Source organism: Ruegeria sp. C6 (genome assembly GCF_056537625.1).
Window position 1 is genome coordinate 1 of record NZ_JBQFRW010000005.1, and the last position, 56231, is coordinate 56231.

Annotated in this window: 54 protein-coding genes and 3 tRNA genes (1 of these 57 running past the window's edge); 28 read left to right on the top strand and 29 right to left on the bottom strand. The window is 55.0% G+C overall.

The window, feature by feature from the left end; translation table 11 throughout:
• Window positions 1–479: 479 nt before the first annotated feature.
• The 4 genes from ACR0MJ_RS15560 to ACR0MJ_RS15575 all read left to right on the top strand — a co-directional run bounded on the left by ACR0MJ_RS15560 (window position 480) and on the right by ACR0MJ_RS15575 (window position 4373).
• Window positions 480–1229: a 5-oxoprolinase subunit B family protein gene (locus ACR0MJ_RS15560; RefSeq protein ID WP_480761662.1), complete on the top strand. Its 750-nt coding sequence runs from the start codon at window positions 480–482 to the stop codon at window positions 1227–1229.
• Window positions 1226–2221, top strand: a complete 996-nt coding sequence (locus ACR0MJ_RS15565) for a 5-oxoprolinase subunit C family protein (RefSeq protein WP_480761663.1) — start codon at window positions 1226–1228, stop codon at window positions 2219–2221. The genes ACR0MJ_RS15560 and ACR0MJ_RS15565 overlap by 4 nt, the downstream gene beginning before the upstream one ends.
• 12 nt (window positions 2222–2233) lie before the next feature.
• Window positions 2234–2995, top strand: a complete 762-nt coding sequence (locus tag ACR0MJ_RS15570) for a LamB/YcsF family protein (protein WP_480761664.1) — start codon at window positions 2234–2236, stop codon at window positions 2993–2995.
• Between the two features lie 130 nt (window positions 2996–3125).
• Window positions 3126–4373, top strand: coding sequence for a hypothetical protein (locus tag ACR0MJ_RS15575; protein ID WP_170408887.1), 1248 nt, complete (start codon window positions 3126–3128; stop codon window positions 4371–4373).
• A 66-nt stretch (window positions 4374–4439) separates the two neighbouring features.
• Here ACR0MJ_RS15575 and ACR0MJ_RS15580 read toward each other — a convergent pair whose 3' ends face one another.
• Both ACR0MJ_RS15580 and ACR0MJ_RS15585 read right to left on the bottom strand, forming a co-directional pair.
• Window positions 4440–5810, bottom strand: a complete 1371-nt coding sequence (locus tag ACR0MJ_RS15580) for a D-alanyl-D-alanine carboxypeptidase family protein (RefSeq protein ID WP_480761665.1) — start codon at window positions 5808–5810, stop codon at window positions 4440–4442.
• A gap of 281 nt (window positions 5811–6091) precedes the next feature.
• A complete protein-coding gene (locus ACR0MJ_RS15585; protein ID WP_170514118.1) occupies window positions 6092–6793 on the bottom strand; it encodes an HAD family hydrolase in 702 nt (233 codons plus the stop codon).
• A 94-nt stretch (window positions 6794–6887) separates the two neighbouring features.
• Here ACR0MJ_RS15585 and clpS point away from each other — a divergent pair, with 94 nt between their 5' ends.
• Genes clpS through hemF form a run of 4 tightly spaced genes read left to right on the top strand, consistent with a single transcriptional unit; the run spans window position 6888 to window position 9929 of the window.
• Window positions 6888–7229 (top strand): ATP-dependent Clp protease adapter ClpS, encoded by a 342-nt coding sequence (clpS, locus tag ACR0MJ_RS15590; protein ID WP_480761668.1) that lies wholly within the window; start codon window positions 6888–6890, stop codon window positions 7227–7229.
• Between the two features lie 9 nt (window positions 7230–7238).
• Window positions 7239–8201, top strand: coding sequence for a class I SAM-dependent methyltransferase (locus ACR0MJ_RS15595; protein ID WP_480761669.1), 963 nt, complete (start codon window positions 7239–7241; stop codon window positions 8199–8201).
• A gap of 37 nt (window positions 8202–8238) precedes the next feature.
• Window positions 8239–9039, top strand: coding sequence for an SDR family NAD(P)-dependent oxidoreductase (locus tag ACR0MJ_RS15600; RefSeq protein WP_170408883.1), 801 nt, complete (start codon window positions 8239–8241; stop codon window positions 9037–9039).
• Window positions 9040–9044: 5 nt separating this feature from the next.
• Window positions 9045–9929: an oxygen-dependent coproporphyrinogen oxidase gene (gene hemF / locus ACR0MJ_RS15605; RefSeq protein WP_480761670.1), complete on the top strand. Its 885-nt coding sequence runs from the start codon at window positions 9045–9047 to the stop codon at window positions 9927–9929.
• Window positions 9930–9932: 3 nt separating this feature from the next.
• On the opposite strand, the gene ACR0MJ_RS15610 is transcribed toward hemF, so the two are convergent.
• Complete coding sequence (locus tag ACR0MJ_RS15610) at window positions 9933–10349, bottom strand: hypothetical protein (RefSeq protein ID WP_170396038.1); 417 nt, start codon at window positions 10347–10349, stop codon at window positions 9933–9935.
• A gap of 188 nt (window positions 10350–10537) precedes the next feature.
• Here ACR0MJ_RS15610 and ACR0MJ_RS15615 point away from each other — a divergent pair, with 188 nt between their 5' ends.
• Window positions 10538–11050 (top strand): toxin-activating lysine-acyltransferase, encoded by a 513-nt coding sequence (locus ACR0MJ_RS15615; protein WP_480761671.1) that lies wholly within the window; start codon window positions 10538–10540, stop codon window positions 11048–11050.
• A complete protein-coding gene (locus tag ACR0MJ_RS15620; RefSeq protein WP_480761673.1) occupies window positions 11047–11970 on the top strand; it encodes a Hint domain-containing protein in 924 nt (307 codons plus the stop codon). Before ACR0MJ_RS15615 ends, ACR0MJ_RS15620 begins: the two co-directional genes overlap by 4 nt.
• 3 nt (window positions 11971–11973) lie before the next feature.
• Here ACR0MJ_RS15620 and modC read toward each other — a convergent pair whose 3' ends face one another.
• From modC to modA, 3 genes are read right to left on the bottom strand one after another with little or no spacing between them, the layout of a single operon-like run.
• A complete protein-coding gene (gene modC / locus ACR0MJ_RS15625; RefSeq protein ID WP_480761675.1) occupies window positions 11974–13065 on the bottom strand; it encodes a molybdenum ABC transporter ATP-binding protein in 1092 nt (363 codons plus the stop codon).
• On the bottom strand, window positions 13062–13754 hold the full coding sequence (gene modB / locus ACR0MJ_RS15630; protein ID WP_170423885.1) for a molybdate ABC transporter permease subunit: 693 nt from the start codon (window positions 13752–13754) through the stop codon (window positions 13062–13064). The genes modC and modB overlap by 4 nt, the downstream gene beginning before the upstream one ends.
• A gap of 4 nt (window positions 13755–13758) precedes the next feature.
• A complete protein-coding gene (gene modA / locus ACR0MJ_RS15635; protein ID WP_170627335.1) occupies window positions 13759–14523 on the bottom strand; it encodes a molybdate ABC transporter substrate-binding protein in 765 nt (254 codons plus the stop codon).
• Between the two features lie 408 nt (window positions 14524–14931).
• Here modA and ACR0MJ_RS15640 point away from each other — a divergent pair.
• Both ACR0MJ_RS15640 and ACR0MJ_RS15645 read left to right on the top strand, forming a co-directional pair.
• A tRNA-Val gene (locus ACR0MJ_RS15640) sits at window positions 14932–15007 on the top strand.
• A 62-nt stretch (window positions 15008–15069) separates the two neighbouring features.
• Complete coding sequence (locus ACR0MJ_RS15645) at window positions 15070–16347, top strand: DUF6538 domain-containing protein (RefSeq protein ID WP_480761677.1); 1278 nt, start codon at window positions 15070–15072, stop codon at window positions 16345–16347.
• A gap of 539 nt (window positions 16348–16886) precedes the next feature.
• On the opposite strand, the gene ACR0MJ_RS15650 is transcribed toward ACR0MJ_RS15645, so the two are convergent.
• Together ACR0MJ_RS15650 and ACR0MJ_RS15655 are read right to left on the bottom strand one after the other, a co-directional pair.
• The gene (locus tag ACR0MJ_RS15650) at window positions 16887–19595 is read right to left on the bottom strand and encodes a hypothetical protein (RefSeq protein WP_480761678.1); all 2709 of its coding nucleotides are present in this window, start codon (window positions 19593–19595) and stop codon (window positions 16887–16889) included.
• Window positions 19596–19647: 52 nt separating this feature from the next.
• Entirely contained in the window at window positions 19648–20160 is a 513-nt protein-coding gene (locus ACR0MJ_RS15655) for a hypothetical protein (protein WP_480761680.1), read from the bottom strand.
• Between the two features lie 1207 nt (window positions 20161–21367).
• On the opposite strand from ACR0MJ_RS15655, the gene ACR0MJ_RS15660 reads away from it, so the two are divergent.
• From ACR0MJ_RS15660 to ACR0MJ_RS15670, 3 genes are all read left to right on the top strand, one after another.
• The gene (locus ACR0MJ_RS15660) at window positions 21368–22660 is read left to right on the top strand and encodes a hypothetical protein (RefSeq protein WP_480761681.1); all 1293 of its coding nucleotides are present in this window, start codon (window positions 21368–21370) and stop codon (window positions 22658–22660) included.
• 688 nt (window positions 22661–23348) lie between these two features.
• A complete protein-coding gene (locus ACR0MJ_RS15665) occupies window positions 23349–23927 on the top strand; it encodes a recombinase family protein (protein WP_480761683.1) in 579 nt (192 codons plus the stop codon).
• Between the two features lie 151 nt (window positions 23928–24078).
• On the top strand, window positions 24079–24780 hold the full coding sequence (locus ACR0MJ_RS15670) for a DUF5677 domain-containing protein (RefSeq protein ID WP_480761685.1): 702 nt from the start codon (window positions 24079–24081) through the stop codon (window positions 24778–24780).
• A 14-nt stretch (window positions 24781–24794) separates the two neighbouring features.
• Here the strand turns inward: ACR0MJ_RS15670 and ACR0MJ_RS15675 are convergent, their stop codons facing one another.
• Window positions 24795–25817, bottom strand: coding sequence for a hypothetical protein (locus ACR0MJ_RS15675; protein ID WP_480761686.1), 1023 nt, complete (start codon window positions 25815–25817; stop codon window positions 24795–24797).
• A gap of 424 nt (window positions 25818–26241) precedes the next feature.
• On the opposite strand from ACR0MJ_RS15675, the gene ACR0MJ_RS15680 reads away from it, so the two are divergent.
• A tRNA-Val gene (locus tag ACR0MJ_RS15680) sits at window positions 26242–26340 on the top strand.
• A gap of 18 nt (window positions 26341–26358) precedes the next feature.
• On the opposite strand, the gene ACR0MJ_RS15685 is transcribed toward ACR0MJ_RS15680, so the two are convergent.
• The 4 genes from ACR0MJ_RS15685 to ACR0MJ_RS15700 all read right to left on the bottom strand — a co-directional run bounded on the left by ACR0MJ_RS15685 (window position 26359) and on the right by ACR0MJ_RS15700 (window position 31666).
• The gene (locus ACR0MJ_RS15685; protein WP_480761687.1) at window positions 26359–28233 is read right to left on the bottom strand and encodes an amidohydrolase family protein; all 1875 of its coding nucleotides are present in this window, start codon (window positions 28231–28233) and stop codon (window positions 26359–26361) included.
• Window positions 28234–28302: 69 nt separating this feature from the next.
• The gene (locus tag ACR0MJ_RS15690) at window positions 28303–29481 is read right to left on the bottom strand and encodes a carbohydrate porin (RefSeq protein ID WP_480761688.1); all 1179 of its coding nucleotides are present in this window, start codon (window positions 29479–29481) and stop codon (window positions 28303–28305) included.
• Window positions 29478–30182, bottom strand: a complete 705-nt coding sequence (locus tag ACR0MJ_RS15695) for a DUF3299 domain-containing protein (RefSeq protein ID WP_480761689.1) — start codon at window positions 30180–30182, stop codon at window positions 29478–29480. Before ACR0MJ_RS15695 ends, ACR0MJ_RS15690 begins: the two co-directional genes overlap by 4 nt.
• 86 nt (window positions 30183–30268) lie before the next feature.
• A complete protein-coding gene (locus ACR0MJ_RS15700) occupies window positions 30269–31666 on the bottom strand; it encodes an amidohydrolase family protein (protein ID WP_480761690.1) in 1398 nt (465 codons plus the stop codon).
• A gap of 76 nt (window positions 31667–31742) precedes the next feature.
• On the opposite strand from ACR0MJ_RS15700, the gene ACR0MJ_RS15705 reads away from it, so the two are divergent.
• Window positions 31743–32810, top strand: coding sequence for an AraC family transcriptional regulator (locus ACR0MJ_RS15705; protein WP_480761691.1), 1068 nt, complete (start codon window positions 31743–31745; stop codon window positions 32808–32810).
• Window positions 32811–32921: 111 nt separating this feature from the next.
• Here ACR0MJ_RS15705 and ACR0MJ_RS15710 read toward each other — a convergent pair whose 3' ends face one another.
• Window positions 32922–33257: a hypothetical protein gene (locus ACR0MJ_RS15710; RefSeq protein WP_170514092.1), complete on the bottom strand. Its 336-nt coding sequence runs from the start codon at window positions 33255–33257 to the stop codon at window positions 32922–32924.
• Window positions 33258–33697: 440 nt separating this feature from the next.
• Here ACR0MJ_RS15710 and ACR0MJ_RS15715 point away from each other — a divergent pair, with 440 nt between their 5' ends.
• The 3 genes from ACR0MJ_RS15715 (at window position 33698) to ACR0MJ_RS15725 (ending at window position 35414) form a co-directional block, all read left to right on the top strand.
• On the top strand, window positions 33698–33940 hold the full coding sequence (locus ACR0MJ_RS15715; RefSeq protein ID WP_170408258.1) for a TFIIB-type zinc ribbon-containing protein: 243 nt from the start codon (window positions 33698–33700) through the stop codon (window positions 33938–33940).
• 61 nt (window positions 33941–34001) lie between these two features.
• Window positions 34002–34253, top strand: a complete 252-nt coding sequence (locus ACR0MJ_RS15720) for a hypothetical protein (RefSeq protein WP_480761693.1) — start codon at window positions 34002–34004, stop codon at window positions 34251–34253.
• A 186-nt stretch (window positions 34254–34439) separates the two neighbouring features.
• On the top strand, window positions 34440–35414 hold the full coding sequence (locus tag ACR0MJ_RS15725) for a DUF2971 domain-containing protein (RefSeq protein WP_480761695.1): 975 nt from the start codon (window positions 34440–34442) through the stop codon (window positions 35412–35414).
• A 7-nt stretch (window positions 35415–35421) separates the two neighbouring features.
• Here ACR0MJ_RS15725 and uvrB read toward each other — a convergent pair whose 3' ends face one another.
• Window positions 35422–37608: an excinuclease ABC subunit UvrB gene (gene uvrB / locus ACR0MJ_RS15730; RefSeq protein WP_480737035.1), complete on the bottom strand. Its 2187-nt coding sequence runs from the start codon at window positions 37606–37608 to the stop codon at window positions 35422–35424.
• A gap of 77 nt (window positions 37609–37685) precedes the next feature.
• Complete coding sequence (locus ACR0MJ_RS15735; protein ID WP_480761696.1) at window positions 37686–38156, bottom strand: SRPBCC family protein; 471 nt, start codon at window positions 38154–38156, stop codon at window positions 37686–37688.
• A gap of 153 nt (window positions 38157–38309) precedes the next feature.
• Between ACR0MJ_RS15735 and ACR0MJ_RS15740 the strand changes: the two genes are divergently transcribed.
• On the top strand, window positions 38310–38621 hold the full coding sequence (locus ACR0MJ_RS15740) for an ETC complex I subunit (RefSeq protein WP_010442452.1): 312 nt from the start codon (window positions 38310–38312) through the stop codon (window positions 38619–38621).
• A 13-nt stretch (window positions 38622–38634) separates the two neighbouring features.
• Window positions 38635–39117 (top strand): GNAT family N-acetyltransferase, encoded by a 483-nt coding sequence (locus tag ACR0MJ_RS15745; RefSeq protein WP_170408263.1) that lies wholly within the window; start codon window positions 38635–38637, stop codon window positions 39115–39117.
• A 102-nt stretch (window positions 39118–39219) separates the two neighbouring features.
• On the opposite strand, the gene ACR0MJ_RS15750 is transcribed toward ACR0MJ_RS15745, so the two are convergent.
• A tRNA-Arg gene (locus tag ACR0MJ_RS15750) sits at window positions 39220–39297 on the bottom strand.
• 214 nt (window positions 39298–39511) lie between these two features.
• Here ACR0MJ_RS15750 and ACR0MJ_RS15755 point away from each other — a divergent pair.
• Window positions 39512–40219: an ORF6N domain-containing protein gene (locus tag ACR0MJ_RS15755; RefSeq protein ID WP_170408459.1), complete on the top strand. Its 708-nt coding sequence runs from the start codon at window positions 39512–39514 to the stop codon at window positions 40217–40219.
• Between the two features lie 5 nt (window positions 40220–40224).
• Here the strand turns inward: ACR0MJ_RS15755 and ACR0MJ_RS15760 are convergent, their stop codons facing one another.
• The 4 genes from ACR0MJ_RS15760 to ACR0MJ_RS15775 form a co-directional block, all read right to left on the bottom strand.
• On the bottom strand, window positions 40225–40578 hold the full coding sequence (locus tag ACR0MJ_RS15760; RefSeq protein ID WP_170423840.1) for an MmcQ/YjbR family DNA-binding protein: 354 nt from the start codon (window positions 40576–40578) through the stop codon (window positions 40225–40227).
• Between the two features lie 397 nt (window positions 40579–40975).
• Window positions 40976–41419, bottom strand: a complete 444-nt coding sequence (locus ACR0MJ_RS15765) for an excalibur calcium-binding domain-containing protein (protein ID WP_255612008.1) — start codon at window positions 41417–41419, stop codon at window positions 40976–40978.
• Window positions 41420–41491: 72 nt separating this feature from the next.
• On the bottom strand, window positions 41492–41899 hold the full coding sequence (locus ACR0MJ_RS15770; RefSeq protein ID WP_170395959.1) for a universal stress protein: 408 nt from the start codon (window positions 41897–41899) through the stop codon (window positions 41492–41494).
• 65 nt (window positions 41900–41964) lie between these two features.
• Complete coding sequence (locus ACR0MJ_RS15775; RefSeq protein ID WP_170395957.1) at window positions 41965–42291, bottom strand: antibiotic biosynthesis monooxygenase family protein; 327 nt, start codon at window positions 42289–42291, stop codon at window positions 41965–41967.
• A 155-nt stretch (window positions 42292–42446) separates the two neighbouring features.
• Here ACR0MJ_RS15775 and ACR0MJ_RS15780 point away from each other — a divergent pair, with 155 nt between their 5' ends.
• Window positions 42447–43109 carry a hypothetical protein gene (locus ACR0MJ_RS15780; RefSeq protein WP_480761697.1) on the top strand — a complete coding sequence of 221 codons (663 nt, stop codon included), beginning with the start codon at window positions 42447–42449 and terminating at the stop codon, window positions 43107–43109.
• Between the two features lie 38 nt (window positions 43110–43147).
• Here ACR0MJ_RS15780 and ACR0MJ_RS15785 read toward each other — a convergent pair whose 3' ends face one another.
• The 4 genes from ACR0MJ_RS15785 to ACR0MJ_RS15800 form a co-directional block, all read right to left on the bottom strand.
• Window positions 43148–45433: a glycosyl hydrolase family 28-related protein gene (locus ACR0MJ_RS15785; protein WP_480761699.1), complete on the bottom strand. Its 2286-nt coding sequence runs from the start codon at window positions 45431–45433 to the stop codon at window positions 43148–43150.
• A 136-nt stretch (window positions 45434–45569) separates the two neighbouring features.
• The gene (locus ACR0MJ_RS15790) at window positions 45570–45971 is read right to left on the bottom strand and encodes a DUF4864 domain-containing protein (protein WP_480761701.1); all 402 of its coding nucleotides are present in this window, start codon (window positions 45969–45971) and stop codon (window positions 45570–45572) included.
• A 48-nt stretch (window positions 45972–46019) separates the two neighbouring features.
• Window positions 46020–47594, bottom strand: a complete 1575-nt coding sequence (locus tag ACR0MJ_RS15795) for a lysine--tRNA ligase (RefSeq protein ID WP_480761702.1) — start codon at window positions 47592–47594, stop codon at window positions 46020–46022.
• A 236-nt stretch (window positions 47595–47830) separates the two neighbouring features.
• Window positions 47831–48709 carry a LysR substrate-binding domain-containing protein gene (locus ACR0MJ_RS15800; RefSeq protein ID WP_480761704.1) on the bottom strand — a complete coding sequence of 293 codons (879 nt, stop codon included), beginning with the start codon at window positions 48707–48709 and terminating at the stop codon, window positions 47831–47833.
• A 118-nt stretch (window positions 48710–48827) separates the two neighbouring features.
• On the opposite strand from ACR0MJ_RS15800, the gene ACR0MJ_RS15805 reads away from it, so the two are divergent.
• Complete coding sequence (locus ACR0MJ_RS15805; RefSeq protein WP_170395947.1) at window positions 48828–49577, top strand: SDR family oxidoreductase; 750 nt, start codon at window positions 48828–48830, stop codon at window positions 49575–49577.
• Window positions 49578–49670: 93 nt separating this feature from the next.
• Here ACR0MJ_RS15805 and ACR0MJ_RS15810 read toward each other — a convergent pair whose 3' ends face one another.
• Window positions 49671–51245, bottom strand: coding sequence for an arylsulfatase (locus tag ACR0MJ_RS15810; RefSeq protein ID WP_170597320.1), 1575 nt, complete (start codon window positions 51243–51245; stop codon window positions 49671–49673).
• 154 nt (window positions 51246–51399) lie between these two features.
• On the opposite strand from ACR0MJ_RS15810, the gene ACR0MJ_RS15815 reads away from it, so the two are divergent.
• Both ACR0MJ_RS15815 and ACR0MJ_RS15820 read left to right on the top strand, forming a co-directional pair.
• The gene (locus ACR0MJ_RS15815) at window positions 51400–52302 is read left to right on the top strand and encodes a LysR family transcriptional regulator (protein WP_480761706.1); all 903 of its coding nucleotides are present in this window, start codon (window positions 51400–51402) and stop codon (window positions 52300–52302) included.
• Window positions 52303–52627: 325 nt separating this feature from the next.
• Complete coding sequence (locus ACR0MJ_RS15820) at window positions 52628–53050, top strand: tellurite resistance TerB family protein (RefSeq protein WP_170395941.1); 423 nt, start codon at window positions 52628–52630, stop codon at window positions 53048–53050.
• On the opposite strand, the gene dacB is transcribed toward ACR0MJ_RS15820, so the two are convergent.
• The 3 genes from dacB to ACR0MJ_RS15835 all read right to left on the bottom strand — a co-directional run bounded on the left by dacB (window position 53047) and on the right by ACR0MJ_RS15835 (window position 55716).
• Window positions 53047–54525: a D-alanyl-D-alanine carboxypeptidase/D-alanyl-D-alanine endopeptidase gene (gene dacB, locus ACR0MJ_RS15825; protein ID WP_170408275.1), complete on the bottom strand. Its 1479-nt coding sequence runs from the start codon at window positions 54523–54525 to the stop codon at window positions 53047–53049. The genes ACR0MJ_RS15820 and dacB overlap by 4 nt on opposite strands.
• Before the next feature lie 67 nt (window positions 54526–54592).
• A complete protein-coding gene (locus tag ACR0MJ_RS15830; RefSeq protein ID WP_170408276.1) occupies window positions 54593–55213 on the bottom strand; it encodes a nicotinate-nucleotide adenylyltransferase in 621 nt (206 codons plus the stop codon).
• 32 nt (window positions 55214–55245) lie between these two features.
• A complete protein-coding gene (locus ACR0MJ_RS15835) occupies window positions 55246–55716 on the bottom strand; it encodes an MOSC domain-containing protein (protein ID WP_480761707.1) in 471 nt (156 codons plus the stop codon).
• Window positions 55717–55854: 138 nt separating this feature from the next.
• Here ACR0MJ_RS15835 and ettA point away from each other — a divergent pair, with 138 nt between their 5' ends.
• Window positions 55855–56231: the 5' portion of an energy-dependent translational throttle protein EttA gene (gene ettA, locus ACR0MJ_RS15840; RefSeq protein ID WP_170514038.1), read on the top strand. The gene runs 1291 nt beyond the window's last position; the window shows 377 of its 1668 coding nt (coding positions 1–377); it begins with the start codon at window positions 55855–55857; its stop codon lies beyond the right edge, outside the window.

The window sequence follows — 56231 nt, forward strand, 5'->3', positions numbered from 1 at the left end:
CCCAATCAAAAACCTCAGATGCCCCCAGTCTCTCCCGAGCGTCTCCGCAGCTTCCACCGCGTCCCAGCACCTCAGCAGCGCCGGTGAAGGGCGTTCTATGCCTTACGCATTCAACGCGCAAGTGGAAAATTCAAGAATATCGCAAAAAACTTCAAATTCATTTTTTATACAATAATTTCAAATATTTGAACGGAACTCACCTCATGGAAATCGGCGAAAATCATCCTTCAAGCACATCAGATATACGGCCTAGGTTTCAGTGCTTGTTGGTTCAAACCCAACATATAGTGAGAGCATTGCAGTCACCCACAAGACTATACCGACTCGACGGCAATCAGCGATTCATTTCCAATCCCGGAATCGCACCCGATATCGGCGCCGCCAGGCGCAATGCAAGTTGGTCTTACAGGGCCTTGCGCATTGTCTATGGATAGGCTCAGGTCTTTTCAAAGCAAACCCGATACGCCTGTGACCTTGATATGACGAATGACATTAAGTTTCCCTTGCTGCGAACCGTTGGATTTGACGGTCTGTTGGTGACCTTTGCGCAAACCATGTCCGAGCCGTCCAACCGCGCCGCCCTGGCGTTTCGGGGCGCAGTCGAGGCGCAGCAGATTGACGGCGTGCTTGAGACTTCGGCCTCGCTGGCATCTGCATTTATAAGGTTTGATCCATTAAGCCTTTCGCATCATGACATCGAAGAGTTGCTGCGGGCTATGCTGGTCAGTCGCGATTGGTACGCTGCACCTTTGCCTGCGGGGCGACGATTCTGGAAAGTGCCGACGGTCTACGGTTCCGATCTTGCGCCACAGCTAGAAGACGCGGCATTGGCAGCAGGGTTGTCACCAGCGGACGCTATTGATCGTCTCAGCCAATCGCGTGTGCGGGTTTTAACCATCGGATTTGCGCCGGGCCAACCTTATCTCGGGCCACTCGGACCCGAATTCAACATTCCACGCCTGAAAGAGCTGACGCCGATGGTACCTGAAGGGGCGTTGGTTTTGGCAATTTCGCAATTTGTCCTGTTCTCGGGGCCAACCCCAACCGGATGGCGTCATGTTGGACAAACAGCGTTTCGTTGCTTTCGTCCGGACATGGAGCAAAGTTTTGCCCTCAACCCCGGTGATGAGATGCAGTTCAGCTCAGTCTCGCGCGAGGAGCTTGAGGATATCCGTACAACCTGCACTGATGGCTCTGGTGGTGCGAGTTGCGAGGAGATCATGACATGACGCTGATCGTCCATCGCATCGGCCCAGCTTGCACGGTTCAGGATCAAGGGCGCACCGGGTATCTGGATCAAGGCCTGTCGCGTTCGGGTGCCGCAGATATAGCGGCGCTTTATGAAGGGGCCGCGTTGCTTGGTAACACCCCAACGAGCGCCGCCCTCGAAATGGCGGGGATGGGTGGTGAGTTTGAGGCAACCGCACCAACCGCCATCGCGCTGACCGGCGCACCGATGCAGGCCAGTATCGATGGCAGCCCCGTCTTGTGGAATGCCTCGCATCAGATGGAGGCTGGGCAGCGGCTGGTAGTCGGGTCGGTGCTGCAGGGCAGTTACGGGTATCTGAATCTGGGTGGCGGGATCGGGACCGACATGACTCTGGGCTCACGCGCGGCCCATCTGACCGCAAGGATCGGGCGCGCCGTTCAAGCGGGTGATCACCTGCCTTCGACGGAAACCGGCAAGACCGGCCTGAAGCTGCGTTCGGAGGATCGGTTTTCAGGTGGGACGTTGCGGGTTGTGGCCAGCTTTCAAACCGCACTGTTCGATGACGAGACGCTGGCACGGTTTACGCAAACGACATTCCGCCGCGGTGCCCGAGCCAACCGGATGGGCATGCAGCTGGATAGCGACGGTAACGGCTTCGCGGCAAAGGGTCAGTTGAACATACTGTCCGAAGTCATAACTCCCGGCGATATACAGATGACCGGCACCGGTGCGCCCTTCATCCTACTGCCCGAGTGCCAGACCACCGGAGGTTACCCGCGCATCGCAACCGTTCTGCCCTGTGATCTGCCCCGCGCTGCACAGACCCCGGCGGGAGGCGAGGTACGCTTCGAATTCGTAACACTGGAACAAGCCATCGCGCTGCAAGCCGCATATAAGGCCGACCTTGCCCGCCTGCCCGCCCGTGTAGAACCATTGGTCCGCGATCCGCATGACATCCCGGACCTCCTGTCCTACCAACTGATCAGCGGAATGATCTCTGCCACCGAATAAGGAGTTATTGCGATGCCGAGCGTCGATCTGAATGCCGATATGGGCGAAAGCTTTGGCCCGTGGAAGATGGGTGACGATGAAAGCCTTCTGAAGATCATCACATCAGCCAATATCGCCTGTGGCTTTCATGCGGGTGACCCGGATGTGATGGCCAAGACCATGGCTCTGGCAGCCCAGAACGGTGTGGGCATCGGTGCGCATCCCGGTTTTCCTGACCTGCAGGGATTCGGGCGTCGAAACATGAAAGTGCCCCATGACAGTTTGCGCAATCTGGTGCGTTATCAGCTTGGATCGGCAATCGGTATGGCCAAGGCGTTGGGCACCGAAGTACGGCATCTGAAATTGCACGGGGCGCTGGCCAACATGTGTTCGGTCGATATCGATATGGCACGGGCCTGTTATCAGGGTGCATTGGACGTGGACCCGGACATCATCATCATGGTGCTGGCGGTCACCAAACAAGAAGAAGCGGTGCGCGAGCTGGGCTGCAAATGGGTGGGCGAGATTTTTGCCGACCGTGCCTATAACGACGATGGCACTTTGGTGGATCGGTCACTGCCGGGAGCCGTGATACACGACCCTGCACTGGCCGGACCACGTATTCTGGAAATGGTGAAGGAAGGTGCCATCATCACCGAATCCGGCAAACGCCTTGAGACCTCAATCGATACGATCTGCCTGCATGGTGATGGCCCGACAGCAGTTCAGATCGCGCACTCGGTGCGCGAGAACCTGATCGCGGGCGGAGTCGAGGTCACAAAATTCATCCGTTAGTTACAACAACGTAACTTTGGCACCCCATCTCCAAACTGTTGCCCATGCAGGCCTTAGCGCCTAGCATGCATGGCAAGTGCATGATCTGACTACCACAAATCCAAGCAACGCGCCGCAAGGAGGTTAGCCTATGTCTTTTGATCTGATGTCCTACCAGCCAAGGGGCGACAAGAAGAACTCGGACTTCTTCACCGAATATCTTCCCAGGATTTACGAGCGCCGCATCAGCTCGGGCATTGCGGATCAGGTCGGTGCGATGCGGGCCATTGTCATTCAGGTCGAGACAGATGCGCTGTTTGACACGCTGGTCGAGCTTTATGTGATGACCCCCTATCGCCACACCGCCAGCTATTTGGGACAGACACACAAGTTCTCGGTGATGCATTCGCATGCCGATTATCCGGCGCTGATCCTGATGGCTCCGCTCAGCCCGGCATTCGAGGATTTCATCCCGCGTATCAATCGTATGTACCCGCTGGCGCGCGGTAAGCCGCAGACGCGATATGTAGGTGAGATTTACGGTGCCACTGACCTGAAGGCGCTGACTGGATCGCTGGAGGATCAGAATATTCGGTTCGAATATTCTGGGGACACCGAAAATCCGTTCTACACGCTGGAAGGATACCGCTTTACGACGCCATCGGATTTCACGTGCAATCGCGTCGGCTATTCCACGCTGGATTTCAACGACACAGACAGTTTGGGGTTAGGCGACCGTGTTTTGCTGAGCGATGTGGAACAAGCCAAGCTGGATCAGGCCGCTGCGTTTGGGACGGATAGCAAAATCGCACCCCTGATGCTGGGGATCGATCATCTGGCGACACGCATTCTGGCCGGGGAACGTGAGGACGCGATCCTCGAATTTCTGACCATGGTGCCTTATTACTTCTGGGGGGCGTACAACATCTTCGACATGAACTCGTCGACCAATGTGAATCGCAATGCCAATGTGGATGACGACAAGAAATCCCCTGCCAAGGTCTTTACTGCAAACAACACGCCCTCATTCGTGAACTCTTTCGAGCAATTGCCGATGCCAACCGAGGATTTCGTGCGTAATTTCGGACGACGCTTGCACCACATGGCGGTTGAAATTCAGGACGGCGACCATGGCGCGGGTGAGAAAAATGTCGATTTCGTGGTCAACACTCTTAAAGACAAGGGCGTTCCGTTCCTGGCCCATGTGGTCGGGGAATGCAAAGATGATCCGAACCTGAAACAGATCTTCTCAAAGCACTCGAAACACACGCTGCTGATCACCGAATACATCGAACGCTGCCATCACTACGACGGCTTCTTCACCAAGGATAACGTTGCAGCCTTAACTGCGGCGGCCGGGCAAGATGAACAGTATAAGCACGGCCACGTCTTCGATTGATTTGCCATAAAAAATGGGCTGCGAGATCATCGCAGCCCAGGCCCATCCAGGAGAGAATGCCGGGTCTTATGACGGCCCGATCATGAAACACGTGACATTGCGCGCCTGTAACCGACGGCAGGCCAGATCAGCCTGTTCGCGGGTCATGCCCTGAAATGTCGCGTCAAACCCACGCGAGCTTTGGTTCACCTTGCGCAAAGTGCCTTCCAAAGTGGTCATTTCCGACAGCGCAGTTTTCAACAGAACCTTCTCGGCCTCATACCGTGTGGTGTAGCGGCCAACATTGACGCCCCAAAGGTGACCGCCGGATGTGGACAAGCGGGTCACAACTTCGGGTTCAGGCTCGGGCTGTTTGGCCGGTTCGACCGAGGCCAGCACCACGTTTTCGGAAGGCTTGGCGCCATCCGACGGTGCTATGTCTGCTGCTGCAATCGCAGCAGCGATACCGTCCTGAATCCGGGTGTTGTCTTTTTCAGCCGTTGCGGCGACCGACCCCGCGACCTGAACCGTTTCGCTCGCCACTGGGCGCAACACCGGGCGCAGGCTCTTTTTCGGCGGGCCCACTTGGGCGACCACTTGTGCGCTACCCAGACCTGCATTCCCTGCATAGGCCGGGCGGGCGGGCTTACGGATTGGCGCACGCGAGGGGGCACGGCGGAAACCCATATCCAAAAGCTCGGCCACCCGGGCGTTGCGCGATGCACCTGATTTGCCACCGAAGACGGTCGCGATAATACGTTCATCCTTGCGCTTGGCCGAAGCAACCAGATTAAACCCTGCAGCGCGGGTATAGCCGGTCTTGATCCCATCGGCGCCTCGATAGGCTGCCAAAAGGCGGCGGTTGGTGTTCGGTACAGTCTTGATCCCGGCATTCGTCGATTGGCGCGAGAACAGGTTGTAGTACTGCGGATAGTCATACAGCAGGTGACGGCCCAGCGTGGTCATATCCCGCGCGGTCGACAAATGCCCCGACTCGGTCAGACCATGGGCATTCTTGAAGGTGGTCCGGCTCATCCCCATCGCCTTGGCGGTGCGGGTCATGCGACGAGCAAACGCCGCCTCGGACCCGCTGAGGGCGATGCCGATCGCGGTTGCCGCGTCATTGGCGGATTTCACCGCCGCCGCCCGGATCAGATAGCGAAACGCGATTCGCTGCCCAGTGCGCAAACCCAGCTTCGAGGGCGGCTCAGCCGCTGCAGCCTTGGTGATGCGCACCTGAGTGTCCAACGTGATCTCACCATTCCGCACGGCCTCAAACGCAATATACAGCGTCATCATCTTGGTCAGAGATGCCGGATGCAACCGCGTGTCGGCATTGCGGGAATGCAGCACTTCTCCGGTGCGTGCGTCGATCACCATGGCCGCGTAAGGGGCCGCCATGCCCTGAAGTGGTGCAAATGAAAGCAGCCACAGAAATGCTATAAGTAATAAGCCCATTCGGGCCGGAACTGTCCGCCGAATCTGCACGATCTTTGCCTCTGTCTGCCTCGCGCCGCCGGGTTTTCCCGGTCAGCAATTTTTATTTTGATATTCTTCAGGCTAACACAGGGACGGGTTTAAAGAAACTGAAAGCTGCGTTTGAGTGGATCATATACACAATCAGATTCACGCTACATATAGTGCTTCATGCGCGCCCGAACACCATACCGGCGATTGTGCCGAATTTCAGGCAAGCCGTGTCATCGAATTTTTTGTGACTGATGTCAAACGGCAACAGGTCAGGAAATCTGATCAATCAAAGCTGAAAGATCACCCAAATCCTTCAACTCGCGGAACCGTGGGTTGGAAGTTGGGACCTCGGCCTGCTCGACCTCCCATACCAACCCGTGCGGGACATGCACGCCCCAGCACCCGGCTTCGATTGGGGCCACCACGTCAGAACGCATCGAGTTTCCGATCATCATCGAGGCGTCGGGTCCATCACCGTACTGGTCAAAAATCTCCGCATAGGTCGCCGCCGTTTTTTCGCTCACGATCTCGACGCCATCGAACAGCTCACCCAATCCGGATTGCGCCAGCTTACGCTCCTGATCGATCAGGTCGCCCTTGGTGATCAGCAGAACCTTATGCGTCTCGGCCACCGCCTCGATGGCCTCGCGCGCATGGGGGAGCAGTTCGATGGGATGTGCCAGCATCTCCTGCCCCGCTTCAACAAGTTGGCGGATGACGCGCGCCGGTACGCGATCTTCCGTCACCTCAATCGCTGTCTCGATCATCGACAGGGTAAAGCCCTTGATGCCATACCCATAGCGCTGGATGTTGCGCTTTTCGGCGGCAAGTAGACGTTCCATCAGGTGATCGTGATCGGCGTGATCGGCCAGCAATTCGGCAAAATATGCCTGAGTCAGCTGGAAGAAACGCTCGTTATGCCAAAGGGTATCGTCTGCATCGAACCCGATTGTTGTCAGCTTGTCCCGCATCGCATTTCCGTCCGGTTGCTCTTTTCTCTGGCCACCGTGACGTTATATAAGCCGGGAAACAATTCGTAGTGTTAATCGAGATTCTCTTACAGCAATGCGCAAATACCAGTGGATCATGTCTGAAAAGGACGACGAAGACGACGACACGTCGGTCCTGGTGCAAACGCGCCCCAAGACCAAGCGGCCGCCGCTGTATAAGGTGTTGTTGCTGAATGACGATTACACGCCGATGGAGTTCGTGGTGCATGTGCTGGAACGGTTCTTCGGCATGACCCATGCGCAAGCGTTTGAAATCATGCTGACCGTCCACAAGAAAGGTGTCGCCGTGGTTGGCGTGTTCAGTCATGAGATTGCCGAGACCAAGGTCGGGCAAGTCATGGATTTCGCGCGCAGGCATCAGCACCCGCTGCAATGCACCATGGAACGCGAAGAATAACGCGCGGCCATGTCCTCTCGCCTTGATCTAGCCTTGAACAGCGGGCTCAGCCTGTCGCAACCGCTGACTGTTTTGGCGCCTACCCCGGACCACGATTTGTCGGACCTTCCGCGCAAGGCGCAGATGGTGCAGCCGTTCAAACCGTTCCACGATCACTTTGCCACGCAGGGCTTTGTCGCTACGCCCAATAGTGACGCGCCTTGCCAGGATGCGGTCGTGTTTCTACCGCGCGCCAAGGCGCTGGCCCGGGCGCTGATCCATCAGGCCTGCAGCCGCGCCAGCGGGGTCATCGTGGTGGACGGGGCCAAAACCGATGGCGTCGACAGTTTGCTGAAAGATATCCGCAAGCGGGTTGCGATCGAGGGTCCAATCTCGAAGGCACATGGCAAGATTTTCTGGTTTCAGTCTGATGCGGACGCCTTTGCCGACTGGGCTGCGCCTGAAAACCAAATGGTTGACGGCTTCCATACCGCGCCCGGTGTGTTTTCCGCCGATGGTATCGATCCTGCCTCGGCCCTGCTGCTGAAGTCTCTGCCAACCAAGCGCGGCACGCGCATCGCTGATCTGGGTGCAGGTTGGGGCTTTCTGTCCGCCATGCTGATCGACGACACCTTGCGCAGCCTGCATCTGGTGGAGGCCGACCACACCGCCCTTACTTGTGCCCGCGCCAATGTCACCGACACCCGTGCGCAGTTCCACTGGGCCGACGCCACCAAATGGAGCGCGCCCGAGCCGCTGGACATGGTGATCATGAATCCGCCCTTTCACACCTCGCGCAGCGCCGACCCGACATTGGGCCAGGGCTTTATCACCAGTGCTGCACGCAACCTCACCCGCAACGGTCAACTCTGGATGGTTGCAAATCGCCACCTGCCTTACGAGGCCACGCTGGCCGAGGCTTTCGACCGTGTTGATGAAGTGGCAGGAGACAACCGCTTCAAGGTTTTCCATGCCTCTCGCCCTCGGGGCTGAGGCCCGCTAACCTGCGCCAGAACTCAGGAGGATTCGCATGTCCTTTTCCATCGCGGGCAAGACCGCAATCGTCACCGGGGGTGCCAACGGCATCGGACTGGCCATCGGACGGCACTTTGCCGATGCAGGCGCCAATGTCATGTTCGCCGATATGGATGAAAAGCGCCTGTCCGATGAGCTGGGCGAACAGGCGGATGACAGCAACATCCGTTATTTCGCCGGTGACCTGCGTGAAAAGTTGACCATCGCCAATCTGCTTTCGGCCACGCTGGATGCGTTTGATCAGGTTGATATCCTGATCAATGGTGCGCGGCAGGTGATCCCGTCGGACCCGCTGGACACCGATGACGATTCCGTGCGCACATTGCTGAACCAGAACCTGATGCCCGCGCTGCGACTGAGCCAACTAGTGGCTAAGCGATTTATCAAACAGGCTGATGGAGACGATGAGAACCCTGCCGGGTCAATCATCAACCTGTCCTCGATTGCCGCACGCCGCACCCATCCCGATCTGATGGCATATTCCGTTTCGACCGCTGCGCTGGATCAGATGACCCGTTCGTTGGCGGTTGCACTTGCGCCCAGCCGTATTCGCGTAAACTCCATCGCGCTGGGATCGGTCATGAGCGCCTCATTGCAGTCAACGCTGAAAGAAAACCGAGATTTCCGGGACGACATCGAAAAACATACTCCGCTTTCCCGGATTGCCGCTCCGAACGAACTGGTCGAAACCGCGCAATTTCTCGCGTCGGACGCTGCGGGCTTCATGACAGGCCAAATTCTAACCATTGACGGAGGCCGCACCCTGCTGGACCCTGTCGCAGCCCCGGCCCACTGATCCCAATGTTCGATAAAGAAAAAGCCACCGCCTCTGCCTGGTTCCGCCAGTTGCGAGATGACATTGTAACCGCCTTCGAAGCGTTGGAAGACAGCCACACCTCAGGCCCCTTCTCGGATTCTCAGCCGGGAAGGTTCGAAGTCAAAGAAACTAAACGGCAGTCTGACGATGGCTCCGACGCGGGCGGCGGGCTGATGTCGGTGATGCGCGGGGGCCGCGTGTTCGAGAAGGTGGGCGTTAATGTCTCAACCGTCTTTGGTACGCTGGGTGAGCGCGCGCAAAACGCGATGGCCGCGCGCAAGGGTATTCCGGGGATGAAGGACGACCCCCGGTTCTGGGCTTCGGGCATCAGCCTTGTGGCCCATATGCAGAACCCGCATGTGCCTGCGGTCCATATGAACACCCGGATGTTCTGGACCCCACATGCCGGGTGGTTCGGCGGCGGCTCCGACCTGAATCCCTGCATCGAATATGACGACGACACCGCCCATTTCCACGCCACCCAAAAAGCGCATCTCGACCCGCACGGACCCGGCCACTACCCGCGCCTCAAAGATTGGGCTGACGAGTATTTTTATATCCCCCACCGAAAGCGCGCTCGGGGTGTCGGCGGGATCTTCATGGATGACTATTGCACCGGCGACTGGCAGGCGGATTTTGCGCTGACGCAGGACATCGGTCGCGCCTTCCTGCCCGCCTTTCTGCCTCTGGTCGAAAAACGCCGGGTGCAAAGCTTTGACGACGCGGACAAAAACACCCAGCTGGTGCATCGTGGGCTCTATGCCGAATACAATCTGGTTTATGACCGGGGCACCAAGTTTGGTCTGGAAACAGGGCACGACCCCGATGCTGTTCTGATGAGTCTGCCGCCCTTGGCCAAATGGGCCTGACCGCTAAAACCCCATATCGATGGAATTATCAAAGCAGTAGTTTTGCGCCGAAGCGGCGGACAGGTTCTCACCCACCCTGTTGACGGTCAAAGAATATCCCGGATTGGTATCCGCGCCGGGCGGTGGAGTTAGCGAAAACTGCACTGTGCGAACACCTTTCTCGTAAGCTTTGGAAACATAAATCCGCTGCGAGTTTGAAACTCCCAATGTGCGAACTGCATAATCCCCAATTCCACACCAATAGGTGACCGCGGCCGAGGACCCGCCGACGGGCTTCACTTCGTAGGTTCCATCCTTTAGCGGCGTGATCTGGGTTCTGAACTGCGGTCTTAGTTTATAGCCAAAACCAACGCCCTGAGACTGCGCAATGGTGGGGGCCAGTATGATGGCTGTCAAAGAGAGGCATGTAAGAAAACGCATATAAAACACCCTATAAAAAACGCGATCACGGCTGAGACGACGTGGGACCAACCAGCCTATACGAATCAATATAGTCAAACCGGGCCTCAGGTCTAACTCAACCCGTAACACATCAGCTTGAGTGAAAATTCTTTCTTTGAATATGTGGTGCGCTATGATCTCTGCAGCAGCAGTTTCCAGAGTGGCCCGTGGAAAAGTCATTTCCCAAAGACTGGTTCGATCTTTCCGGTGAAAAATACGCCGACTTCGGTGCGTTATTTTATCTGGCTGCCCTGACCAAAACGCATCGTAACCGCAGTTTGGCACAGGTTCTCTATGCGTTCGAAACGCCGCTGAGATTGGGCCAGTATCACATCTTCCGCCAAAACGGCTTTCCGCGCGGATTCGTGACATTTGCCGGTCTCGGCCCGGAAGCCGAATATCGCTATGCGGTGAAGGAAGAGCCGCTGAGAGATGTCGATTTCGCCAGTGGCTCATCCTTCTGGATCATCGATATGGTGGCACCCTTCGGCCAAACTCGTCAGATCGTCGACATGCTGAAACGGGACATCCCGCACCCACGCGTGCGCACCAATCGCCTCAGCAGCGACCTATCCACAAAACGTATCGTCGAATGGACACGCGATGACCAGCAACAGGTGCATATGCGCCTTTACCGGGATGCCGAATTTGCCAGAACGCTCGAGCAGGAAAACGGATGACTTCGGTTGTAACCATATCGGGCGATATCACGGGCGACGTGACCGGCTTTCCTCCGAATGTCGCTTCGGGTGACCTCGATGTCACCGCAACATCGGATTTCGGAACCTTCACCGGGGCCACCTGGGCAATCTCCGATCAACCGGATTTCGGCACCGCCTCAATAGATGCGAACGGTACGTGGACCTATACCGTCGACCCGGCCTTCTTCGATAGCCTCGATGACGGAGAAATCCAATTGGACTCGTTCGAGGTGACGGTCACCGCTAACTTCGCCAATGGTTTCTTCACCTTCAGTGGAACCCAGACCCAGATCATTGATATCACGATCGAAGGCGTATGCTTTACCGCAGGTACTCTGATTGAAACGGCGGAAGGCCAGCGCGCCATTGAGACCCTGCGCGTGGATGACGACGTGTTGACTGCCGATCACGGAATACAGCCGATCCGCTGGATCGAAAGCAGCACCATGTCGCCCGAGCGGTTGCGCGCAAATCCTGCGATGCGCCCGGTGCGTGTGACCGCAGGCAGTCTGGGACCCGGTGTTCCATCCCGCGATTTGCTGGTGTCTCAACAGCATCGCCTCCTGATCCGTGGCCCCAAGGTCGAGATGCTGTTCGGCGCGCCCGAAGTGTTGGTCGCCGCCAAACATCTGTGCTCGTGGCCGGGAATAGATATTGATACCGGTGATGAGCCGGTCGAATACCTGCATATCCTGCTTGACAGGCACGAGATTTTGTTTGCCGAAGGAGCTCAGGCCGAAAGCCTGTTTCTGGGTGAAGAAACCCTCCACACGCTGTCTTCTGACGCGCTCCAGGAACTCGCCGAGATATTCCCCGAGCGCGCCTCGGACGAACATATCGGCTTCGGCCTTGCTGCGCGGCTGATCCTGCGCGAACATGAAGCGCGTGCGCTTGCCTAGGTCCTAGACAACCCGCCCCCCGACATCCTGTGGAGCCAGCGCGACGGTCTTGATCACCGCATAGCATGTACTGCCCTGCTGCAAACCCAGCGCCGCGACCGAGCGTCGGGTCACGCGCGCCAGCACAACACCCGCAGTTGTTTTGACCGACACGATTGCACCGGGCCCCTCACCTGCCCGGATCGCCTCGACCTGCCCCGACAACACATTCAAGGCTGAAAGACCCTCGGGTGGTCTATTGGACAGGATCACCTCTTGCGCCGGAATACGAATACGCAGCTCTTCGCCGATTTGATGGGCAATCCGAGGCAGGTAAAGACGAGCGCCACCGGCATCAAGTTCGGACAGGCCATCGTCGTGATGCGCCGTAACACGGACCCGCAGAACGGCCCCCACCGCGCGCACGCCTGCAGGGGCCACGGATGGGTCCGACAGAACATCGGACGCGGGACCATGCCGCACGACACGCCCGTCCTGCAGCGCGACCACGGACGTTGCAAGCCGGGCAACCTCGGCCGCCGAATGGGTCACATAGAGTATCGGCACTGATACCTCGTCCCGCAACCGTTCGAAATAGGGCAGGATTTCGGCCTTGCGCGCGTCGTCGAGCGCGGCCAGAGGCTCATCCGCAAGGATCAGGCGCGGGCTGGCCAGCAGGGCGCGGCCAATGGCGACGCGCTGTTTCTCACCCCCCGACAGCATCGCGGGGCGACGGTCCAGCAGATGGCCGACACCCAACATCTCGATCACTCGATCCCGGCTCTCACGACGCGCCCCACGCGGGGCGAACCAGCGGCCATAATTCAGGTTCTGACGCACGGTCAGATGCGGAAACAGGCGACCTTCCTGAAAGATATACCCCAGACGCCGCCGATGCGGCGGCAGCCATACCCCACGATCCGTGTCGAACAACACCCAATCGCCGACCGCGACTCGCCCGGCCTCGGGCCTCAATAGCCCAGCGACTGCATTCACTACCGTCGTCTTTCCCGAACCAGAACGCCCAAACAGAACCGTTACACCGGAAGGTGCGTCGAAATCGAGGTCCAGCTTCATCCCGGGCAGCTGGTGTTGCAGGCGAACGGACAGGCTCATGATCCGGCCACGCGTTTGGCCACACGACGGCCGACATATTCCGACAGCAAAAGCGCGCCCATGGCGACGATGATCGAGATGATCACCAACCGAGTCGCCGCCGCCTCACCCCCTGGAACCTGCAAAAACGCATAGACTGCCGAGGGCAACGTCTGCGTCTGACCGGGTATGTTCGAAACAAAGGTGATCGTGGCCCCGAACTCTCCCATCGCCTTGGCAAACGCCAGGATCGCGCCCGCAATGACCCCAGGCAGGATCATTGGCAGCGTCACCGTTCCAAAGACCAGCAAACGCGACGCCCCCAAAGTGGCGCCTGCCTGTTCCAGTTTTGGGTCTACTGCCTCGATCGACAGCCGGATCGCGCGCACCATCAGCGGAAAAGCCATGATCCCGGCAGCCAGCGCAGCGCCAGTCCATCGGAAAGCAAAAACGATCCCAAGCTCGGCCAAAGGCGCGCCCAACGGCCCCTGAATCCCAAAGGTCAGCAGCAGCAGATAGCCGGTCACCACCGGCGGCAGGATCAGAGGCAGATGAACCAGACCATTCAGCAACTGGCGCCCCGGAAACCGCCAGCGCGCAAGCGCATAGGCAATGAAAATCCCAAAGGGCAACGTGATCAGCGTTGCCCAGAACGATACGCGCAACGACAGGCGCAATGCCTCCATCTCTGCCGGGCCCAACCATCCCATCGTACTACCCTTCGGGCAGGGAGAACCCCTGCCTCACAAATTCGGCCCGTGCGGAATTGCCTTGCAAATAGGTCAAAAGCGCGTGCGCCGTAGGTCCTGCAGTAGAAGTCAGGGCTGCTGGATACACAATTTTCGGGTGGATATCTGCCGGGATGACACCGATGACCCCGACCCGCTCATCAGCCACAGCGTCCGAGCGATAGACGATCCCCAAAGGTGCCGCCCCCGTCGCAACCAGCGCCAGCGCGGCGCGTACATTATCCGTCTGGGCGATCTGGTCCTGAACATCGCCCCAAAGTCCCAGACCCTGTAACGCGGCCTTGCCATAGATGCCCGCAGGCACCGCATCGACCAAAGCCATGGCCAGATACCCACTGCCTAGACGGGTGCTCAGGTCAAACCCCGCCTCAATCTCGGCCGTGTCAGCCCCCGGCGCACCAACCAAAACCAGCCCGTTACCCAGCAACTCAATACGTGAAGCGGTATCGATCAGGCCCTGATCCTGCAGCACGTCCATCCAATCCTCGTTGGCGGAAATGAACAGATCGGCGGGCGCCCCCGCTTGTATCTGCCGTGCCAGCACCGAGGAGGCCGCGTAAGACACCGTCACCTCTTGCCCGGTCTCAGCCTCATAACTTCTGGCAATCACGTCCAGTGCGGTCTTGAGGCTGGCGGCGGCAAAAACCAGCACGCCCTCGGCCCGAACCGGGGCAGCGAGTATCGCGCAGAAGGCCAAAGCTGCGATCAGACTGCGACAGGCGCCCGTCATTCTTTGCCTCCGGATCAGAGGGTTGCAATCCCTCTGGGCATATCGGAGGCAACACGTGGCAGGCAAGGCCCTTTGGCCTTACAACCAAAGCTACGGCCCATATTGAACTCAGAATTCGGTGGAAAACGAGAATCGCCCAACCCAAGATCAATATGCTGTCGCGCTTCTCTAAAACCGGAAACTCCCGAGGTAGAGCGCTCAATCGCTAAACAACGTGTCTGATCCGCCTCGCCTGAACAGCGATATCCGCATTTCGCTATTCAACCACGATATGACACATGAGTTTGCTCGATTGGTAACCGCGCCCAGTTGCCTAAACGCTGATCTGAAACCTTGCGCAATTTTGCAAAAGAAATTGTGCCATACCCTCTTGCACCCACGCACGGGCTTAGCTACATGAGCCCTCACGGGTGATTAGCTCAGTTGGTAGAGCGCTTCGTTTACACCGAAGATGTCGGGAGTTCGAGTCTCTCATCACCCACCATTCCCTTCATTTTCAATGGTTTACTCAGGGTCTTGTAACGAGAACTTGGAGGCTATTTGAGGATGAATGTAAGGGAATCGAAACCTCAAAACCGTGTTGGACTACCCAGAGGATTGTTCCTTAGAGGTAAAGGGTACGCTCTTAGGGTAGCTGTACCGACTGAGTACCAAGACATTGTTGGCAAACGAGAGATCGTCCGAGGGTTAGGAACTCAGGACCTAGCCGAAGCATTGAAGCGCCGTCCAAAAGTCCTTGAGGAAATCCTTGAAGCGATCACCGAGGGACAAACACCATCACAGGTCTTTCGCCCGAGTATTCCAAAACAGGAGAATACTGTAAGAGCTACTGCCGATAGGTGGTTAGCTGAATCGGACGGAATAAGTAACAGCACAAAGGTTAGATACCGCCAGCACCTTAGGACATTTGAGGCGTACTCTGGAAACATACAGGTCACGGACATTAACCGCTCTCTGGCACTGGGCTTCATTGAGAACCTTAAGACCACTCCCTCAGAACGAACTGGGCAACCACTCTCGGGCCGATCTCTTCAATCATGCCAATCTTGCTTGGCTTCCTATTGGCGTGTGCTGGATCACTGGGGTTTGGTTGATCCCGATATGCGGAACCCCTTTGGCTCTCTCCTGAGGCGTGTGGCAGGTCAAAGAAAGAAGAAGGACCCACGTGTTAAGAAGCTGAGACCTGTCACAAGAGATGAAGCTCAAAAGCTGCTGCAGTACATCGCTGGCAACAATGGCCTCAAATATCAGTTCGAGATGTATGTCACAGTAAGACTGCTTTGGGTCACTGGATGCAGACTCAACGAAATCTGTTCAAGGTACTTAAGGGACATTGAAGACAGAGGGGATCACCTCAAAATCAGCATCCCTCAGAGTAAGACAGAAGCCGGAATAAGGGACGTAATGATCGTTGGAGCTGAAGATTATCAGCTACTGAGGAAGGCTACAAAGAGGGCAACGATAGTAGAGCCAAGTTGTCCAGAGAATATCGGCAGATTGTTCCCTCGGATTGCTTTGGGTGGCTACGACAGGCATCCCAGCCATTACCTCGGGAAGGCGCTTGAGAAAGCCCGGAAGAACCTTGATGGCGATAATTCCAATTGGGATATGCATTCGTTCAGGAGAACGGCTGTGTCCGCCCTAGTTAATGCTGGGGTTTCCCGAGAAGCCAGAAATCTAATCGTGGGTCACTCCAACAAAGACGACATCGGCATAAGCGTTTATGCGAAGAGAGCAGAGCTAAACGGGATCATCAAGAGTACATTCGAGGTCTTACACAATGAGCTTGGAGGGAGTCTCGTGGGAGTAGCTCCTTTGGATTAATCCAAGGCAAGGCGCCGTCAACTTTTCCACCAAGAGATAGAAACTCTGAGGCGCGTACATTGACAGCCCCTGTCGGACTTAGGGTCATGACCTTTAATGAAGAGAAGCGGTCATTCCCAGTGCTAAATATGAATGCCCCCTCTGCGGACAATCGGACTTGCGCAGTTGCGGCTATTGCTGATGCAGCATTTGTCCGCAAACGCAGCACTTCTTTTGCTGTCATGCGGCGTAGGTCTGTACCCCATGACATTGCAAGCCTGCGAAACGGACCCCAACTGCGAGGCAAGTTCCAGCAACCCGAGCTTCGTTTCGATAATCTTTTCTTGAATGCTTGTCCGTGCTCGACGCTTCTTGTTGCGCGCAACAGTGCAGTCGTCTCATAGTAGTCTCACTCGTCGATCGCCGCTCTGCCCTAACAATCCGATATCACCATTTCAAGGTATTTGACGCCTAGAACGCCACCACTCAATCAGCTGGAAGTCCATGCATCAGCATTCCTCGACCACCCGTAAGTTAACGTAAAAACACCAAGAAACTTGCTATTCAGATGCAGATGGACGTTGGTATCCTCGTTTTAGGTTTTGAGATAGCTGGTATACTGTCCGAATTCTTGGAACCAGATCGGCGACATCTTCTGACACCAACGCCTCTTCAAGTGCTTGACCAAACTGGTAGCTGGCGACTTCTGTTCGAAGGTGATCATGGACTAATTGGGTAGTTTGAGCTGAGTCAGAACGAAGATAGTGCCTGCTTTCAAGTACAAGAAAACCTGGCAGGCTGGCCATTAAAAGCGGTTTTGCGTTTGGATCAGCGTCCGGCCACTGCAGTTTCAGGCGAAACTTAGTAGCATACCTGTTTCCCATTGTGCTTTCGCAAAATGTAGCGAGCTTTTCCTCTTCGGTCTCTACCCCGCCGCACTCAAGCGTTACATTGATTGCATCACCCATTGCATTATCTAGAAAGCTCTCAAGCTGTTTCCGATTGCCGCTAGCGACTATCGCGCGGTAGATGAAAGGGCTATTACTTTCGTTATTTGTCACAGCACGGTAAAGCGCATACCTTGTGAAATTATTCCTTATAAGGGCACTAGCATCAATGACCTTTCCAGCTTGATCCCACTTCTCTGTTTCTCTGCTGTGAAGATCGTTCCAAAGCAACTCCACGAGCGAAGTTCCATCGATGATCGCTTGCTGAGCACGAAGTATCTCAACGATTTGTAGGGCCTGCATCAATAGACGCAGAGCATCTTCTTCGTTCTGTGCAGGATGCTGTTTGTCCGGATTAAGAGTTTCTACAGAGAAGCGCGAAGGATCCCTGCCCATCAAACCAAAAACACTGTGGAGGTCCCCCACAGCCTTGGCCGCGTATAGAACACTGGGCGCTGACAAGGGACGAGAAAGCTCCTCATAAATGGCTTCTGTAAAGTATTTTTCGAAAGTGACCCGATTTTGTTCATGATCGACCGCCAGTCGGGAACGTGCTGTGCTGGGAAAAGAAATATCAAAGTTACCTTCAACAGAAGCTGTTTCAGTGAATCGAGGAGGCGAAAAGGCCAACGCAACCGCAGCCTTCTGAGCGTTCTCGATTGTAAGCCCCTGTTTAGTTACAAGCAAATCAGCCATGCGAGGCAAATAGTAATTGATGACGATTGGGTGAAAAAGCTCGTCTCGGTATGACTTAGCAAAACTTCGAATGCTCTCAGTGTCCGGTGCTTCACCTGAAAAAATCCGATTCAGAGAGAAGTACTCGTCAATCTTACGACCGCCTTGCAGTGCGTTAAACAAATCTGAAAGCGCGATGTTGCACCTGCTCAGATCTAAGCCATACCTTTCGGAGATATACTCCAACTTAACCGAGATGTCTGGAGGGTTTTCCAACCAACTCAAACGTAGGCGATCCGCAAGTCCACTTCCATTCGGCTGCCTAATCAAGTCAATGCTCTCAGCACTTTCGGGATATAATATCGGGTCGATGGAGTTTGCAACGGCGCTACAAACCGCCAAAGCTCGATCGTCAGCGGCAAATACAGCACGCAGTATTATCTCCGTGCTTTCTTGCAGGGACACTTCGATGTTTTGAAAGCCCGCCTGCATAGTCCACTCCATGCGATCCAGTTGCTGCATGATCTTAGCTTGGCCCTCCAGCAACAAAGCTTGATTGTCCAGCACTCGGTCAAGCTTTCGGTCAATCCGGTTCAACGCGTCCATTATGGCTTTGTGCCGGAGTTGTTCTCCACTCATGGTTTTTGGGCCGAAAAACTTCAGCGCACCTGTCGCTGCCCCAATGTAGTTACCACTTATCAGTTGTGACGACGTACTATTGAAAGCGTTCGCAAACCCAAGTGCCTTTGAAGCTGGCTCGGGCAGATCTATGTTTGCTGCGTCCAGCAGTTCCGCAACTTCATTGGCTTTTTTCGTCACCTCCGATGAGCTGGCAACAAACTCCGTCGCGGACTCTACGAGGCTCTTATAGTCGTCTTGTTCCTCGACTGAACCGGGGTATTCGCCCGCCTCTAGCTTCTGTGCAATTTTCTGTAGATCACTCGGACCGTTCGCGGCACTGATATCTGCCACCAAAGACAGAGCAGACTGATTTTCTTTATTGGCTTCGGCAGCAGCTGACTGTGCAGCTAATCCCTCCACTTGGAACAGACTTTGCAGAAACCTAGAGCCTTTTTCCAGCTGGATCTTCTGCGCCTCTTCAAGCGCTTCAACAGACGAATTGTCCAACTCTGCCGAATACCGTCTTAGTGTCTCCGGTGCTAAAACATTGTCACGAATTGCACCAGAAGCCCAGATCTTGCCTGCAGTTTCAACTCTACTTATGAATTCATCAACTACGTAGTGTGGGCCCCTATATGCAGCACCAATCACTCGTATATTCGCAGCAGTTATTTCAGTTGCGATCGTCGCCCTGTCACTATCGCGTGATCCTGATGCATAACCGCGAGCGTGGCTGCCAATCAAAGCATCTTTGAACACGCCGAGATCTTGGGCAGTCCGTGCTTCGATATAGTCCATAAGCCCAGCGGTTTCTGACAATGCTTCAATTGTCTCTTCTGGGGTTTCCCAAGGGGCCAGGTTTTGGTCTTCAAAGTCATCCCACGGCATACGCATCAAGTTGCGTTCAAATTCCTGGAAGTCTTTGTAATCTTTGTAAAGCTGCTCTCCGGAAGGTGTCGTAATTGCAGCTGTTGCAAGAGACCAAAACCTGTCCGAGTTTTGTTGCGCTGCCAGTGGTAAAGCCACGAGGTCAAGGACTAGAGCGGAGATGAATATCCTAACTGATGGTCGCATCGCATTACTGTGCCTCGCCTGAAAGTGCGTCAAGGCGTTGTTGCAGCAGGTCCAACCTGGCAGCTATTTGTTCAACGTCCTCGCCATTCAAGGCCGGTACAAGAGACCGAATTTCCTCAAGCTCGGCGGCGAGTACGTCGATTTGCACCGCAAACATTCGTGCTGCACTTTGTTGGACCTCATTTGTGCTAGTTTCTACCTTCGCTGCCATTGAGTCCAAGCTTTGCTTTAGTGCGTCAGCGATCTGGGCATTTGTTGCGGGAATCGTGTTTCGAACCAGACAGGAAAACTGGGGTCCTCGGATCGTGAGGTTTGTAGAGGTAGACATACTAATAAAGCTCGATCCGCTGATAGTGCCCACTCCAACTACAACAACCGCACTAGTCGCCCCCCCACCGGGTGCTTCTCCTGAAACTCTAACAACAGCGCAATTGCTGAGATCAGAATAGTCTTGAGCATTAGCCATCGCTGGGAAAAAACAAGCGCCAGCCATCAAAGCTATCTTCAGTTTTTGCATGAGGAAATCTCTCTTTTTTAGCATATCTCAAATGTCGGTCGGATTTCACTAGATCGTGAGAGAGTTTGATGTTGTTTTCAAGCCAAACCTCTGTTGGGCAAAAAAGCACAGCACTTTCGTAGTTGCCGCATGCTCTGCCCCAGTGGCGGTTATCACGGAAATTTAGAACAGAATTTAAGGCGGATCGCACGATGAAAGAGATGATCCAAAACGGCCATGCGAAAGAGCCATTCGTCTGAATTCAAAGCGAAAGTCGCACTGAAGACGATCCGCGAAGAGATGACGTTGGTAGAGCTTTACAAGAAGTAAGGCGTTCATCCGCACACGATGAGCACGTGGAAGCGGGCCATGCTTTCGAATATGGCCTGTGCCTTTGAACGGGGCAAAAGGGCAAGAATGTCCCGCGTCTATCTCAACATGACAAAATCCAGCTGCGCTCGGCGCGATTGACCGCTGTTCTCGCTGAGTTGCTGCGACGGAAAATGCCGCGAGCGCGAGAAATCGGTGCCGCGAGCGCATGCAGCATGAAATAGATTTGACCGCTATGGGCTCGTTGCAGTCATTCGCTACACTGTGAACCAAGGTCCGTTATTTCCAGAAAATGAAGCGCTTTTTTTTGGCACTGACCCTAGAGACAAATCATCTGTCGATGATACAGCGCTCGGACCATCCTTCAATATACTCGAAACTATGAGTCGCAATGGAAAACACTACCGGCTCCATTTCACATCCTTGTGGATACGGCTTTACCTGCCTCTGCCGAAACTGCTTCTTTGGATCCATCCAATGGAAAACCAATGTGATTTCCTCGGGAGAGACTTTTGGGGACTGAGGTGAGGCCATCTCTCCGAGGAGTAGTTTGAAGCTCAGAGCGACTGCCTGTGTGGCTCTACAGCGACCCAAGTAGCAGCCCCAGATGATGAGGTTTTTCCTTCATCAGTGCTCACTAAACGAACTGCCACGGTCGATATGATGCCTGCCCACGCCACTGTCACGCCCAGCGCATAGGGGTCTCCAACTGTACCATTAAGGAGCCGAACCAGCTTCAACCGAATTGCGCCTACTCAGGCAGCACTTAACAACCCACACTAAATTAGCGAGACATTAAACCATGAGGCATGATCCTCTACCTTTTCACGTTTCTTCTTCCCCAGTCCGTCAAGTTGTAATTGTGGATCGACCCTGTGGGAGAGGGAAAACTACGGAGATGATTGAATCATTCGAAAATCACAAGCAGTATCTAGTCATTGTCCCTCTGCTCACTGAATGTGACCGCGTGATAGAGGCGACACAGAACCGAGGAATAACCTTTGAACAACCCGTAGCCGAAGCTGGCACTGTATTCGACGACAGTGGGCAAGAGATAGTCACTACTCGGAAAATCCATTCCCTAAGGCGTCTGCTGGCAGAAGGCCAAAACGTAGTCACAACTCATGCGATGTTTGATACGCTTGCAGATGTCGTCTCTGAGGGGTTATTGGACTCTTATGACATCCACATTGACGAAGTTCTCTCGGTCATAGATGCAAACTTCAATGTCAATTTAGAAGCATGGGATCGTATCTTCATAGAATCCGGTCTGTGTACGGTTGACCCTGAGACCTCTCAGGTCGTTCCTACGGATGCTTGGGACACCGAGTGCGCTGCTCTTGAGAGACACGTTCCAATGAAGTTCTACAAGGCCGCCAAGTCTGGACGCCTTTTCAATGTTCAAAATGGTTTCAACGTAGCGGTACTTCCGGAAAAGCTTCTCAAGGTGGGGAAGTCTCTGAGGATTTACACCTATAAAGCTGAGGGGTCTATCATTGCTGCTTACCTAAAACACTTAGGGTTAACAACGGTACACGATAAGTTGGATGGTACAGCCGAAAGCGTGTTCGTCCAAGAAGTCAGAGACCTTATTACCGTCAAAGGAATTAAGTCTCTTGATCCGCTTTCATTCAGTCACACCGACCAAACAAACAAAACCTCAGGATCACCCGAGGCCTACGATGATTTGGTCCCTAAAGCGCTGTATACGTTGGCACGAAATGCCCTTAAGGAAGTTCCTCTTGAAAATATCTTACTAACATGCCCAAAGACAAAATGGTTCGCTGGAGGAAAAAGCCCGACTGTTGGTTCTGGTGGCGTAGAAAAGGGAAAGTACCGTCCTGGTCCATACGCCAAAGGCTCTCGGCTTCAGGGCAGAAGCGGGCGTGTTCATTGGCTCCCCAATACGACAAGAGGCACGAACGATTATAGGAACGCAACGCACCTGATCTATCTCTATAATCAGTTCTTGAACCCCAACATCCTACGATTTCTCGGCAAAGGATCAGTGAGTCAGGACGACTATGCCCTCACTGAATTAATCCAATGGGTTTGGCGATCTAAGATTAGAGACGGCAAGCCGATCACTGTTTATCTTCCCAGTCGAAGAATGCGTAACCTTTTTCTCAATTGGCTATGGGATGAAGACATTCCAACACATGTCCTACGAGAGGCAAACCGAGCGTCGTAGTCATTGAAACTGAGGGAACACGTAACCAGTGGAGAAGCGCTACTATACCGGAAGAAAAATTCTTGTAGGATAGTGAATATGAGGCTGCTAAAACGTGATTCCCTCAGCTCCCTATGGCCCTCAACCTTTGCCACTAAGAAGCGGCAAGACTCTCGACTTAACATATAATTATCAGATACTTAGCGAGCATTAGTTAATAAGCATCTCTATGTATCACTAAGGATGGCTGAGGAATTTCCACTGTAGAAGCCGAATTCAATTTCATCCTCGGACACGTTAACCCTATGACATTGAATTACGCCCAGCGCTGGACACAGTGTTAGTTGAGAGTACTCGATAGAAGCTGATCCTCTACCATCCCCTAAAACGCTTGCAACTTGATAATTGAGTACACTCTAAGTCAGTTGAAAGCACTCTAGGCGTGGGTAGGACTCCTCTTTAGTAAAGGTTTTCTCTTGCGTGCCGAGGGACCAATTTTCAGAGATAATAATAAGAACAACAATCCCCCTCTTTTTTGAAGTCGGTTCCCCAAACCCCCCACCCCTTAGTTTCCAGCTAAAAATTCTGCCAATAGGTCAAGGTTCTATGTCCATCTGCTGAGGGTGGCGGAAATGGTGGCAATGAAGTCGATCTCGGCTTTTGGCAAGCAATTGCCTCAACGTCTAGGAACCTAAAGGAGATCACCACCATGATCATCGGATACGCAAGAACATCTACACTGGAACAACAAGCAGGACTGGAAGCCCAACAGAAGACACTCTCGGAAGCTGGATGCGAGAAAGTCTACTCCGAACAAGTCTCCTCTGTTGCCCGTAGAGAGGCGCTCAGTGAAGCACTCAGCTACTGCAGAGAAGGAGATGTCCTCATTGTCACCAAACTTGACCGCCTTGCTCGCTCAGTCAGGCATTTAGGCGAGATCGTGGATGACTTAACTCAAAGAGGCGTCGATCTAAGAGTTCTCGACATGTCCCTTGATACCTCCACAGCCACAGGGAAGCTTATGCTGAATGTGCTCGGGTCCATCGCTCAGTTCGAACGGGAGATGATGTTGGAGCGGCAGCGAGAGGGAATAGCCAAAGCTAAAGCTGAGGGCAAATACAAAGGCCGGAAACCAACAGCACGTATGAAGGCTTCTGAAGTGTTTCTGCTACTAGGGCAAGGCTACAAGAAGCACGAGATCGCCCAGCGCTTAAGCATTTCTCAGAGATCGGTCTACCGGATCGTTAACGAGGTCCATCAGTCAGTCGCTGTGGAAGGTCAGTGCTGAAATAGAAGTCCAGAAACTCGGCCAATGGTTGTTTGTATCGATTGGTAATGGCCATTGGTTGTGATTGCTTGGATGCACGGATAAGTATCTCTTGTTTTACTAAATTTCCAACCCTCCGACCAAACAATCTTGCCTAGATTTTGAGAGATACATGACGGTTCACATCAATGCCGAAGAATTAGAGGCCGTCGTCTTAGAAGAGTGCATTCCAGTCTTGGAAAAACTTCGGTTCGAACCTTCTTATTGGCGGCATCAGCTAATAATGTCGATGGCCTGTACTGTTGTCGAAACAGTCCATGCTGTCGTGCTTCTCGCAAAACATGCCAAGGGATATGATGCGAATCTTCTCGCCCGCAAAGTGCTGGAAGGAATGGTAGAGGTGAAGCTGTTGGCGACGTGTCCGGAATACGTCGACACTATGAGGTTGGCAGACGCAACCTATTGGCTAAAACAGCTTCAAGAGGGGGTCGATGGTAACCCATATACCGCAACACTAGGAAAAATTGATAACGTCGAGGAAGTCATAGATGAACACAAGAGACTTATCCGAGAGCTTAAGTCTCAAGGCACACGTAGTATGACTGTTTTAGAGAAGTTTGATCGGGTCGGCTTAAGTAACGAATACCAAACCGTTTATCGTAATCTGTCTGGAGATGTACATGGGCGATTAGATGCCCTCATACAACGTCACGTTATTGAGAAAGGTGACAGCGTCGGCGTCGTTGCATTTACTGAAACGAGCATTGAAGAGATGCAAGCTACACTTCTCGGTGTGCGGAATTGGGTCCGAGAAACCACACAGATAACCAAAGCCTTCTTGGAAAGTGAAATGCCGCAACCTGAGAGCAATTGATTTATTTCACTACCCTATGTCGACCCCAGGTCTAACTCATCAAGGGAAATGTCTAGGTCCTTATCATCTATCAGCTTGGCATATTTGCCAATTCTGCTGCTCAGACTTCGAAAAGCTTCATCATCCTTGCTAGCTATGAATGACCTGAACGAACAAGCGGCCAGTAACCGGTTGAGGGTTTTGAGGGAATATGGCAACTCTCCTGAACGGCATCCCACAATCGCAACAGACGACGACAGAGGCAAAGCGACGGCTTCAAGTTCATCGCCCTTTTGAGCAAATGGAGCGGCCCCATCACGTTTAGTGAAGCAGAGTGTCGTGTCAGGCAGGATGAACTGCCCTCTATCTGGGCGAAAAACACGATACTGAAAAGCACGATATAGGTTCAATCGCTGGTAATCCGATGCTGTTTCCGCAAGCAACTTGTTTTGAGTGTCCTTTGCAATACCGGGGACCAGCTCTGAAAACGCCTTAAGTTGAGAAGCTGCAGGATCAATTGCTTCCAATAACGCCTCTTGAGGAAAATGATTGAGGGCTTCTTCCAATAGTCGTTTGACTTGATCTCTATCCCTGTTCTGGATGAAATTCTGACCAAGCAAAGCGTCTACCCCCGCTGGGTTTTCCTTAAGATTCTTAAGCATCACCTTGCGAAGGGCATCAGGCGATTTTATTGAGTTGGCTAGTCCAGTCACGCCTTTCTGAAAGCTCGTAGAAATCTCCTCGCGAAGGAACGCGCTTCGGATTTCCAAGTGCCCTATCAGCGTTGCTGCAAATTCAGAATCTACGTCTGCACCGTTTGGTAGCTGTCTAACTTCCAGAACAATGCTCTGGTTTTCGTTTTCATACTTCGTGATATTGGCGTCCGCATCAGACCCTTCCGGTCCGTAGAAGTGCTTTTCCATCCCAAAAAGCCTTGTGACCGTTTGCCTAGGAGGTTGACCCTTGGAGTATATCCAGACGTGATGATCTTTGCCGCGTTTCGTTCCAAATCCACGTTGAAGCATCTGCCAAATGTGATGATGTTTTTTTCCGGCCATGGCGTAGGGATCAAATCCTCTGCATAGTTAGTCTACGTAACACTTTCGCTGCAGACTAACTCGGTATGACCGACGTTTCGATCCCAATAACTTAAGACGCTGCACGAGTTTAGTACTTGATTTTTCAGCGTATAATCTTTTTGGGGCATTCGCCGCAACAGCAATTGCAAAGCCTATCTTAGACATCGAGAGCTAAAGCTTCGCTATCCTTAAAACGCTGAAACGGCTCTAACGACTACCCTCGGCAACACCGTAAGGGGCTAATTCCATCGACAACTCCCGTCGGGCCAAACGCAATACCGCTTGCCCGTACATGTACCGACTTGACCTCTGATTCCGTTACAGTAAGTGTCGTACTCGAACCACGAGGGTTCACCTGAGAAAACCGCAGTTGATGCTTTGGGAAAACACACATCTCCGTCACGGGTGATTAGCTCAGACAGCGGAGCGTCTGTGTAACAGTTGGTAGAGCGCTTCGTTTACACCGAAGATGTCGGGAGTTCGAGTCTCTCATCACCCACCATCCTTTCCCCACAATGGATCAAGGTCTTACGCGACTAGCACCTCTAAGTCCGCCCGTTTTAGACATCATGGCCTTCGCATAATCACGATTTACCGTTGCACGCTCCTCGAAGCGAGCATGCACGACGCAAAAGAACAGGGCACCGTCATCTAGACCGTTGCGAGGAGTAAACCAATCATAGGGGTCGGTGGGCTCTATCGATGCAAACTGATTAGTTGGTGGATCAACAGGTGCGACATTGGCTTCACTATTTGTGATATCATCGAGCAGTGTTGGACGGGCCGTGCCGGTATCCGGCGTGAGAATACCCATGATCTGCTCGCGACCAGCCGGAACGAAACGTCCGCTGTCCTCGACTGGAAACCGGATCGGCTGTCCGGCATAAATATTCCGCTGAACTTCACTGTTGTTAACAACAAGGGTTCCGTTAACGAGCACGTACGGAATGCCTTCTGACGGAAGACCTTGCTGACCGAGAGTATAGTTCGCCTTTTCGGTCACAGATTCCGGGTCGAAAATCGTGATGTCCGCGACCATGCCTTCCTGCATACGCCCACGCACCTGCATTGCTCGCAACCCTGTGTCACCTAATCGCTTCGCATGGATGTAACTTAGCTGAGTGAGTGTGAGCATAAGCGGCACATTCGCTTCGCGAGCCAGTCTCAAGACAAGCGCGTGGCTGCCTGCTGACCGAGGATGCCCGGCATAATCTTCGTAGGGAGCATCCCAATTCATCAAGTTGCCCTCGATGTCTAGCCCGGCCATACCGTCGCCCGAGATGCCATAGCCTGCGATGGTGATCCAATCATTCAGCCATTGCTCTCTTGGAGGGCTAAAAACTATGGCTGTCCGTCCCGGTTCATTCTCAGCGAAGCTCAAAAACTCGTCTTTTGTAACGAAGCGATCGAGTTGGGGATCAAAGATGGTGTCTTCGTATTTGTACCCCATCGAACCTTCCCAATTTTCGGGGGCGATGATCGAAGCGCCGTAGTTTCCCGATCCGGCAGTCCAAGGATAGTAGCTGGACCAGACGTTGTAGCCTTGGTCGCGGGCCATTTGGAGCTTTTCCTGATTTTCCCACCACCCATAATCATTGTCATGATGAATGTGCAGCGGGGCACCAAGCACCATTGCATTGACCAAGATTTCATTTACACCCGTCTGTGTTTCTGTCGGCGTCGAAGCACTGGGGTGAAATCGGTGATGGACGGAAGTCAGTCTACCGTAACGCGCCGCAGCCCGCTGTGCTTCGAACATCTCATAGGTGGTAATACCTTCGCGGGCGTAACCGATGGTCGATCCCACACCGAGTGCTCCAAGACGTAGTGCCTCATCCAGCTGGGCAGTGATTTCGTTCATCTGCTCACGGTTGCTTGGTACAGAAGACCACCCCTCGACGCCGTCTTCCACAGATTGTGCCCTCAGTGCGAAGAAGTTCCGGAAGTCTATATCTCCACCTTCAAGCACGAGCCCGTCATGGACCCGCATCCGTGCGAATTCTTGTCCAACCACCGTGCCATAATTTGCCTGCGTTGAGCCCTCTCGTGCTTCATACCATTCATCAATGTTAGCGGCTCCGACCTCAAAATCCATTTGAGTTGTGACGCCATCCCTAAGGTTTACTTTGATACCCCAAGGGTCCAACCCGTGTTGCTCAAGGTCGATAAATCCGGGTGCCACAACGTGCCCTGTCGCATCGATGGACTGGCTGCCGTTAATATCTTCGTCGGTGATCGCAGTGATCCAGCCGTTGCTTATTCCAACGTTAGCAATCTGGTCGAACCCAGTTTCCGGGTCCATGACCCGACCGTTGAGAATGACGATGTCGTAAGTCTGCGCGGCGCCTAGTGTCGAAAAAACAGACAACGTGCCCGCCAGAAACAAGGTACGCATGGATGGATCCTCCCTTTTATCGACAAAACTGAATGTTTTGTTATTTTTGGAGTCTGCTTTCGCCCCACCTCAGAAAACGATCCGAGTTCTTAGACCGAACAGCATAATGCTATCCTGCGTGGGGTTCAGCAGCGGGTCAGAAATGAACTGCAGTGATGGCGTGATCTGCAGCCCGGGTGATATTGAAAAACGATAGAATGCTTCGAGCGTGAACTGATCACCGTCTATGCCCCTTGCCTCGGCCCAGTTCAGTCCCAGCCCGGCCAGATCGGTATTGCGACCGTAATATCCCAGACCTGCAGAAACGGACCGATCATAAAGCGCCGCTGTCCCTTTTGAGGCCCCTGCCCTGAAGAATGGCATCCATTTATTGCCAACAAACCACGCCGCTGAAAACGCGGCCCCATAGTCTTCAGGGCGGCTGCCATCGTCGGCTGAATCCGCGTGCCAAAGGGTCAGGTGGATATTGTCAAAGTAGATGCGATCAAAGCCGGAGGTGTAACCAAGCTCGAGTGACTTGAAGAGATTGCCATCGCTAAACACATCAAAGTTTGGATCAGACGGGTCGGCGTTTGCGTCTGAGATGCTCGCAACAGCGTAGAAGTTTTCGCTCAGCTTTACTCCACCGGCAATGCCAAGGCCTTGATTGGGTGTGTTAATAGTCGGATTGGTATTGAAAGACAGGTTCTGGAAACCGCTGTATGGGCTGACCAACCCATAAATGTCCACAAAGTCCGTTACATCAATCTGCCCGACTTGCAGCGTCCACGCGCCGTTCTCGGCCCTTTGCGTCCAGAATAGATTGGTCAGCAGCAAACCATTATCGTTGAAGGCTGTCCCAGTGATCGAAAGTGCTCCGCCATCCAGCCCAAGGAATTGCGGGGCAACATCGGTGTAACTGTGCCGGTCTTCGATCTTGAATGTCAAAGAGCCGCGTTCAGTTGCCTGCCAACTACCGTAAAAACGCGCAATTCCGCTTGCCGCTTCGCCGGTTCCCAGATCAGCATTCGTGGATTGGCCCAATGCCAAGTAATCAATGTTGAACCGAAACCCACCCTCAGCCAGCCGGTCTTTCCACTGAAACCAACCTGGTGCGATATTGCGTGGAAAATCGGTACGGTATTGCGGATCGGTTAGCCCATCGCCGGGCTCTAGATCAGCTTCGACCGAAGATGGCCCGGACAGTCCCTGAGCCGACGCTGCGCCAGCAAAGGCAATACTCAATGCGGCAAACAGAAGTCTTATCATTCAGATGCCCTTGCCCCGCTGGTCTTGCGATCTCCCGCCGCCCGGATGCGATCGGCGGCGCGCTGCTTCCATTCCAGCCTGTCTGCTTCAGTTTCCAGAGTTTCGACGCGTTCCGTCTCCAACTGGAACGTCGCATTCATAGGCATAAGGCCGTCCACAACCATCATGTTCTGAACAGAAGGATTGATGGTCAAAGTGCCCGTAAGCCGAACAGGTTCGTGGAAATAGCTGGGCGTCCAGTCTCCATTCAACCGCACACGGATCATCTGGTTGGGCGGAGGAGGAGGCATGTGACTACACATCCCGCGTTCCGGCACCAGATACGCGACAGGTCGCCCGTCCGGATCACTCGGAGCGGGAATGGCAAAGCCCGCGAGTGTGATTGTTTGACCGTCGAATTGCGGATTTCCGTTTGTACCAGCCTTTCTTCGACGTTCCGTCACGACCTCTCGCTGGTCGAGTAGCCAGTCGACATCAATCCCATCAGCCGCCAAGGCATCCTCAGTCTCGGTCAGAAGCTCTTGCCATTTCTGCCTTTCTTCATTGCTACCAGATTCCCGCTGCAATCTGCCGCGCAGCCTTACGACGTAAAGAACATCGTCGAACTGTTCAGCGCTAAGTTCGCGATAGGGGTCTTCAAAGACCTGCGCGGACGGGTCAGGCAGGTCAGACCAGTCTAACGCGGTTCCTGGCGTCGCCATGACAGGATGAGCACACCAAACCAACCCTGCGAATACTACGGAGCGGAAGCAATGTCGCATAAATACTCTCCGGCTGTTCAGACAGGTCAATCCAGTGTGTTTTTGTAGATGACGCCGTCCTTCATGATCAGGCGGATCGTATCTGGGCTTTCAGGCCTCGGGTCGGCACCGAACCATTGATCACCCGTGCCAACAACCGTGAAGTCTTCAAGTGGGTTACCATCGATGAGCAGGATATCCGCATAAGCTCCTTCCTCGATAACGCCCAGTTTTCCGGCGGTATACGGGTTCATAAAGTCGCCTGACAAAGCGACCACCTCACCACCCGTCGATGTCAACGTCACCATCGACGTGTAGGGTCCAAAAAATTCATTGTTCAGGTGCTTCTCGTAAGCAATCTGAATATTGCAGGCCTCGACCGAACCAACACAGTCGGTCTGGAACCCTCGCTTCACCGGGCATTCCTTCATATTGTCGATGTAGCCCGCAAATGTGGCCGAGGCGGACTTTGCCTTAGCAAGGCTCGACGGGACGTTTGCCACTGCCGGGATATCGAGCAATCCGGGATCGAAGGCCGTCAGGTTGGTCGTAATATATGCGCCTTTTTCATTCATGACTTGGGCAATTTCACAGTCAAACGAGAAGCCGTGTTCGATCGACATCACACCCGCGTCTAGCGCACTCAGGATTGCTTCCTTCCGATAGGAATGCGCCATGACATAGCTGCCATACTCATTTGCCACCTGTACCGCGGCTTTGATTTCCTCAGGCGATCCAGCCAGCAACTGCCACGGATCGAAGGCCGAAACGACGCCACCAGATTGCATGAACTTCAACTGCGTCGCGCCCATGCGGAAATTGTTGCGTGCGAACTTGTAAACGTCATCAACACCGCTAATTTCCTGTGCCAAGTTCAGCCTGCTCATGTTTGTTTCAGACCCGGGCGGTGCGGTGAAATTCGCGAAATCAGCGTGACCACCTCGCGTTCCGATAAATGCACCAGATGGAAAATAACGCGGGCCGTCAATTTGGCCTGCGTCAATTGCGCGACGTAACCCGCCATTGGCCCCACCCGCATCCCTGACTGTGGTAAAGCCCTGCATCAAATACATCTCGGCCATCCGTGCACCGTGTATGGCAAAGTCCTCCCACGTTGTGTTGGCCTCCATCGCAGGTAACGTCGGCCCCATCAGCATGAGGTGCGCGTGCAGTTCAATAAACCCGGGGGTCAGTGTCCGTCCCTCTCCATCAATGACCGTAGCATTGGGGGCATCGATTGCATCGGTTGATACGGCCTTAATCAGATTACCCTCGACCAATACGCTGGCATTCTCGATACGCTGTTCATTCACGCCATCGAAGACATGCACATTGGTAAACAGCGTTTGAGGTTCTTCTTGATCCTGAGCCTGCACGGACGTTGAAAAAGATAGACCTGCAGCGACAATTACCGCCGAGCAAAGGGACATTCGTAGACCGGACATAAGCACTCCCTTCATATTCGTGTTTTGCAAACTGTAGTCCGGAAAATCTTGGCTCGGTTGCCATTTTTGAATTAGAATGTTCGAAAGTGATCGTAAAAATGGCCACATTGTAAAACTAATCCAAACGAGGGTGACGAGCTTGCCTTTCAACTCCACCTCTCAAGAGCATAGCGAGGGCTTTATTCGCCTCTCCTTAGCTGCTCCGTTCCTGCAATATCTCACCGAACGTAAGATCAATCCGCAACCAGCATTGGATCAGGTCGGCCTGAAAGCCGAACTGTTGTCTGACCCAGCCGTGTTCGTGCACTCAGAGTTGGTCTATGGTTTGGTAAATGCCTTCTCAGAAGTATCAGGGGATCGATACCTTGGACTGAAAGTAGGGGAGACGTTTGACCTGCAACAGTGGCCTCCGTTCGCTCAGGCACTGCAATCGACAAAGACGCTGTTCGAGTTCTTTACCCGTTTCGTGGGGCTTGTACCGCAGGAATCCAATTCTGTGCGACATAGCCTTGTCGTTGAAGCAGACAAAGCGACTTATCGAATCGAAAGGCAACAAGAGCCTACTGTGCCGCCGATTCAGGTGACCGGTTTTGGTGCCGCAATCTATGTACGCCTATTGCAGACCGTCGTCGGAGATGCCTGGGATTCTTCGCGTGTGCGATGGGAAAGCAGATACATCAACGGACTACCTATCGATTACAAAGGGATCGAGGTCGGTCTTGGGACCGATCCCGGAATGCAGATTAGTTTCCCTGTAGAATGGTTGTTTTTGCACCATGTCTCTGAGGGCTCTGCCAAGCCCATCGCCTCACCGCGACAAGATGAAGAAGTAACCGTAGTAGCTGCTTTGCGATCTGTTTTACGCGATAAGCTGGATGAAACCGATTTGGGACCAGAGGTGGTGGCTGGATTGTTGGGAATACAGCCGGAACGGTTTCTTAAGGCGCTTCAGCAGCAAGGCACAACGCTGCCCCGCGAAATCAAACGGCTGCGTGTCGATGTCGCCAAGGAACACCTCGGAGAAGACAAAATGACAATAGCTGAGATCGGTCTGATGCTCGGCTACTCCGACAAATCCCATTTCACACGCTTTTTCAGGGGCCAGACCGGAATGACACCGACCAAGTTCCGCCTGGGTTCGTAATTATGTTGCAAATGCTTGGATCAGCTGTGCGAACTTGATCTCGGAACAAAAGCAAAGGCGCGACCAGACTGCCGTCTCGACCGCGCCTTAAATCATTCTATTCGAACGCCATTATTGGCCCGTGGTCTCTACGCACGTTCCCTTGCCCCATCCTGACTTGCTGCCAGAGGCAGAGTAATCAAACGTGCCCTTCTCAGGGTGAACGTTATAATTCAGCGTGTAATCCTCACCGACATACAGATAGGTCAGGGTGTCGAGACCGGGAAACACATCCACATCCTTGTCGATATCCCCGATCGTGATGTGGCCCTTCTGCTGGCCATCATACTTCACAAGCCGAGCGGCCATTTCCGGGTGTTCCGCATCCGGTGCCTCACATTCAAACACCCGCTCCTCAGCGACTGCGGCTGCGGGCAATAGGGCAAGAAGAAGAGCTGCCTTTTTCATTGATTTCCAATCTGTATTCGATCTGTTGCACTGCGGCGGCTATTGACGATTTTGGGCGGAATTTTGTCCAAACTCGGGTCGTTCTGCGGTCTCGTTGCACGCATCTCGTTAGACCAATTCACGTTTGGGTTTCGCCTGCGTTTTGAGGTGAGCCCTAAGCACATTTCCATCGCGTTTTGGGGAGTATCCAACCCAGCATTGAGGGCTCGAAGACAGAGACAATGGGTCTATGCGCCCATCAGCTGCTGAGAAATTTCTTAGGGTTCGTCATGGCAACCATTTGGAACCTCAATTTGTGAATTCCAATGCTGAAGGGGGCAGCGCGGGACCGGGCCAACTCTGCCCTATAGCTTTGCCCATAGCGGGACGTGCGGTCGCAGTGGGGTGAAAATCCCTGCGCGCGCTCCCATCTGTTCAGGACAGAAAAAGGAGAGCGTCTGATGCAATGTCCGATTGATGGAACTCAGCTGGTAATCACCGAGCGGAGCGGGGTCGAGATTGATTATTGTCCGCAATGTCGTGGCGTGTGGCTGGACCGTGGAGAGCTGGACAAAATCATCGATCGCTCTGCCGACCATACGCCGCCGCCACCGCCGCAGCGGGGTTATGATGACCGATCAGATCACGGATACCGTAAAAAGAAGAAACGCGGCGGCTTTCTGGATGAGCTGTTTGACTTCTAAGACGTTGGCACCGTGATCTGAGAGGGTTTTATCGCTTGTTGTATAGTCACGGGTGAGATGGGTGCGAGCACCCATCCTACGCTTTCTGAACACTTTGAAATCCGAAATCATGGGCATGCCAGGCATGCACAGTTTCACCAATGCGATGAACGACGATGGCACAGGCTTTGTGATCTCGGTTGTGGAAAGCGAGGAGACCTCGAACGCAAACGCGCCCAAAGTGGCCGAGATCTGGGGTCAGTTTGCGGAATATCTGGAAGGCCCGCCAACGCCGGTTGGATACGAAGTGGTTGCCCATTGGGATAAGGGGTGATTAGTGGGGCGGGGATTTCCCCGCCCTTTTTATGGCACGGTTGGTAGGATGGGGTTTTACCCCACCACGCGTATTTGTCGCCTCTAGGTGATGGATTAGAGACCCATCCTACGCTTGTTAACGCTTGCAAACGAGCATGAACGTGGACAAGTTTCGAAGACCAATTAACCAATACGAAGCAGATTAGTGTCAGACCAAAACGCAGAACCAATCCAGCAGTTTATTCAGTTTCTCTACTCGGACTTGCCCGCCGAAAATGAATTCGAAACGGCACGACCAAAGTTAGCGCATTACTCCTCGCTTTTTGTGCTTGAGAGTATGTTGAAGAATGACGAGCTCTGGCTTTCTAACCCTTTAGTAATGAACGACTATGAAGAAGTAGCGTTTGGGATCAATGCGTCGCTCCGAGCGATATATCAGCATGAAAGATTGTTAAACTCACTTCAAAAAAGGCAGAGATGTGATCTTTTTCTCGCTAGTTTTCAATCTTGCTATGACGAATACGGAACAAGTGAGATAGCCGAATTGTACGTTGGTTGTTTTTCACAATACGATGATCGTGAGCCTAATGGAAAACTGTCGATGTGGAGAGCTTATGGCGCTGACGGTGGGGGTGCTGCGATTGTTTTAGACACTGCGAAGCTGACGAGTGTTCCACAGCGTGGCCTTGTCTTGGCTAAAGTTGTCTACGGCACTGCGCAAGAGCGGCTAGATTGGATTGACAGGTTATTCAATTGTGTGGCGGAGTTCTTGAGAAAAGTTGAATTTGATGATGTTGCGGTCCCCGCTCTTGCCAAAGAAGTTTTCAAAAGAATTGTGTTGGCTTCAATCTTTTCAAAGGACCTCGGATTTCGAGAAGAACAAGAGTGGCGCCTTGCCTATTTGAAAGACCGCGATCCAGGCTCTCAATTTGAGAAGATGAAGAGTTACTCGATTTCCGACCGAGGAATCGAACCCCGACTGAAGCTGAATATGGGAACACTAAGCAGCATTTTCGGCATGGATTATTCCTATGAGAATATAGCTGACGCGGTAATTCTTGGCCCAACGGCCAGTACGCCAATTTCTGTGATGGCGACTCGCAAGATGTTGCAGGAATTTAAGAAAACGACACTGGCGAAGAAAGTACGGGGGGCGAACATTCCATATCGGCGGCAGTAACGAATTCCTACCGCTTCCGTCTCTTCACATTCCCACCTCGCTGCCCGGGCCTGCCAGCCGTTGAGCGCCCGCGCGACTTCACTGCGTCTTCCGAGGCTTTCTCGACCGCCCATTGGCGCGCCATGGGGTCGTCGGCGACGGCCAGATCGACTGCTTCCAGACGCTTGATCTCATCCCGGATGTTGGCGGCCTCTTCGAATTCCAGGTTCTCGGCGGCTTTGCGCATTTGGTCACGCAACCCGTCCAGGTGAGCCTCCAAATTCGCGCCGTGCATCGGTTTGTCGATGGTGGCGGTGACGCGGTTCATGTCGACATCGCCTTCGTAGAGACCGGCCAGAACGTCCTCGACGTTCTTCTTCACGGTCTCAGGCGTGATGCCGTGTTCTTCGTTATAGGCGAGCTGTTTGGCGCGGCGGCGGTTGGTTTCGCCCAAGGCGCGCTCCATCGAGCCGGTGATCTTGTCGGCATACATGATCACCCGCCCATCGGCGTTGCGCGCGGCGCGACCGATGGTCTGGATCAGTGAGGTTTCCGAGCGCAGGAAGCCCTCTTTATCCGCGTCCAGAATGGCGACCAGTCCGCATTCTGGGATGTCGAGCCCTTCGCGCAGCAGGTTGATCCCGACCAGCACGTCGAAGGCCCCCAGCCGCAGGTCGCGCAGGATTTCGATGCGTTCCAGCGTATCGATGTCCGAGTGCATATAGCGGACCTTGATGCCCTGCTCGTGCAAGTATTCGGTCAGGTCCTCGGCCATGCGTTTGGTCAGCGTTGTCACCAGCGTGCGGAATCCGTTGGCGGCCACCTTGCGCACCTCGTCCAGCAGGTCGTCCACCTGCATCGACACCGGGCGGATTTCGACCTCGGGGTCCAAGAGGCCGGTGGGGCGGATGACCTGTTCGGTGAAGACACCGCCGGTCTGTTCGATCTCCCACTTCGCCGGGGTGGCCGAGACAAAGACGGATTGCGGGCGCATTGCGTCCCATTCCTCGAACTTCAAAGGTCGGTTGTCCATGCAGGACGGCAGGCGGAACCCGTGTTCCGCCAGCGTGAACTTGCGCCGGTAGTCGCCCCGATACATACCGCCGATCTGCGGGACGCTGACATGGGACTCGTCGGCGAAGACAATCGCGTTGTCCGGAATGAATTCGAACAGGGTTGGCGGCGGTTCGCCCGGCGCACGGCCCGTGAGGTAGCGCGAGTAGTTCTCGATCCCGTTACAAACGCCGGTGGCCTCAAGCATTTCCAGATCGAAGTTCGTACGCTGTTCCAGCCTTTGAGCTTCCAGCAGCTTGCCCTCGCCAACCAGCTGATCCAACCGGATGCGGAGTTCCTTTTTGATCCCAATGATCGCTTGATTCATCGTTGGCTTCGGCGTGACGTAGTGCGAATTCGCATAGACCCGCACCTGCTCCATCGTTGCCGCGCGTTCGCCGGTCAGCGGGTCGAACTCGGTGATGGTTTCCAGTTCCTCGCCGAAGAACGAGAATTTCCAAGCACGGTCCTCAAGGTGGGCCGGCCAGATTTCCAGGGAATCGCCACGCACCCGGAAGGACCCGCGCTGGAAAGCCTGATCGTTGCGGCGGTACTGTTGGGCGACCAGATCAGCCATCACCTGCCTCTGGTCATACTCATGACCTACCTTCAGATCCTGTGTCATCGCTCCATAGGTCTCGACCGAACCGATACCGTAGATGCACGAGACCGAGGCGACGATGATCACGTCATCGCGTTCCAGCAGCGCCCGCGTGGCCGAGTGACGCATCCGGTCGATCTGTTCGTTGATCTGCGACTCTTTCTCGATGTACGTGTCCGACCGCGGCACATAGGCTTCTGGCTGGTAATAGTCGTAATAGGAAACGAAATACTCGACCGAGTTCTCTGGGAAGAAGCCCTTGAATTCCCCGTACAGCTGCGCTGCCAGTGTCTTATTTGGCGCCAGGATGATCGCAGGCCGCTGCGTTTCTTCAATCACCTTGGCCATGGTGAAGGTCTTGCCCGTCCCGGTCGCACCCAGCAGGACCTGATCTCGCTCACCATCATTCACACCGCCTGCCAGCTCTTTGATCGCCGTCGGCTGGTCGCCAGCCGGTGCGAACTCGGTATGCATGACGAACTGCTTGCCGCCCTCCAGTTTCAGACGCGCGCGCACGTCGTCTGCGGTCAGTTGAGTCTTGTCGGAATGGGCATAAGGCATGGGCGGGCTCCGGGTCAGGCCCCTACATTTGTTCTTATTTTGTCCATCTGCAAGGGCTGATCTGGATTCATTTTCAGCTAAGCGGTACGGGATTGGGCGTCGGGGTGCGTTTGAACCTTCGCCGCCAAGGCCGACAGGTTCTCGGCCAGCACGCGGCCCATCATGATCTTCAACAGGGTTTGTCCCATTAGCCAGCCCAACGGTCCATATTTCATACGAAAATCCATACTCCAGATAACACGGCTGCGCGTGTCGGACAGCGGTGTGATGGCAATCGCCGCCTGTGCTTCGCGCAGAGGCATCGCCATCTGCGACAACCGCACGGTGTAGCCGCGGTCAACCTGCCAATCCGTCACCTCTTCGACCAATGATGTGCCGTTCGCGAAGTGACACCGGCGCTGTGATCCAACACCATCCGATCCGGCAGTCAAAGCATCAACCGATATCACCTGCGGGGCAAACTCATCGATATGCATAAAGCGGCGGAGGATGGCCCAAATCTCATTGGGTCGGGCGTTGATGTCGAGGTGGCGTTCTTGGTGAAGCATCCTGCTGTCCTTTTATGTCTGCGCGCTTTCTACCCCGAACTAATGACAATACCTGTCATTAGGCAGTCCATGCGACCCGCGACAATTGTCATCTTGTCCCGGCGCGCGCTCTGACGCATAAACAAGCCCACCAAGTGAGTACGGAGAGGCGACATGCGCGCACGGATTTACCAGCCTTCGCGAAACGCGATGACCTCGGGGATGGCCAAAACCCGCAAATGGGTTCTGGAATACGCCCCGGCTTCTGCGCGTGAGGTCGATCCGCTGATGGGCTGGACCTCGTCCAATGACACCCAAACGCAGGTGCGTCTGAAGTTCGATACCAAGGAAGAGGCGCTGGACTATGCCAAAGACAACGGTATCGACGCGCAGGTAAGCGAGCCGCACAAGCGCAAGCCGAACCTGCGGGCGCGCGGCTATGGTGAGAATTTCGCCACTGACCGGCGCGCTCCCTGGACCCACTGACAAGGCCCAGTGAATGATCGACATCCGCCAAGCAGACCCCGGCGCCAAGGATCTGCGCCCGATCATTCAAGCGCATCTCGCCCATAGCTGGGACGCGACACCGCAAACCTCAAATCATACGCTGGACATTGATGCCCTGCGCGAGCCGGGCATTCGCTTTTGGGCTATTTATGAGGCGGGTAAGCCCTTGGGTTGTGGTGCGCTTAAGGCGCTGCCGGATGGCACTGCCGAAGTTAAATCGGTGCACGTGGTTGCTGCTGCGCGCGGCCGAGGATTGGCGCGTGTGATCATGAACCATCTTGCCGATCTGGCCCGAGCCGAGGGCGTTTCCGCACTTGTCCTGGAAACTGGCGCAAATCATCTCTCGGAATATGACGCAGCACGCAAGCTATATGAAACATTGGGATATTCCTATTGCGGTCCGATCTACGGCTATGACGCCGATCCAAACAGCGCGTTTATGCGGTTGGACCTTACGTCCAGCCCAAAACGCTGAGGGAAAAGCTGAATGCACCCGCTTGGTGCAGTCTGACCGACCGCTTTGAATTCAGATATAAGGGCCGTACCCTTGCCCCGTTTCGAAAAACATCTGAAAAAATGGCGAGCCGTGGAGGACTCGAACCCCCGACCTGAGAATTAGAAGTTCCCTGCTCTAATCCAGCTGAGCTAACGGCCCGGTCTTGTTCCGTTTGTATCAGTCAATCCATTAGGATTGTCAACTTGATAGAGGGTAAGCTTTTTCTTTCAAAAAGGTTATTTCCATCAGGGTATTGGCCGAATCTGGCAGACCTCTCGGCAAGAGACATTGAACCTACCTGCAGTTCAAACTTGCAGCCCAGCGCGCCCTGCGTCACGTTTGAAATCACAAATTGTGATTCCAAACGGATATGATGACGAACCCGGAAAACCTGCCCAGCCCTCAAGAGGTCCAAAACGCCATTCATCGGGTGCGCGGTGTACGCGTGGTTCTGGCAGAAGATCTGGCGCAGTTTTACGGAAAATCCGTCAGCGCCTTCAATCAGGCCGTCTCGCGCAATAAGGATCTGTTCGAAGGCTACCGCTTTCAGCTTTCCGACGCTGAGGTCGCGGATTTGCAATCACAGAATGTGATCTCAAAACCCGAAGGCCGCGGTGGCCGACGGGTCAATCCCTGGGTCTATACCGACTACGGCGTAGCTATTGCCTCGACTTTGTTTAAAGATCCGCGCGCGATCAGGATCACGCGGATGATCACCGAAGCCTTTGTTGACGGCACCAATGCGCTAGCGGAAACCCCGCGCAACCCGCCTGAGATTCTGCCACCGCAAGATGCCCCTACGCCGTTGCTTCCAAATGGGGATCAACTGCGTGATCTGGCCGAAAACATCCTTGATTCCGGACAGCAAAGCCTTGTGGACTACATCGCCAATCCCACCACCAAACGGCAGCAGGCGGTGGCAGTGATCATGAAGACCCTCGCGGAAACGGCGGGCGAAGAGGTTCGCACACAACATGACCGTCTGCGCCTCAGCATCGCCGAACGGCTGGCCAGCGGAGACTATGCCGACGATGATGACCGGAAAAAACTGCTTGAGCTGCTGCACGCCATGAAAGACTGACCGCCTTAAAGGCCCAGCTCTGCCCGCGCCTTTCTGGTCAGCTTAGCTACGACCAGATCGTATGAGATTACAATATGATCTCGCAGCGACGCGTCGCTCATGCCACGTTCATCGTAAACCTGCAGCCATTTCATACCTCGCGATGCCAGATAGGGCGCTGGGCGGATACCTGGCTCATCTCCGAGGACCTCAAAGGCAAGATCGGTGGCCTTGAAGGTAAACGCATCCTTTCCGTCGTTCCAACCACAGATGGCAAAGACTTTGCCGCCTACTTTCCAGACATCTGCGTTGCCCCACTGCACGACATGGCTGGTGGCTTTGAGGTCCGAGCAAAAGGCATTGAATTCATCACGAGTCATCGCGGCGACTGTGGCGCTCTGGTCAGGACAAGGCAAGACCCGCTTTGCGGGTGCAACTTTCTTTACCCGGCATTAACCTAGCTGCGCCAAATCATAGGTGATGTATAACTGCAATTCTCCCCTCTCGCCTGAGGTTTGGCTCAGTGATCTATTCGCCTCCAAGGCAGTGCAGCAAGGTGGCGTAATCCGTCGCAAGGCGCGCGATATAGAGCGATTTGCCGGGATGGAGCGTTTTATGGCCGAAATCAATCGTCGCGGTTATCAAGTGGCGGAAAACTCGGGCCAGATCGTAATCTTCTGCAACCGCGCACCCGTGCGTTGGCTCACCTGAGCCACGCAACGCTTTCTTGAAAAGAAAGCGCCCCGAAATCTTTTCAAGATTTCGCCCCCCACCGATTCAAGGCTTCAAAAACTTTGCCGTTCCGACAGTGCGCTGTTTCGGGGTCTGAAGATTCCGGGGATTGGCTTGGATATCTCCCGGCATCGCGACATTGCGTGGTTTCTGCAAGGCAAACGAGCCACAGGCGACACCATCGCCATCGGGGTCATTGCGCTTATGATATCCGGGCCTTCCTTCGCGAAAAGGCCCGAAACCCAGCATCTCCACCGCATCACACCCAGCCAGCGCCACCAGATGGATCACCGCTTCATGACGTTCGTAGTCTGAAACGCGCAGGTAGACACCGATTGCGATCATTCCTGTGGTTAAGGGCAAGGCCAGCACCATCAGTAGAATACGCACCGGAGACAGAGCCTGCCTGCGCAACGCGTCTGCCCGCCGTTGCCGCCGTGTAAGACGAGGGTTCGGATCGGTGTCTTTCGTTTGTTTCCCGGTTGTCATGCCATAGGTCTTACACGCGGTATGTGGCAAAGCCATGGCCGCAATCGGGGTCGGCTTGGAAAAAGCTCGACTTTATCGCACCACATGCACGGCACATTTGGCGTGGCGCACCACATGGGTCGCGGTTGAACCCAACAACAGGTCCTGCATCCCCGGGCGGTGCGAAGCCAGGATGATCAGGTCAGGCTTATTCACTTCGGCCCAGTCCAGAATCGTTCGCCCGGAATGGCCTTCAACCACCAGCCCCTTCGCATTCGGGACGCGCGCCGCCAGAGCATCAAGCTCGGTCTGAATGGCCTTGCGGGCTTCGGACAGATACTCGGCAGGCATGTACGAGATCGCATAATCCGGAATGTGCTCTACCACATGCAGCAGCGTAACCGCAGCCTCGGGCGTCGACAGTAGTTCTGCCAGCTTCAACGCTGCCGAGCTGTCCCGTTCGGCATCAAAGGAAATGGGAACAAGAATGTTATGATACATGGCTCGCGCCTCCGTAGTTGTGCCGCTATTCTGCGCGACCGGTGGTGGCCGTGCATTGACTCAGATCAGGTCTCACCGAATGTCTCGGCGACGTCGTACATCACGGGTTCAAAGCTCTTGCACAGCTCGTTAACCCTGCGATTCCGCTCTCGCATTTCCGGTGTGCGCAACATCGCCAGGAAATCCTCGCGGCGCTCCCATTGTGAATAGTTGGCAATCCGCGTCTGGGCATCATTCACATGCAATCCAGCTGAAATGAAACCCGGCTGTTTCGAAATGAACTCGGCATAAGCATCGGTCAGCGCCTCAAGAAGGTCCTGGCAGGTTCCGGGGGTCATCTCGAAGGTGGTGATGACAGTCTGATAGCTGTTGGTTTTGGAAATCTGCGGCATAAGGCTCCTCCTTTATAGCTGACCCGAGCCTAGCACAGCTTTTGAAAACGCCACCCTTTTCCTGCACATAGACAATGTTTTTGGATCAAAAAATCTTTCTCAAAGATGAACAAGAAACTAACCATCCGTTAACCATGTCTGCCGATGCTGCCCCCATGGCTCGTCTGGTTTTCGTCATTCCGCTGCTTTTTATGGTGTGCACTCCGGCATGGTCCGGTGCGTGGCTCCGCGAGAAGGGGTCAAGCTTCACCGCGTTATCTGTGACCGCTTTCAAAGAGGAAGACGTCTACAAGTACAAATCCTCGCTTTATACCGAGTGGGGATTGCGACCGAAACTCACGATCGGACTGGATGCCGAGGAGCATCAGGATTTGTATGGGCACGCGCTGGTCTTTGCACGCGTGCCGGTTGCAGACATGGGGTCAGCAGGGCGTCTGGCGGCCGAGTTCGGCGTTGGCGCGCACCATCGCCAGTACAGTAGTTGGGCAATGTACAAAGCAACACTTTCCTACGGCAAAAGCATTCAAACCGGATTGGGAGGCGGATGGATCAATGTCGACGCCGCGCTCGAAAACCGCACCCATGAGGCAGTGATCCGCAAATTGGATTTCACGGCCGGTCTGTCCTCGGGTCGACGGTTTGACCCGCTCCTGCAGATCGAAACTTCTTATGTTTCGGACCGACCATGGTACTGGAGGGTGCGACCTTCGCTGATGTATCGCCCAAAGACGGGCAGACTCACCTGGGTTCTGGGTGCCGAGCGCAATTCGGCTGATGATAACATCGGGATCAAATTTGGATTGTGGCGCAGCTATTAAAGATGGGCCGCCTACATACAGGCGGCCCACCACATCAATCAGGTATCAATCCGCAGAATGGTCGAAACCGCACCACGCAAGCCTTCGGACCAGCGCAGGCGGATATCGCTCTGGCCCGATCCCTGTCGCAACTCGACATATGGCGCGGTATAGCGCACCGCATTCAACGATGTCCTGAGGCTTCCCAGAGCAACAACCGCATCACACCCGCGCGCCCTGCCCCCGAACGGCAATTGGCCCTGCGAACTGACGGTCCAGGCTGATGACGGTGAGCTTTGCGTGTGCTGCAGCCGCAATGGATTGGCGCAAGGCGTATCGATGCCATGGAACGTATTGTTCTCGAAACACACCCTCTTGTGCCTTTCCGGGTCGAGATCGGCAAAACTGGTATCGACCCGGTCCACTCGGTCAATCCGCACGTTGTTGACGCGGAACTTGTTGCCGGTCACGGTCAGCCCGTTCAAGAAATGCCCTGTGCCATGGGGGCGGATCACCAGATAGCTGAACCAGGGGGCAACATCGCTGGCATAAAAGATGTTATCAGTGATGCTCAGCGCGCTGAACGAGAAGCTGGTGAAGTAATCCGGGTTGGCATCGTGCTCGTTGGTCCATTCGATAAAACAGTTATCGACATAGTTCTCGGCGATGGACGAACTGTTATAGCCGCCGATGATCACCAACCCAGCGTTGCGCACCCCGTTCGCGACGTTGTCGCCCTGGAAGAAGTGGTTGCCCAGCACCAGATTGTTGTCGCCGCTCAGCACCGCGAAATGATGGAACCGCGTGGCCCGGTTGTGGCGCAGCTTGACGTCGTTGGCATTGGCGTTCAGCGCGATTGAGCTTCGGTCCGGCACGTCCAGACTTTCCTCGGTCGATAGGAACTGACAGCCATCGATCAGCATCCCCTGACATCCGCGCCCGATTGATGTGATACCCCGGTCCTTCGGGCGACTGATGAAACAGTCTTTCAGTACAAAAGTGTTCCCGCCCGGAGACAGCCGGATCGCGCTGCACCGACCGTTACACTGGAACTCGATCCCTTCCATGTTGAACTTCTGCAGCGCACTGAAACCGCTAAAATCTAGCAGATACTTGAATGATGTGAAGGTGAGGGTCTGCGTCCCTGCGGCATCATAAGTCGGCGCACTCAGCGTGATTTCACCGGTGCTTTCGTTTTTCGACCGCACATAAACCTCACGCCCGACCCCGCTGCCAGTCACCAGCGAGCCCACAGGGATATTGGCCACATTGGCCACATTGGTCAGCGTATCGGGATCAGACGGGCTGTAAGTCGCGATCGAAGTGAAGGTTTCGGTATCCCAGGCCGAGCTGCTTTTGACGTCAAACTGCCCGTTACGCACCACGCGACGGGTGGCATAGCCTGTCCGGTTCGGCACTGCCGCCGCCATATCGATGGGTTCGGTCACCGCAATCTTGCGCCCGCCCAGATCCAGCGATTCATGGTCCGAGCTGTTCAGCAACGCCTGAAACGCTTTTTTAAACGCCAGCATTTCATCACCAAAGGCGGTGATATAGGTGGGCAGATCGAAATTCTTGGTCAGCAGCAACATCTTGTCGACCGGCATCGTGACGGTGCCGTCAAATGCGACCTCGGACGCCATGTTAGTGTTCTCTTCCAGCCGGAACTCACCTTGCGGAATATAAACCTTGCGCCCGTTCGCTGCCTGATCCGCCGCCTCAAACGCTGCCGAGTCATCGGTGACCCCGTCACCCACAGCGCCGAAATCGCGCACGTCGACCAGACCAATCAAATCGCGCAGGAAGACCGAGGTCACATCAGTGATCTCGATATCATCCACCCGCACCACCGCACCGTTGGTGCCTTCGATATCCAATCCAAAATGGCCATAAAGCACCGCATTGCCCCAGGGCATGTCCACGCCGGGCCGCAGGCCTGTGCCCACGATGGCCGTCACCTCATGCACAGTGCCATAGCCGGTCAGCTGCACCGCCGGACCCTGCTCGGCCAATCCGTCCACGTGCGCATCTCCGGCTCCTCCGGCCCAGCCGGCAATCCGCACCTCGGGAAGCGGCCCGCTGATCGCCTTCACCCGCGCCTTGATCTGCAGATAGCAGCCCGGCAACAAAGGTGTCTGCCCCATATAGCGCAGCCGCTGCGGTTCTGCCGTCTTATAAATCTCCAGACAGCCTGCGAAATCCGCATCCGCCGGAACGAACACCCCCGTGCCCGACCCCTCATAGGTCGGTGAGCCAGGCGTGCCGTCGCCACTGGACCAGACCCCAAGACCAGCCGCATAGGCGGGCGGCATGAACACGATGCCGTCGGTGATTGCCTTGTTCATGTAAAATCCCTTTCCCAATCGCGCCAAGCACGCGCGCCAAAACCCGAAACCGCCCGGGCCCTGAGCCCAAGCGCATGGGTCTGAGTATCGAAAAGGGATTAATCGCGGCTCTTACCACCGTGACGATGGTGTTGCATCAGGCCGCCGGGTCGGAGTTACCCAGCAACTGTACACCGTTGATCTTCCAGCCGTTTTCCTGCCGGATCATCTGGTAGTCCAGCAAATGCACGCGTCCGTCACCATCAGTGATCATGACCTTCTGCCACAGGGCTCCGCTAATCTCGCGCAACTCCAGAAACCTCACATCCGCAGGCCGCCAAACCATAGGATAGCCGCGGCGCACCATGGTCCCGAAATTCTCGGGATCGCCGAACAGCCGCTGGATATTGGGGCTGGCAAAGGTGAAGGCGGTGGCAAAGTCATCCGCCTTGAAGGCCTGAATCTGCGCCGAGATATTGGCCTCAATCTCGTCACTCTGAGCAAAAGCTCCGGATGCCAGTCCGGCACTCAGGGATACAGCAAGCAATAGTCGACGCATGGGGCCACCTCCTGATGCAAGGGTAGCCCCACACTGGATCAGGTCAAATCAGACTAATTCCCCGGCCAGCGCCTTGTCGATCAGAGCAATCGTCTCTGGCGCGCCATAAAGCGCGATGAACCCACCAAACCGAGGCCCCTGCGACGCCCCCAGCAGCACTTCGTAAAGTGCCGTGAACCAGCCGCGCATCGGATCGAACCGCTCACGCCCGATGGAATAGACCACCGATTGCAGTGCCTCGTCTTCCATCGGCCCGTCATAGACTTCCAAGGCCGCCCTCAATGCTTCCAGCGCCTCACGCTCCTGATCCGTCGGCGCGCGATGCTGGCGCGTCGGCTTGACGAAATCGTTGAAGTACCTCACTGCAAAGCCCGCCGCCTGATCCAGATCGGGATGGGTCTCGGCAGTGGCCTCGGGCGCATAACGGCGGATAAAGCCCCACAGCGCCTCTTTGTCCTCAGCCCCGGATACCGACGCCAGGTTCAACAGCATCGCAAAGGGAACCATCAGCGTGGACTCTGGCACATTCCCACCATGGATATGCCACACCGGGTTATTCAGCTTCGCCTTCAGGTCCTGCCCCGGATAGGCCCGCAACTGTTGATGATATTCATCATACGCCTTCGGGATCACATCAAAATGCATCCGCTTCGCGGTCTTGGGCTTTTGATACATGAAATAGGCCAGCGACTCGGTGGGCGCATAGGTCAGCCATTCATCGATCGAAACACCATTGCCCGACGACTTCGAAATCTTCTGACCGTTTTCGTCCAAAAACAGCTCATAGCTGAAATGCTCGGGCGCACGGCCACCCAAGGCCCGGCAGATCGCGTCATAGATCTTTTCGTTGGTGGCATGTTCCTTGCCATACATCTCGAAATCCACGCCCAATGCCGCCCAGCGCGCGCCAAAATCAGGCTTCCACTGTAGCTTCACATTGCCGCCAGTCACGGGCAGCGTCCATTCCTTGCCATCCTCGTCATCGAAGGTGACAGTGTAGGTATCGGCACAAACTTTCTTCATCGGCACATACAGAACCCGCCCGGTCTCGGGATGGATCGGCAGGAAGATCGAATAGGTCTGCTGACGTTCTTCCCGCAGGCTTTTCAGCATGATGGCCATCACGTCGTCATACTTCTCAACGGCGCGCTTCAGGATCTCGTCGAACTGGCCCGAGCGGTAAAACTCGCGCGCCGAATAGAACTCATACTCGAACCCGAAAGTATCGAGGAACCGGCGCAGCATCGCATTGTTATGCTCACCAAAGCTGTCATATTCACCAAACGGGTCCGGCACCGAGGTCAGCGGACATTGCAGATAATCCTGCAGCGCCTCGGGGTTCGGCACATTGCTGGGCACTTTCCGCATCCCATCCAGATCGTCCGAGAAACAGATCAGCTTGGTCGGGATATCCGACAGCGCCTCAAACGCGCGCTTGACCATCGTGGTCCTCGCGACCTCACCAAAGGTGCCGATATGCGGCAGACCTGAGGGGCCATAGCCCGTCTCAAACAGCACATATCCCTTTTCCGGAGCGCCCTGCTTATACCGTTTGAGCAACCGCCGCGCCTCTTCAAACGGCCACGCCTTGGACGTCATCGCGGTTTCACGCAGGTCAGACATTTGGATACTCCATCGGGAAACGTGCCAGACACCCCATGCGCCCGGACCGGCCCCTGTTATTGTGCAGGTGCAGTATGAGTCAATAAAGGGTGGTGATTTTCATGCCTCTATGAGCATGAACGGCGTGCAATCCATATCTGGTCTTGGTTACAAGTGTCCGCAGCACAGAGCATTGCCGCATTCTGAAAAACGTAGTCTGTTGATCGCTCTCGCGGATTTGCAAGCAAGGCAAAAGATTAAATCGACATAAGCCATTTCCTGAAAATTCTCACGGTGACCCGTTCCTGATCGCCGGGGCGGCAGACGAAGTAGAGCCCCCGATCCAATGGAACCCGGCTTTCATCGAGGCGGATCAAGCGACCAAGTTTCAAATCCCTCTCCGCCAAGAGATGTCTTGCCAACGCTACACCTTGCCCGTCAATCGCAGCCTCCAACAGAACCGCGCTGTCCACGTACTTGATGCTCTGCGAATTGATCCGGTCAGCGCCCAGCCCGACCTGCGCAGCCCAGCTTTCCCACCCGACGTTGTAGGCATCATGCAAGAGTGGAAGATCAGCCACATTCTCGGCGGGCATCGGCAGTCGGGTTTTACCAACAAGGGATGGCGCTGCAACAACAATCAGGTCCTCTTGTCTTATCTGCTCATGATAGAGCCCGTCCCAACCGGGTTCCCCGAACCGCAGGGCGACATCGACCTCAGACGCATCAAAATCCGCAAATCGATCATTTGTGTCCAGCAGCAACGCGATACCCGGATGTTCTTGCTGAAATGAACTGAGCAACGGGACAAGCCATTTAAGCGCCAGCGATGTTGACAACGACACCGTAATCGACTGGCGGTGATGCAGCCGCTTCACCTCCATCACGCCCAGTTGCAACGCCGAAAATGCCCCGCGCGTCGATTGATGCAGAAGCTCCCCGGCACTGGTCAGTTCAACCCCATTTGGGCGGCGATGAAAAAGCGTTACGCCAAGATGCAGTTCCAGCAGCTTAATTTGCCGACTGATCGCCCCGTGGGTGACGTTCAGAACATCTGCTGCCTTGGACAGGCTGGAGTGGGTTGCGGTTTCATCAAAGGCCTGAAGGGCACGTAGATGTCTAAGGTTCTCCGGCATGTGAGAAAACCTAACAGCATTGTCCCAAAAACTCGATAGGTCTGCTTTGTTCCCGGCAGTTACACTGACCACAAATCAATAAACCTCACACACTGTGCGCCCAAAGAAAGGACACACCATGCCCGATACCAAAGTTGCTTTGATGACAGGTACAGGACAGGGAATTGGCCGGGGTTGCGCCATTGAAATGGCGAAAGCCGGCTATAAGGTTTCGCTTATGTCTCCTTCCAACCGCTCGGTTGAATTGGCGGAGGAACTTGAGGGCATTGGCCGTCGCGGCTCTGTATTAGATGTCGATGATTTGCAAGCGATGGTCGACGACACCATGAGCAAATATGGACGGATTGATGCAATCGTCAGTAATATGGGTCACGGTGGAACGGTGCCTGAAGCCATCAAAACCGTCGGTTTCGATCCTGACTTTGACGGACCGCTATTGGAACTCAGCGACGAGCTATGGCACGAAAGTCTGGACATGTATGTGCTAAATGTCGTCAAGATCGCCCGTATCGTCACGCCCATTCTGATCGAACAAGGCGGCGGTGCATTCGTAAATATCTCATCCATGAACACAATCGAGCCACGTGCGCCCTATCCCATGAGCATGCTGCGTGGAGCATTGCATAGTTTCTCAAAGCTTTACGGGGACCGATATGCACGGCACAACATTCGCATGAACAACCTGCTGCCGGGGTTCTGCGAAAACGTGAACCTGTCCGAACAGGCACGCCGGGAAATCCCCGCTCAGCGGCCCGCAACGTTCGAAGAAATTGGGCAGGCTTGCGTGTTTCTCGCCAGCGATGCAGCCCGGTATATCAACGGTCAGAGTATACTGTCCGACGGCGGGATGAACCGGGCAGTGCGATAGCAAAGAGGCGGTGAAGCGTGATTTTCGCGGCCCTCGATGAAATCCTTGACACAGATCGGGAGGCAACAGGTGATGCCCCCCGAGGTTTGATTTCTACTGCGACATCCCACCTTCGGTCGATATCTGCTCTTCGACATGGCCCTGGTTGGTTATGTCCGACCCCCGCGGAGGATAGTCCTTGAAGGTAGACAGGTGGTTTTGGACGATTTTGGCAGCAGGGCCAAAGGCCCACATTTTGTTGCCCATCCAACGGGTATACATCCCCGATTCCTCAGCTGCCTTCTCATAGGGATCGCGGCGCAGGTTGAACAGCAGGGGCGCGTTCAGTTCCTCTTTTGGACCTGCCCATCCTTCGGTTTGTATCGTGAAATGTGCTTTCCAATCACCATGGCGTACCGCTTGCAGGTCCGGACCCTCATAGTAGATAATCTCGTCCCGGTTGCTCTCACCTTTACCAGTCAGGAAAGGCAGTTGGTTGTAACCATCCAGATGCACCTGATAGCCCTCATAGCCCTTCAGTAGTGATCCAGGCAGATCGTCAGGTCCTCCGGCGGCGGCGACGAGGGTAGGCATCCAGTCAAGACCAGCAAAAATTCCGTTGCTTACGGTCCCGGCGGAAACTCTTCCGGGCCAGCGAATGATAGCAGGAACGCGGAAGCCGCCTTCCCATGTCGTACCTTTTTCGCCTCGGAACGGTGTTGTTCCACCGTCAGGCCAAGTCATGGTTTCGGGGCCGTTATCCGAGGTGAAGACTACAATAGTGTTGTCCGAGATGCCAAGTTCGTCCAGACGGGCCATGACCTTGCCCACGTTGTCGTCAAGCTCTTTCATTACGACATCCTGCAAACCGCGCCCGTCGCCCAGCATTGCCTCGTATTCGGGGCTCAGATGTGTCCAGACATGTGCTCGGGCCGGGGCCATCCAGACAAAGAAGGGCGTGTCGCTATCGACCGCGCGGTTGATGAAGTCCAGAGTATGGGCCGTCACCTCATCGTCGAGCGTTTTTTGCCGATCGGGCGGAGCCGGGCCATCGTCGATTATACGCTGCTTTCCAACCAGGCCCCAGCGAGGATCTACAGTTTCATCAATTGTATCCGTGGCATAGGCGTGGATGATGTTCCGTGGGCCAAATGTGTCGTTGAATTTCTGATCTTTGGGCCAATCGGGGTCAGAGGTGTATTCCATCGCATTCAGGTGGTAAAGCCAGCCCCAATATTCATCGAAACCTTTCACAGTTGGCAGAAACTTGTTCATATCGCCCAAGTGATTTTTGCCAAATTGCCCGGTGGTGTAGCCTAGAGATTTAAGGATGTTGGCCAGAGTAGGGTCTTTTTCATTCAGACCTTTTTCCGGATCTCCGGGCAGCCCGACTGTGTGCATCCCCGTCCGAACTGGCAATTGTCCGGTGATAAAGGCAGATCGCCCTGCGGTGCAGCTTGGCTGTGCATAGTAATCCGTAAGGCGCATACCATCCGCAGCAAGCTGGTCAAGGTTGGGGGTTTTGATACTTTTCACACCCTGATGATAGCTGCCCAGACTGGCCCAGCCGACATCGTCGGCCATGATGACAAGGATATTGGGCTGGTCGGTTTCGGCCAAAACTGGCAGGGCACAGACCGAAGCTGTAGCCAGCGTGGCGGAAACCACAATAGATCGAAAAATGAACATTTTTACCTCTGCGAACGTAGAAGACGATACCGGTGAAGGGAATATCGAAAGTCCGATCAGGGATAGCGGTCGAAACTTTCGCGTCGCAACAGAGCTTTACCGGAATTTCATATTGTGAAATCTAAAGAGCAAAACCTGAAATGTGGTTGACGGCATGATGAACGAAAACTCTTTGACCGCTTTTCTTACATTGGCTGAAATCGGCAGTTTCCAAAATGCTGCCCGTGCGATGGGTGTGTCCAACGCATCATTGTCCCGCTATGTCGGGCAGGCCGAGGACTATACGGGGCTTGTTTTGTTTCATCGAAGCCGAAACAACAGCACTCTGACACGCGCAGGGCAGGAGTTCTTGCCAATCGCCCAGTCGCTGCGCGAAGACCTGAACCAGTATGCAACGCGCGTGGCCGCTTTGCGCGAAACCGGGCCGGGCACTTTGCTGATCGGTTGCGGGCCTCTGACCACGAGAACCCTGATCCTGCCCGCCCTGCGATCAGTGCGGCAAGTGATGCCTGATCTTCGCTTCCGAATTCTGGTAAGCGCCTACGCACGACCGCTTGATTTGTTGCAGGCGGGAAAGTTCGACATGTTCCTCGGTGACCTGACCTACACACCCGAAGCTGACAACGTCGAGATTATGGTGATGGAGAAACAACAAATCCAGTTTGTGGCACATCGCGACCATAAGATTCATCAGCGTGGCCCGCAAACGATGGCAGGCATATTCGATTTTCCCTTCGCATCTCCGCATCTCCACAAACACTGGAAAGCCGCTTTGACAAAAGCACTTGGTGGCGGTGCTGAAGCCGTCGAAAAGGTGAATGCACAGCCGCATATCGAATGCGACGACTACAACCTCCTGACCGGATTGTTGGCAGAACCGGACTACATCGTGGGAGGGATGGCGGACACATTTGCGGATCTGATCCATGCAAAGACGGTGAAACCTGTGTCTATGGCACAGAACCTTACGTGGAACATCTGCGCAGCGCGTAAGTCACAGAACACTTCGGATGCTGTAGAATTATTCTGGAGTGAGCTTGCTAAATATCGGGCATGACCGGCGGTGCAAGGCATAGAAAAACGCCCAACTGAAACGCATCTTAGCTAGTGCCTGGTCGTTTCCGTATGGCCAATTAACTTGGCGAAGTTCTGCTTTGGAATGCTGGCGGTGAAAGTCCGAAACGCTTGGTTCGCGACGCGCAGCACATGCAAAGAATAGAAGCCTGGTCGACGGCAGGTGTAAGCTCTCAACGGACGTTTACATCGCAGCCGAAATCACCCACCCTCATCGATCGCATTCATTGCACCCCAAAACTACCAGTTGAACCTCCTTGCACCCGCTCCTATCGTGCGGCAACAAACGTTTCATTCAGGACGACACCATGACCGAGCAAACCCCACATCCGATGTCCCCGCAGGATTGCCTTGTGGCGATCATGGTGGCGATTTCCGCTTCGGACGAGAACATCCGAACCGCAGAGCTGGTCAAGATCGAAGGCGCGGTCAACATGCTGCCGGTGTTTGCAGGCTACGACATCGACCGAACCCGCCGCGTCTCGCAGATCGTGTTTGATTTGTTTGAGCAGGTGGACGGGCTGGATGCCCTGTTCGGACTGATCCGTGACAACCTGCCCGAACGCCTGAACGAAACCGCCTACGCGCTGGCCTGTGATGTCGCCGCCGCTGACGGCACTCTGGCCGAAACCGAATTGCGACTGCTGGAAGAAATCCGATACGAGCTGAGCATCGACCGCCTGCACGCTGCCGCTATCGAACGCGGGGCACGGGCGCGGCATACGACCTAGCTGCCGTAGAGCGTACCCCACCGCTCAATCAGATTGCGCTGCAAAGTGCGAGACCGTCGGTTCCAGGCCCGCGCCCCGTCCGGGCGCTCGCGCGACGCACGCGGGATCGTGGCGCGGTGCGCGGTGTCGGCGGTGAAGATCGCAAAGGCCAGATCCACTCCATCTGCCGTTGTCATGTAACCGCCAAGACCCGAGACGAAGTTCAAAGTACCCGTTTTTGCGTCGACCTTGATCGGATGATCCTTGACCGGCTGCCCGTTTTTGTCGGCCAGCGTAAAGGACCGAAGCAACGGCCGCAGCTCCTCTGACTGCCCCGCCGCCACCAGCGTATTGACCAGACCGAAGGGGGCCATACGTGAGGAACCGCTAAGTCCGGAATGATCGACCATCGCGATCCCATCTGCGCCAAAACGCTCTGCCGCCCATAGGTTCATTTCTGCGGCCGAGTCCTCAAGGCTCTGCGGCGCAACCCCGCGCGCCTTGGTGGCCGCCAAACCCACCATTTCGGCGGTTATATTGGTCGAATATCTCAGCATCCCCTTCAGGATGCTTTCCAACGGATCGCTCTGATGCACCACCAGTTCGGTCCCTTGCGGTGCTTGCCGCGTCACCTGCACCCGGCCCAGCACGATCCCATTCACGCGTGCCAGCGTGCGGAACACATCTCCGGCATAAAGCGCAGGCTTGCGTACCGGCAGCCAGCGTGCCCCGCCATTGCCTAGCGCGCCTTTGGCCACGGTCCAGCGATCCTGCCGCGCGCTTGGCTGATAGGTGTAGATCGGCAGGCTGCGGTTCTCGACCCGCATTGATGCCATATCCACCGACGGCCTGTAACTTGCGCTGCGCGCATCCATGGTCACGTCATAGCCGGTGCCCTCGCGTTTCCACTCGAAATGCACACGGTTGAAATTCAGGGAAATCCCGCTGATCGACGGGCTATAGCCCAGATGATCCGGCTGCCCCGGATCAATGCTGAAGACGTAGGGCAGCGCACCATCATAGACCTTGAACGCGCCCTTCACCTCGGTGATCCCGGCCTTGCGCAGATTGGCTGCCATTGTGGCCAGCGCGTCTGTATCCAGCAGCGGATCACCGCCACCCGCAAGGATCAGGTCGCCTTTCAGAATACCATTTTCCACCGGTCCATCCGCGATCAAGCGGGTTTCGAACCGATACTCCGGACCCAGCACATCCAGCGCATAAAGCGCGGTCAGCGCCTTGGCGACGCTGGCTGGTGGTAGGCTTTGGCCCTCGCCGAACACCTCCAGCGGCGTTCCGGTTTCCACGTCGGCCACGGCAAAAACAACCTCGCCCTTCAACCCCGCCGCCTGAACCAGTCGCTCAGCCCCGCTGGGCTGCGGGCCACGCAGCACAGGGCGCAGAGACACCGAAGGCGCCTCGGCCAGACCTGTGCCCGGAACCAGAGACGCCCCTAATCCACCCAGAAACAAACGACGCGAAATTCGATCGACCATGGGTCTATTAGAATCCCAGAGCTTAAATGCAGACAATCACTTGATTAAGATTATGCGCCAAGTGGAGTCATTCGGGCAACACCCCATCGCTCCAATTCCCGCGATTGCGCAACTCGGTCGAACTGACGTCAACCATCGGCACGTTCACAAAACACCACGCCGGAGCATCCGCCCGCCCCAGCAAATGCCGCGCCTGCCCGTCGATACGGTACTTGGCATAAAGCCGAGCCGCCGGGGACATCCGAGCAGAAATCCGGTCCCCAGGCCGCGCCACAACGCCCACCGGCACGCTGTCCATGATCTGTCGCCAATCTTTCCAGCGGTGAAACTGCGCCAGATTGTCGGCCCCCATCAGCCATACAAACCGAACCTGCGGATAAAGTCGCCGCAGCGCCGCCAGTGTATCCGCCGTCGCCCGCGTCCCCGTCAGCGCCTCAATATCCGTCACATCAACGCGCGGATGCTGCATCACGTCCCGTGCCGCCGCAACCCGCCGCGCCAAAGGCGCAGGCCCCCGCTCCTTCAACGGATTGCCCGGCGACACCAGCCACCACACCCGATCCAGCCCGAACGCCTTCATCGCTTCGCGCGTCACATGCACATGACCTTGATGCGGAGGATCAAATGACCCTCCGAACAACCCCACGACCTGCCCGGGCCCCGCATATGGAATGGTACTGCGTTCCATCCTCTGCTGATGTTCAGAACTGAGAGGTGTTGTCAATCAATCGGCTGCACCACATCGCCAAGCCTGACTTGCCCCGGCTGCACTACTTCGGCACACCAACCCCCATGCCCCCGCACAGCAGAATAGCCGCCTTTGCCCAACGCGTCCTCCATCCGACTGCATGGAGCGCAGATCACGGTAAAGCGTAAAATGGCCTCCCCCACCTGCACCTCCCGCCCCTTTAGCGCCGCCAGATTGATCCCCGAAACCACCAGATTGCGCCGCAGGATCTCAGGCATAACCGATCCTTGCCCCAGATAAGAGCCAATCGCCGCCAGATGTTCCTGCTGGATCAAAGTTACCGCCCGCTTGCCCGCCCGGCTGCGGTCGCCGTCGAGCCCATCGGCTGAGACCCAAACCTCGTTGCGCCCATCCAATTCCGCTCTGCGGCCAGGACGTACACCGATCCATGTCACCCGGCCCGGTTGCGCCCAACCGGCAATCAGTTCCGCAAGTTCTGCCAAAACCCCACCACTCCTTGTCGTGTTGGTTCTACCGGATCAAACGACCACAGAAAATTCACAATACCACCAGCTTGCCCCGCCCGCTCGCCTCGGATATCCAGCGTTCCAACTTGATTTCCCCGACCCAGAGGACGCGACATGGCCGCCTATCAATATGTCTACCACATGCAGGGTGTCTCCAAGACCTATCCCGGTGGCAAGAAGTGCTTTGAAAACATCCACCTGAGCTTCCTGCCCGGCGTGAAAATCGGTGTTGTCGGTGTCAACGGGGCGGGTAAATCGACGCTGATGAAGATCATGGCGGGCCTCGACACCGACTTCACCGGTGAGGCATGGGCCGCCGAGGGCGCCAAGGTCGGCTATCTGCCGCAGGAACCTCAACTGGATGAATCGCTGACCGTCCGCGAGAACGTCATGCTGGGCGTGGCCGCGAAAAAGGCCAAGGTCGACCGGTTCAACGAGATTGCCATGGAGATCGCCGAGAACTACTCGGATGAGCTGATGGAGGAAATGAC

Bases quoted from the DNA above. Each gene is read 5' to 3' on its own strand.
- ACR0MJ_RS15560 (WP_480761662.1), top strand. From the start codon at position 480: ATGACGAATGACATTAAGTTTCCCTTGCTGCGAACCGTTGGATTTGAC.
- ACR0MJ_RS15565 (WP_480761663.1), top strand. From the start codon at position 1,226: ATGACGCTGATCGTCCATCGCATCGGCCCAGCTTGCACGGTTCAGGAT.
- ACR0MJ_RS15570 (WP_480761664.1), top strand. From the start codon at position 2,234: ATGCCGAGCGTCGATCTGAATGCCGATATGGGCGAAAGCTTTGGCCCG.
- ACR0MJ_RS15575 (WP_170408887.1), top strand. From the start codon at position 3,126: ATGTCTTTTGATCTGATGTCCTACCAGCCAAGGGGCGACAAGAAGAAC.
- ACR0MJ_RS15580 (WP_480761665.1), bottom strand. From the start codon at position 5,810: ATGGGCTTATTACTTATAGCATTTCTGTGGCTGCTTTCATTTGCACCA.
- ACR0MJ_RS15585 (WP_170514118.1), bottom strand. From the start codon at position 6,793: ATGCGGGACAAGCTGACAACAATCGGGTTCGATGCAGACGATACCCTT.
- clpS (WP_480761668.1), top strand. From the start codon at position 6,888: ATGCGCAAATACCAGTGGATCATGTCTGAAAAGGACGACGAAGACGAC.
- ACR0MJ_RS15595 (WP_480761669.1), top strand. From the start codon at position 7,239: ATGTCCTCTCGCCTTGATCTAGCCTTGAACAGCGGGCTCAGCCTGTCG.
- ACR0MJ_RS15600 (WP_170408883.1), top strand. From the start codon at position 8,239: ATGTCCTTTTCCATCGCGGGCAAGACCGCAATCGTCACCGGGGGTGCC.
- hemF (WP_480761670.1), top strand. From the start codon at position 9,045: ATGTTCGATAAAGAAAAAGCCACCGCCTCTGCCTGGTTCCGCCAGTTG.
- ACR0MJ_RS15610 (WP_170396038.1), bottom strand. From the start codon at position 10,349: ATGCGTTTTCTTACATGCCTCTCTTTGACAGCCATCATACTGGCCCCC.
- ACR0MJ_RS15620 (WP_480761673.1), top strand. From the start codon at position 11,047: ATGACTTCGGTTGTAACCATATCGGGCGATATCACGGGCGACGTGACC.
- modC (WP_480761675.1), bottom strand. From the start codon at position 13,065: ATGAGCCTGTCCGTTCGCCTGCAACACCAGCTGCCCGGGATGAAGCTG.
- modB (WP_170423885.1), bottom strand. From the start codon at position 13,754: ATGGGATGGTTGGGCCCGGCAGAGATGGAGGCATTGCGCCTGTCGTTG.
- modA (WP_170627335.1), bottom strand. From the start codon at position 14,523: ATGACGGGCGCCTGTCGCAGTCTGATCGCAGCTTTGGCCTTCTGCGCG.
- ACR0MJ_RS15645 (WP_480761677.1), top strand. From the start codon at position 15,070: ATGAATGTAAGGGAATCGAAACCTCAAAACCGTGTTGGACTACCCAGA.
- ACR0MJ_RS15655 (WP_480761680.1), bottom strand. From the start codon at position 20,160: ATGCAAAAACTGAAGATAGCTTTGATGGCTGGCGCTTGTTTTTTCCCA.
- ACR0MJ_RS15660 (WP_480761681.1), top strand. From the start codon at position 21,368: ATGATTGAATCATTCGAAAATCACAAGCAGTATCTAGTCATTGTCCCT.
- ACR0MJ_RS15665 (WP_480761683.1), top strand. From the start codon at position 23,349: ATGATCATCGGATACGCAAGAACATCTACACTGGAACAACAAGCAGGA.
- ACR0MJ_RS15670 (WP_480761685.1), top strand. From the start codon at position 24,079: ATGACGGTTCACATCAATGCCGAAGAATTAGAGGCCGTCGTCTTAGAA.
- ACR0MJ_RS15675 (WP_480761686.1), bottom strand. From the start codon at position 25,817: ATGGCCGGAAAAAAACATCATCACATTTGGCAGATGCTTCAACGTGGA.
- ACR0MJ_RS15685 (WP_480761687.1), bottom strand. From the start codon at position 28,233: ATGCGTACCTTGTTTCTGGCGGGCACGTTGTCTGTTTTTTCGACACTA.
- ACR0MJ_RS15690 (WP_480761688.1), bottom strand. From the start codon at position 29,481: ATGATAAGACTTCTGTTTGCCGCATTGAGTATTGCCTTTGCTGGCGCA.
- ACR0MJ_RS15695 (WP_480761689.1), bottom strand. From the start codon at position 30,182: ATGGCGACGCCAGGAACCGCGTTAGACTGGTCTGACCTGCCTGACCCG.
- ACR0MJ_RS15700 (WP_480761690.1), bottom strand. From the start codon at position 31,666: ATGTCCGGTCTACGAATGTCCCTTTGCTCGGCGGTAATTGTCGCTGCA.
- ACR0MJ_RS15705 (WP_480761691.1), top strand. From the start codon at position 31,743: ATGTTCGAAAGTGATCGTAAAAATGGCCACATTGTAAAACTAATCCAA.
- ACR0MJ_RS15710 (WP_170514092.1), bottom strand. From the start codon at position 33,257: ATGAAAAAGGCAGCTCTTCTTCTTGCCCTATTGCCCGCAGCCGCAGTC.
- ACR0MJ_RS15715 (WP_170408258.1), top strand. From the start codon at position 33,698: ATGCAATGTCCGATTGATGGAACTCAGCTGGTAATCACCGAGCGGAGC.
- uvrB (WP_480737035.1), bottom strand. From the start codon at position 37,608: ATGCCTTATGCCCATTCCGACAAGACTCAACTGACCGCAGACGACGTG.
- ACR0MJ_RS15735 (WP_480761696.1), bottom strand. From the start codon at position 38,156: ATGCTTCACCAAGAACGCCACCTCGACATCAACGCCCGACCCAATGAG.
- ACR0MJ_RS15740 (WP_010442452.1), top strand. From the start codon at position 38,310: ATGCGCGCACGGATTTACCAGCCTTCGCGAAACGCGATGACCTCGGGG.
- ACR0MJ_RS15745 (WP_170408263.1), top strand. From the start codon at position 38,635: ATGATCGACATCCGCCAAGCAGACCCCGGCGCCAAGGATCTGCGCCCG.
- ACR0MJ_RS15755 (WP_170408459.1), top strand. From the start codon at position 39,512: ATGACGAACCCGGAAAACCTGCCCAGCCCTCAAGAGGTCCAAAACGCC.
- ACR0MJ_RS15760 (WP_170423840.1), bottom strand. From the start codon at position 40,578: ATGACTCGTGATGAATTCAATGCCTTTTGCTCGGACCTCAAAGCCACC.
- ACR0MJ_RS15765 (WP_255612008.1), bottom strand. From the start codon at position 41,419: ATGACAACCGGGAAACAAACGAAAGACACCGATCCGAACCCTCGTCTT.
- ACR0MJ_RS15770 (WP_170395959.1), bottom strand. From the start codon at position 41,899: ATGTATCATAACATTCTTGTTCCCATTTCCTTTGATGCCGAACGGGAC.
- ACR0MJ_RS15775 (WP_170395957.1), bottom strand. From the start codon at position 42,291: ATGCCGCAGATTTCCAAAACCAACAGCTATCAGACTGTCATCACCACC.
- ACR0MJ_RS15780 (WP_480761697.1), top strand. From the start codon at position 42,447: ATGGCTCGTCTGGTTTTCGTCATTCCGCTGCTTTTTATGGTGTGCACT.
- ACR0MJ_RS15785 (WP_480761699.1), bottom strand. From the start codon at position 45,433: ATGAACAAGGCAATCACCGACGGCATCGTGTTCATGCCGCCCGCCTAT.
- ACR0MJ_RS15790 (WP_480761701.1), bottom strand. From the start codon at position 45,971: ATGCGTCGACTATTGCTTGCTGTATCCCTGAGTGCCGGACTGGCATCC.
- ACR0MJ_RS15795 (WP_480761702.1), bottom strand. From the start codon at position 47,594: ATGTCTGACCTGCGTGAAACCGCGATGACGTCCAAGGCGTGGCCGTTT.
- ACR0MJ_RS15800 (WP_480761704.1), bottom strand. From the start codon at position 48,709: ATGCCGGAGAACCTTAGACATCTACGTGCCCTTCAGGCCTTTGATGAA.
- ACR0MJ_RS15805 (WP_170395947.1), top strand. From the start codon at position 48,828: ATGCCCGATACCAAAGTTGCTTTGATGACAGGTACAGGACAGGGAATT.
- ACR0MJ_RS15810 (WP_170597320.1), bottom strand. From the start codon at position 51,245: ATGTTCATTTTTCGATCTATTGTGGTTTCCGCCACGCTGGCTACAGCT.
- ACR0MJ_RS15815 (WP_480761706.1), top strand. From the start codon at position 51,400: ATGATGAACGAAAACTCTTTGACCGCTTTTCTTACATTGGCTGAAATC.
- ACR0MJ_RS15820 (WP_170395941.1), top strand. From the start codon at position 52,628: ATGACCGAGCAAACCCCACATCCGATGTCCCCGCAGGATTGCCTTGTG.
- dacB (WP_170408275.1), bottom strand. From the start codon at position 54,525: ATGGTCGATCGAATTTCGCGTCGTTTGTTTCTGGGTGGATTAGGGGCG.
- ACR0MJ_RS15830 (WP_170408276.1), bottom strand. From the start codon at position 55,213: ATGGAACGCAGTACCATTCCATATGCGGGGCCCGGGCAGGTCGTGGGG.